Source organism: Bradyrhizobium sp., assembly GCF_047605465.1.
In the GTDB taxonomy this organism is placed as follows: Bacteria; Pseudomonadota; Alphaproteobacteria; order Rhizobiales; family Xanthobacteraceae; genus Bradyrhizobium.
This window is the reverse complement of sequence record NZ_JASGFS010000041.1, coordinates 1-53907: the sequence shown is the minus strand read 5'-3', so window position 1 is coordinate 53907 and position 53907 is coordinate 1. Positions and strand designations below refer to the sequence as shown.

Sequence of the window (53907 nt, the reverse complement as noted above, 5' to 3'; positions counted from 1 at the left end):
GCATGTGCGAGGCGTCGTATTCCTTGTTGATGGTCTTGTCGCGGATCACCGCCCAGCCGGCGGTCTTGACCACTTCGACGTTGAGGCCGTGCTTGGAATAGAACCCGAGCGGCGCCGCCATGATGATCGGCGTGGCGCAGGTGATCGGAATGAAGCCGACCTTGAGGTCCTTCTTCTCCGGCGTGCCGGTGTCCGCGAACACCTCCGTCGCCGTCTTGATCGGGAAGAATTGAGACAGCGCAGCCAGCGCAGTCGACGCACCGACCGACTTCAGGAACTGGCGACGCGCCACGTCTTGCGGAAAGATCGCGCGCATCACGGCGGATGCCACCACGCCTTCGTAGCGTGTCTCCTCGCTCGCAACGGGATCGCAGCGCAGGCTCGGCGCCGCTCGCTCGTGCTCGACAGCCGAACGGTGCTGACCGCACACGCAGCCGGACTGAAGACCGTGGTCGGCATCGAACGGATCGTCGAACGTGGACATGCTGCTGCGCCCCTTTGTCACACCTGCACGGCGGGCGTCGTGGCCCGCCGCGCCAGGTCGAATTCCAACGTGGCCCGGCCGCTCCTCGTGCGGCCGGGCCACGGAAAACATGCAGGTTCTATGCCGCCTTGCCCGTTACCTGGGCAGCGACCGGAAGGCCCTGCTCGATCGGCAGCGACGGGTCGCGCGACCACTCGTTCCAGGAGCCGAAGTACATCCGCACGTCCTTCACACCGGCATTCTTCAGCGCCAGGAACGTGTTGGAGGCTCGCGCGCCCTTGAAGCAGTAGAGATAGACCGGTGTCGTCTGCGAGATGCCGACGGTGGCGCATTCCGCCAGGATCTCGTCCTTGGACTTGAAGCGCGGGCCTTCTCCGGTCGGTTTCATCATCCGGTACCATTCCAGCCACACCGCGCCGGGGATGCGGCCCTTGCGTGGGCAGAAGTCCTTGCCATAGGGCGACGAGCTGTCGCCGATCCACTCGTCGACGTCACGCACATCGAGGATGGCGATGCCGGGCTTGCCCACGGCGCCGAGCATGGTCTTCGCATCGATCAGGATCTCGCCGGCCTCCGGCACGATCGCGAACGAGGCTTTCGCCGGCGCGGGAACGTCCTTCGTCACCGGGAAGCCGGCCGCGGACCAGGCGTCGAAGCCGCCATGGAGCACCTTCACCTTGGGATAGCCGAGCATGGTGAGAAGGTAATAGCCGCGGCAGGACTGGCCGAAGCCGGAATTCATCGACTGCTCGTAGACGACGGCCGTTTCCTTGCCGGAGAGGCCGGCACCACCGAAGGCCTCGGCGAACTTCGTCTTCAACTCGCTGATGCCTTCCGGCGTCGAGGTCGCGAGGAACGTGAATATCTCATGCACGTTGACGGCGTTGGGAAGATGCCCGGCGGCATAGGCATCGGGATTGCGGGTGTCGATCACGACACATGGTTCGGTCTTCAAGAGATCGGCGAGTTCGACGGCAGTGATCAGAACGTCAGTCATGGCGGCCTCTCCGTTGAGGTGGGGTGGTCTTGGGGTGGACTCGCAAAAATCAGGCGTCGGCGAGCATCTTGCGCAGCTGCTTGGTGGCGGGCGTGACGATCGCGACGAAATAGGCCTCGCGCAGCCGTCGCTGCGCGCGGTGGCTCTTGAGATAGCCGCGCGCGCCACAATGCAGCATCGCTGCATGCGCCGCCGCGACGCTGGCTTCACCGGCGCGAAGCCTGAGCGCGATCACCTTGCGCCAGTAGGTCTCCTCCTCGTTGTAGGGATCGCGCGCCAGCGCCATGGTCTCCGCCTCGAGCTCGGCGAAGAGATCGCGGAAATGCACCGGCTGTTGCGGCAGGTAGCGGTTGATGTGGCCGAGCGGGTTGTCGACTTCGTCCATGATGCCGATGCAGTCACGGATCAGGCCGAGCGCCATTCCGGCCTGGAGCAGGATGAAGCCGGCGCGAATCTTCTTCACGAAAGGCCCGGCGGGATCGGCGAGGATCAGATCATCCGGCACGAACACGTCGCGGAACTGCACGCCGTAGGTGCCGGTGCCGTCCATGGCGAGGAACGGCTTGCACGGCGTCAGCGTGATCGCGGGGTCGGAGCAGTCGGCCAGGAACATCACGGTGCCCTGGTCGTCCTCGCGCTCGAAGATGGTGCCGAAATAATGATCCGCGCCGAGATTGGAGACCCAGGGCAACGCGCCGCGCACGATGTAGCCGCCATCGACCTTGCGTCCCTTCAGCTTGAGCTTCTCGATCCCGAAGAAGCTCTTCATCGGATTGGATAGCCCGGTGCCGCCAAGCACCCGGCCGGTCGAGAAGGCATTCCCGAAACGCTTCGCCAGCTTCATGTTGGTCGAGTTGGCGGCGTACCAGACCAGCGTGTTCTGGCACCACGCCATGAAGGCGGTGCTGCCGCAGACCTCCCCGATCGCCGCCATCGCCTGGATGGCGCAGCGTAGATCGGCGGGGCCTTCATAGGGCACGTGGCTGCCCCAGGCGCCCACTGCGCCCAACTCGCGCAGCACATCCGCCGGATAGACCGTTCCGGCGTCGATGCCGACGGCGAGCGGCGCGAGTTGCTCGCGTGCGATCCGCGCCACCTCGCCGGCAATGGAAGGTGCGGGCTGATCCGAAGCTTCGACCCGCGATAAAGCCAGTGAACCCATGATCTTCTCCCGCACCTAGTCCCTGCTGCTGATCGCTAGACGCCGACCTCGAGATTGACCGGGCGGGTGAAGGTGTTGGCGACCGGCGACCATTTCTTCACATGGGCGACCAGCGCGTTGATCTCGTCCTGGGAGACGCCCTCGCACTCCATGTCGACCTTGACGCGGACATCGGTGAAGCCGACCGGCTTGTCGGAGGTGTCGCCCGTGCCCCACACCGCGGTGATGTTGAGATCGCCTTCCAGCTCCAGCTCGAGCTTGTTGACGATCCAGCCGCGATGCACCGCGTTGGCATGGAGGCCGACCGCGAGGCAGGAGCCGAGCGCGGCGAGCGAGGCCTCGGACGGATTGGGAGCGGTGTCGTCACCCAGAAGCCCCGGCGGCTCGTCGACGATGTAGGGCTGCAGATTGCGGATGTAGTTGGCGTGGCGGAACTTGCCCTCCGCAACCGTCTTGCACTTCAAGGTCTTGACGACCTTCGGATTGGCCTTGCCGTTGGCGATCAGTTGCTCGAGGCCATTCTTGTCGATGGGTGCGAGGCAACCCGTCAGCACTGTCTTTTGAACGACGGCAGTCATCATTTTCTCCCTGGCAGCCGTTGAAATCGGCAGGATACCGAACGGTCTGTTTTCTTGCATGGACCGTGCCAGACCGACCGAAAAACAAAATGCGAAACATTGGAGCCGCTTAGCGGTGTCTGCCTGCGGATTGATCAGCCGCCCTTTGCTCAAAGGCGGTGCAGATGCGCCGTCCCATGCGAATCTTTTCGGCGCGGAACAGTTGCGGCTTGCTGATGCGGCGCGGCTGCGGGTAAGTTCGGAGCCATGGCAAAGACGTCAAAGAAGACATCGAACTCGCCCCACTCCGGAGCCGGCGAAGACGAATCCGCGCGCGGTCGCCTGCTCAACGCCGCGACGCATCTGTTCTGCAAGAACGGGATCAACGCCACCGGCATCGATGCCATCATTGAGGAAGCCGGCACCGCAAAGACCACGCTCTACAAGCTGTTCGGCTCCAAGACCAATCTCGTCAACGCTGTGCTGGAGAGCGAGGGCAAGCAGTGGCGCGAATGGTTCATCGGCGCGATGGAAGCCGGCGGCGGCGACGCACAGGCGAAGCTGACGCGAATCTTCCCGGCGCTGAAGAGCTGGTTCGCGGAGGAGCGGTTCTACGGCTGCCCGTTCATCAATGCGGTCGGCGAGCACGACAAGGATCAGAAGCTGTTCCGCAACATCGCCCTGAAGCACAAGAAGATCGTGCTCGGCCACATCGAGAAACTCGCCGGCGAACTCGGCTCGAGCGATCCCGCCGTGCTCGCGCATCAGCTGGGCCTGTTGATCGACGGCGCGATCGTGGCCGCCATGGTGTCGCGCGATCCCAGCGTGGCGGATTCCGCGGCGCTCGCAGCCAGTCCACTGCTGAGCCAGTCGAAGACGAGGAAGAAGCGCAACGCGGATCAGTTGGAGGCGGTGTAACCCTCCAGCTATGGGGACGCCCGGCGAAGCCGTCACCTCCATTCGGCGCATCGCACGAATAGCGAGATGATCGGTTAGGCTTTGCTGATCCGCCCTACGACGAACGCCGCGGCAGCGCCTCCATGAAGCGGCCGATCGCGTCGAGGACCGGCTGCTGATCGCCGGCGAAGAACCAGTGATCATGGCCGTCGAGCTCGACGAATTGAGCCCCCGCGATCCAGCTCGCGATGTCGCGTCCGGCCGCGATCCGCACGGCCTGATCGTTACGCCGGTGCAGGACCAGTGTCGGCACCACGATCTGCGCCAGAAGGTGCCGCACGTCGGCGTCGCGAAACGCCTCGAGCACGGCCGAGATGCCGCCGGGACTGGACGCCGCGCGCAGCAGCCCCGCCCACCAGGCTCGCGCCTGTGGATCGTTCGCGAGGCTCGGCGCGAAGGCTTCGATCCCGACCGGACCGCCCCATTGCGCGACGAGGTGTTTGCTCCAGGCATCATACTGGCTGGCGCGCAACGCATGAGGATAATCGGGGGCCCAGCAGCCCTTGGCCAGCGCGCCGAACAGGATGAGCCCGGCGACGCGGCTGGGATGGTCGACCGCGAACTTGACGCAGGCCGGGCCGCATTCGGATGCGCCGAACAGCACGACGCGGCGCGAATCGGCCGCACGCAGCACGGTGCCGATATCTTCCGCGGTGACGTCGATGCCCGGAGCCGATCCGACGCGATCGGACAGCCCGATCCCGCGACGATCGAACACGATGAGGCGCCCGAGTTTCATCAGTGAGGCCAGAAACGTCCGGCTCGCGGGATGCTCCCAGGCGCGCTCCACATGCGAGACGAAGCCGGGCATCACCAGGATGTCGAGCGGACCGCTTCCATAGGTCTGATACGCCAGATGCACGCCGGCGCCCTTGACGTAGCGTGTCATCGGAACCGCATCGAGCAGCGGCCCGGTCGCCTGCCCCATCAGCGCTTCGGTCTCGGCTTCCGGCGCGACACCAAGTTCGTCCCGCAACCGCTGTGTCAGTGCCGCGTGGTGCCGCTCGGCCGCGCTGCGGTCACCCGCGAGCAGCAGGCTGCGGATCAGGTGCCGGCCATAAACCTCGCTGAGCGGATCGAGCTCGACCAGACGTCCCGCATGAACAGTCGCGGCAAAATGATCGCCGGCGGCATTCTTGTCCTGCACCAGCCGCTCGAGCGCATGCACGAGCCGCCCCCTCAGCGCCTCACGGCGAAAGAACGCCCAGTCGTCGAATTCGGCGGAGTCATCCGGCGAGAAGCCCGCGAGGAAATCTCCGCGGTAGATCTCGCAGGCCTCTTCGAAGTCGCCGCGATCGCAGGCGCTCTCGAACAGATGTGAGTCGATCTTCAGTTCGACCGCCGGAGACCATCGCAGGCTGGTGCGGTCGGTCTCGAAGATCGCCTCGCCCACCGCGAGTTCGATGCGGTGAAGCAGACGCCGCAATCGCGCGCGGGCGGTTTCCGAAGACGTCTCGGGCCACAGCAGCGTGGCGATGACGTCACGTGCGACGGCGCCCTTGGCCTCCGCGAGATAGACCAGCAGCGCGAGCCCTTTGCGCAGGTTCAGCTTGATCGGGCGGCCGTCGGCTTGGACCTCCGGGAACCCGAACGTTCCCAGCAAGAAAGCCGTCATGGAAGTCCTCCCTCCCCGGCCGGCGCCCCCGAGGGACGCACAGGGGACGATGCGGCTGTAGGCGTCGGGCCGGATCGAGCCCGCTCGCCGGCGAGCGGCTCAGGCTCCTTCACGCGGCACCACCCCCGCCGGCACATAGGAAAAACCATGTTCGCCCGCCTCGCAATCCTGCTCTACGCCCTCGTGAGCTACACCATATTCACTGTGTCGTTTCTCTACGCGCTCGGTTTCGTCGGCAATTATGTTGTCCCCAAGTCCATCGACATCGGCAACCCCGCGAATCCCTGGGAAGCCGTCGCCGTCAATCTGCTGCTGATGAGCCTGTTTGCCGTTCAGCACAGCGTGATGGCGCGCCCGGCCTTCAAACGATGGTTCGCCAGGTTCCTGCCCGCGTCCTGCGAGCGGAGCACCTACGTCCTGTTCTCCAGCCTGATTCTCCTGCTGCTGTTCTGGCAGTGGCGGCCGATCCCGGCGTTGATCTGGCACCTCGACGGGATTGCTGCGTGGTTGCTGATCGGCGTGCTTTGGCTCGGCTGGCTGATCGCGTTCGCCTCGACCTACATGATCGATCATTTCGATCTGTTCGGCCTGCGCCAGGCCATCTTCGCGTTCCGCGGCGCGCAGATGCCCAGCCAGTCCTTCAGGACGCCGTTCCTCTACAAGATCGTGCGGCACCCCTTGATGCTGGGGTTCCTGCTCGCATTCTGGGCCACGCCCGAGATGACCGTCGGCCATCTGCTGTTTGCGATCGCGAACACGGCCTACATCCTGGTCGGACTGCACTTCGAGGAGCGGGATCTGATCGCCGAGTTCGGCACGGCCTATCGGCAGTATTGCCGGCGCGTTCCCATGCTGATACCGCATATTTTCGGTCGCCGGCGAACGAACGATCACCAACCGACTCAGCCTGCCGGAGCGCCCCGATGAACGCGGTGCTGCACAGCCTGTTCCCCGCTCCGCGGATGGCGGTCGAAGCCGCCGTCTTTGCCGACACGCTCGACGGGCTGGACGTCGCCTTGTATCTCGTCGACGCGGACGCGCGCCTCCTTCACGCCAACACGGCCGGCCGCGCCGTTCTCGACGCGCACGACATCCTGTGCGAGTCCTGCGGGCATCTCGCGGCCTGCGATCCGACGCTCAACCAGACTTTGCGACACGTCTTCGCGGTGGCCGGCCACGGACATGCGATCCGTGACGCCGACGGAACGGCCGTGCCGATGATCGGAAAAGACGGGCATCGCCACGTCGCCCATGTCCTGCCGTTGACGCCCGGCACCTGCCGCCGCGCGAGCGAGCCCTATCGGGCTGTCGCGGCACTGTTCGTCCGCAAGGTCGCGCTGACGATACCGCCGCGTCCCGACGTGATCCGCAGCGCCTTCAGATTGACGCCGACCGAGCTGCGCGTGCTGCTCGCGATCGTCGAACTCGGCAGCATCCGCGACGTCGCCACGGCGCTCGGCGTTGCCGAGACCACGATCAAGACGCATGTCAGTCGCCTGTTCGAGAAGACCGGCGCCACGCGCCAGGCCGATCTCGTCAAGCTCGTCGCGGGATATGCGCCCCCGCTGAGAGACTTCGGCATAGACAGACAACATAGTGGAGCATGGCGATGAGAGCGATTCTGTGCAGTTCGTTCACCGGGCCGAAGGATCTGCGGGTCAGCGAGATCGACGCGCCGAAGCCGGCCGGCGATGAGATTCTGATCGACGTCCATGCGGCCTCCGTGAGCTTCATGGACCAGTTGATGGTCTCGGGCCTCTATCAGATGCGGCCGCCGACGCCTTTCGTGCCGGGCACCGAGGCATCCGGTGTCGTGGTGGCGGTCGGCGAAAAGGTCTCGAAATTCAAGCCTGGCGATCGCGTGGCATGCAGCAGCTGGACCGGCGGCTACGCCGAGCGGATGATCGCCAAGGAATCCAAGAGCGTATGGCTGCCGGACGGCGTCGCGTTCGAGGCCGCGGCCACGGTGCTGCACAATTACGGTACGGCCTATTACGCGCTGGTCGAACGGGCACGGGCGCAACCCGGCGAAACCGTGTTCATCACGGGCGCCGCCGGCGGGGTCGGACTTGCCGCCGTCGACCTCGGCCGCCATCTCGGCCTGCGCGTCATCGCCGGTGTGGGCTCCGACGACAAGGCCGCGCTGGTGCGGCGTTACGGGGCCGCCGACGTCATCAACTATCGGACCGGCAATCTGCGCGACCTGATCAAGCAGGTCACAGGCGGAGAAGGCATCGATCTCGGCCTGGACAATGTCGGCGGTGCGATCTTCGAGCAGATGGCCCGGCTGATGAAATGGGGTGGCCGGCTGATGCCGATCGGTTTCACCAGCGGCGAGATCCCGTCGATCCCGATGAACCTGCCGCTCCTGAAGAACTATTCCATCATCGGCGTCTTCGTCGGCGCCTGGGCGGAGAAATTCTCCGCGGAAGCCGCGCGCATGAACGACACGCTGGTACAATGGCTGGCGGAAGGACAAATCCGCCCGCACATCGATCGCGTCCTCCCTCTGGAGGAGGCCGGTGATGCCATGCAGGCCGTGGCCGACCGGACGGTTCAGGGCAGAATTGTCCTCAGGATCAGATAGACTGCGCGAGGAACGGCAAGAGAGGAAGCCAACCGTTGCATCAGATCATCATCGACAAGCGCTATTGCGGCCCTCCGAACTGCGGGAACGGCGGCTACGTCTCCGGCCGGCTGGCCGGCCACATTCCCGGCGAGGCGGAAGTGACTCTGCGCGCACCAACTCCGCTGGATACGCAACTCGATGCGATCGCGACGGATGGCGGCACCTGGGAGCTTCGCGATGGCGACAGGGTGATTGCGACGGGGCGACCGGCGAATGTCGAACTTGCGCACGTGGAGCGGGTCAGCTTCGCGGAGGCATCCGCCGCCGAAACGTTGACGCCGTTCAAATCGCACGAGCATCCGCTGCCGCACTGTTTCGTGTGCGGTCCCGCGAGGGTCAAAGGCGACGGCCTTCGTATCTTGGCCGGACCGCTCGGGCGGGACGCTCACAAGCCGGTTCTCGCGGCGAGCTGGATTCCGGATCAGAACCTGACTGCCGGTGACGGCCTTGTCGCTCCCGAATTCGTCTGGTCGGCGCTCGATTGCCCGACGGGATTCGCCTGCAATCACGATCCGCAGAGCGGCACCGCCGACCGGACGCCGCTGCTGCTGGGACGGATGTCGGCGCGGGTCGAGGCGCGGCCACGCCCGGGCGAACGCTGTATCGTCACGGCGTGGCCAACCGGCCGCGACGGCCGCAAACGCACCGCCGATGCCGCGCTCCACAATGAGGCCGGGAGATTGCTGGCGGTGGCCCGGACGATATGGATCGCGGTCGAACGCGACGTGCAGCTCGGGCGGGGGTGACGGCTAACAGGTAAGGCATCGCAGGGTGGGCAAAGGCGCGTAGCGTCATTGCCACCGGAGCGAATGGCGGCCGCGCTTTGCCATGCGAGGCTCGCCTACCCTGCCAAGCTACTCCGCCATCATTCCCTGCAACCGCACCAGCTCCGCCTCGAGATCGCGCTCCGCATCCGCGGCCCGGATCTCCATCACGCGATAATCGCGCGCCTCGAGCCACGTCTGCCGCGAGGCACGGTCGGCTGCGATGGCCTCGCCTTCGCCCGGGTTGACCAGCTCGATCGCGATCCGGTGCGGAAACGAGACGAAGTCCGGGATGTGCCGGCCGACCGGGGTCTGGCGCTTGAACTGGCCGGCAAAGCGGCGGTCGCGGGTCAGTGCCTGCCAGAGCAGGCGTTCGGCATCGGTCGGGTTGCGACGGAGCAGCCGCGCGAGACCGCGGACGGTCGAGCCGCTGTCGGGGACGCCGCCCCCCTGCCCGTGCTCAGCGAGCAGCGCCCGCAGGCGCGTTGCCTGCTCGCCGTCGAGCACGCCGCCCTTGGCCGGGCCCTTGCGGCCCTCGGCGATCGCCATGACCACCCCGTGCAGGGTGTGCATGTCCTGCTTGGTCGGCTCCATCCGGGTGAAGATGTTGCGCAGGTTCACCAGCATGGTGTCGCGCTTTTCGGCCGGACGCAGGAATTCGACCCGGTCGAGCTCGCGCACGAGGTTGTCGAAGAAGGCCTGCATCTGGTGCTGCGAGGCGCGCTCGGAGCGTTCCGGCATGCCGTGCGGCAGCGCGCCCGACGTCGCCCGCTTGAACCATTCATAGCCGACCAGCAGCACGGCCTGGGCGAGGTTCAACGAGGCGAAGCCCGGATTGACCGGGAAGGTGACGATGCGGTTGGAGAGGCCGACCTCCTCATTGGTCAGCCCCCAGCGCTCCCGGCCGAACAGGATGCCGGCCCTGCCCCCTGAGGCGATATGCCCCGAGATCTCGGTCGCGGCGGCCTCCGGCCCGACCACCGGCTTGGCCTGGTCATGGGCACGGGCCGTGGTGGCGAACAGCAGGTCGAGGTCGGCGACGGCTTGCTCGACCGTGTCGAACAGCTCGACCTGTTCCAGAATGTGGTCGGCGCCGGCGGCCGCGCGCTGGGCGGCGATGTTGGGCCAGCCGTCACGGGGATTGACGATGCGCAGGCGGCTCAGGGCAAAGTTGCCCATGGCGCGCGCGGCCATGCCGATGTTCTCGCCGAGCTGCGGCTCGACCAGGATCACGACGGGACCGTCCAGGGTGAGGCCAGCCTTGCTCTTGTCAGTCCCCGACATCTCGTTTCGCTTTCACGCTGCTTCTCAAGGCCTTGCACAGGCCGCTTTAGGAATTGATTCAAAGCCGGTCCAGGACCGCCTCCGTCGGCAAGCCTGTCGTTTGCCTGTCCTGACAAAATTCTCAAGGGAAATAACGGGGTTAGAATCGGCTTTTGACTCTCGCGCTGAACTTGACCCCGGCGGCTTCGGCAGGCCCGCTCCGGGCCCCCCATCTGTGGAAGCTGGATGAGCTAAAAGTGCATAATCACTTGGCTTTCGCCCGCCGCCTCCCGGTGCTATGAGGCCCCGGATATTCCAGTTGGCGCCAGCGGCGCCGTTCCCAAGAGGGCTTCCCCGATCATGGCAAAAATCAAGGTGACCAACCCCGTCGTCGAACTCGATGGCGACGAGATGACCCGGATCATCTGGCAGTACATCAAGGACAAGCTGATCAACCCGTTCCTCGATGTCGAGCTGATGTATTTCGACCTGGGGATGGAGTACCGAGACCACACCAACGATCAGGTCACCATCGACGCCGCCGAGGCCATCAAGAAGGTCGGCGTCGGCGTCAAGTGCGCCACCATCACCCCGGACGAGGCCCGGGTGAAGGAGTTCAACCTCAAGCAGATGTGGAAGTCGCCGAACGGCACCATCCGCAACATCCTCGGCGGCTGCATCTTCCGCGAGCCGATCATCTGCAAGAACGTGCCGCGCCTCGTTCCCGGCTGGACCAAGCCGATCATCGTCGGCCGCCACGCCTTCGGCGACCAGTACCGCGCCACCGACTTCAAGTTCCCCGGCAAGGGCACGCTGACCATCAAGTTCGTCGGCGAAGACGGCGAAGTCATCGAGAAGGAAGTGTTCAAGGCTCCGGGCGCCGGCGTGGCCATGGCCATGTACAACCTCGACGAGTCGATCCGCGAGTTTGCCCGGGCCTCGATGATGTACGGCCTGATGCGCAAGTGGCCGGTCTACCTCTCGACCAAGAACACCATCCTCAAGGCCTATGACGGCCGCTTCAAGGACATCTTCGAAGAAGTCTACCAGAACGAGTTCAAGGCTCAGTTCGACGAAGCCGGCATCACCTACGAACACCGCCTGATCGACGACATGGTCGCTTCCGCGCTGAAGTGGTCCGGCGGCTACGTCTGGGCCTGCAAGAACTACGACGGCGACGTGCAGTCCGACACGGTTGCGCAGGGCTACGGCTCGCTCGGCCTGATGACCTCGGTGCTGCTCACGCCCGACGGCAAGACGGTCGAGGCCGAAGCCGCCCACGGCACGGTGACCCGCCACTATCGCGAGCATCAGAAGGGCAAGGAGACCTCGACCAACTCGATCGCGTCGATCTTCGCCTGGACCCGTGGCCTCGCCCACCGCGCCAAGCTCGACAACAATCCGGCGCTGGCGAAATTCGCCAATACGCTGGAGAAGGTCTGCGTGGATACGGTCGAGTCCGGCTACATGACCAAGGACCTCGCGCTGCTCGTCGGCGCCGACCAGCGCTGGCTCTCGACCACCGGCTTCCTCGACAAGGTCGCCGAGAACCTGACCAAGGAGCTGGCGGCGTAAGCCGTCCGCAATTTCGCCCGACTGGGTCGGACATCATCACGGGCCGCGCCGCAGCGCGGCCCGTTTGTTTTTGAAGAGCCTGCCTTCGGAGACCTGCCATGTCGATCAAGCTCGCCGTCCCCTGCCTGCTGCTGCTTGCCGCCCCGGCTGCAGCCGCAGAGGCGCTCCCCGCCGCCATCGCCGCGCCCGGCGAGACCGTGGTCCTCAGCGTCCACGCCGAGGGCGCTCAGGTCTATGAGTGCAAGGCAGGCACCGACGGCAAGCTCGCCTGGGCCTTCCGTGAGCCGATCGCCACACTGCTCGCCGAGGGCAAGACCGTCGGCCGCCACTATGCCGGCCCGAGTTGGGAGGATGCCGACGGCAGCGCCGTTGTCGGAAAGGCGATCGGCAACGCGCCGGGTGCCACGGCGGCCGATATCCCCTGGCTGAAGCTGGAGGTCGCCGCCCGCCGCGGCAACGGCGTGCTGACGCCGGTCACCACCGTCCAGCGCATCAACACCCACGGCGGCAAGCTCGAAGGCGCCTGCGAGAAGGCCGGCGATTTCAGAAGCGCGCCCTACTCGGCCGAGTACGTTTTCCTGCGCAAGAGCTGAGGTCGCCGCTATAGACTAGGCCCCGTCGGCACACGGAGGTCTTTTCGATGCTCTTCATGGTGATCGAACGCTTCAGGGATCGTGACCCGATCCCGGTCTACCGGCGCGTGCGCGACGAAGGCGTCAAATTCCCGGACGGGCTCACATATCTCGGAAGCTGGATCGAGCCCAATTTCGATCGCTGCTTCCAGCTGATGCAGTGCGATGATGCTCGCCTGTTGCAGGAATGGGTGCTGAACTGCCAGAGCTTCGGCATGACCTTCGAGATCGTGCCGGTGGTGCCGAGCCAGGAGACCCGCGAGGTGGTCGCACCCTTCCTCGACCGGGACTAGAGCACCTGGCGGCTAGTCGCCGCGCGGCCCGTCCTGCCGTTCCGCCTGCGCCAGTTCGTCCGGGGCAAGATCGCCGGTCTCCGCGAGCCGCGCTTTCGCGATCTCGTGGACATGGGCGGCAAGCGTCGGCATGCGCGCGATCAGGGCGTGAAAGTCCTGGGCGTCGAGCAGCAGCAGCCGCGTCTTGCGCGTCGCGGTCACCGTGCCGCTGCGCTTGGTCTTGTGCAGCAGCGCGATCTCACCGAAGAACGTGCCGTCAGCAAGCCGCACATGCTGGTTCGGCAGCGCGATCTCGACCTCACCGGCGGTGATGAAATACATCGACGAGGCGGTATCGCCACGTCGAACCAGCACTTCGCCCTGCTCGATGGTGCGGGCCCGGAGCAGCCGCATGATGTCGGCGATCTCGGCCGCCGAAAGATGCGAGAACAGCGGCACCCGCGCCAGCATCCCCCATGTGACGACGAAATCGCGACGCTTCACCTCCTCGGCGAAGGCGGTGGAGATGATCGCGACCGGCAGCGCGATCATGGCGAAGCCGCTGATGATGGCGAACACGGAGATGAATTTGCCGAGCGGGGTCACCGGCACGACGTCGCCATAGCCGACGGTGCCGAGAGTCACGATGGCCCACCACATCGCCTGCGGAATGGTCCCGAGCTTTTCCGGCTGCACGTCGCGCTCGATGGCGTAGAGCAGCGAGGCGAAGGTCAGTACCGCGCCGATCAGGATGACGACGCAGCCGATCAATGCCCGCCGCTCGGCATGCACGGCGGCGAGCAGCGAACGCATCGCCGGCGAATAACGGATCAGCTTGAAGAACGGCAGCACGCCGAGCGCGGCCAGCGTGGCGTGCCGGCCCGTCGCGAGCACGATCGCGGCCGGCAGGAACGCCAGGAGGTCGATGATGCCGAGCGCAGAGAAGACATAGCCGAGCCGTTCCGCGAGCGCCGATCCCTGCCGTGGCGTATGGCCCGCCACGGTCCAGAGCCGCGCCAGGTATTCCAGCGCGAACACGATAATGGACAGGATGGTGATCGCCGAGAACAGCGCGCCGAACTTCGCGTCCAGCTCCGGCACCGAGGCCAGCGTCATCGCGGCGACGTCGAGCACGATCACGCAGATGATGGCCTGGATGAAGCGCGATCCGGCCGAATAGGCCAGCGGATCGTGCTCCAGCAACTCATAGAGGCGATCCCGCAGATTGGGATCGCGCAGCCCGCGCCCTCGCGGAACGAGGCGCATGGGCGTCTTAAGCGCCGGCCATCGCTTTTTCGATCGCCGAGAGTGCCTCGGACGCCTTGGCACCATCGGGGCCGCCGGCCTGCGCCATGTCGGGGCGGCCACCGCCGCCCTTGCCGCCGAGCGCTTCGGAGGCGACGCGCACGAGATTGACGGCGTTGAAGCGCGAGGTGAGGTCCGCGGTGACGCCGACCACGACGCCGGCCTTGCCGTCCTCGGTGACGCCGACGATGGCGACCACGCCGGAGCCGATCTGCTTCTTGCCGTCGTCGGCGAGGCTCTTGAGATCCTTCATCTCGATGCCTTCGACCGCACGCGCCATCAGCTTGACGTCGCCGATCTCGCGAACGCCGCTGGCTGCGCCATTGCTGCCGGCGGACGCGCCGCCGCCCATCGCCAGCTTCTTGCGGGCGTCGGAGAGTTCGCGCTCGAGCTTCTTGCGCTCTTCCATCAGCGCGGTGATGCGTGCCGGAACGTCGTCGATGGAGGTGCGGAGCTCGGCGGCCGCGGTCTTCGCCAGCGCCATGGTGTCGTTGGCGTGCCGGCGAGCATAGTTGCCGGTCAGCGCCTCGATACGGCGCACGCCGGAAGCGACCGCGCTCTCGCTCGTCAGCGTGATCAGGCCGATATCGCCGGTGCGCCTGACATGGGTGCCGCCGCAGAGTTCGACCGACCAGCCGAGCGCGTTGGCGCCGCGCTCGCGCGCGGTCTTGCCCATCGAGACGACGCGGACCTCGTCGCCGTATTTCTCGCCGAACAGCGCGCGCGCGCCGGCCTCGCGGGCCTCGTCGACGCCCATGACCCGGGTCGTGACTTCGTCGTTCTCCAGCACCACGTCGTTGGCGATGTCCTCGACGCGGGCAAGCTCCTCCGCCGTGATCGGCTTCGGATGCACGAAATCGAAGCGCAGGCGGTCCGGCGCGACCATCGAGCCGCGCTGGGCGATGTGGTCGCCGAGCACCTGGCGCAGCGCCTCGTGGATGAGATGCGTCGCCGAGTGATGCGCGCGGATCGAGGAGCGCCGGCCGTGATCGACCTCGAGCTGCAGCGCAGTGCCGAGCTTCAGCTCGCCGCTCTCCAGCGTGCCGACATGAACGAAGAAATCACCGAGCTTCTTCTGCGTGTCGGTGACGCGGAACTTGATGCCGCCCTCGCCGATCAACACGCCGGTGTCGCCGACCTGGCCGCCGGACTCCGCGTAGAACGGCGTCTGGTTCAGCACGATCGCACCGGTCTCGCCGGCCTTCAGGCTCGCGACCTCCGCGCCGTCCTTCACCAGCGCCGAGACCACGCCTTCGGCGCTCTCGGTTTCGTAGCCGAGGAATTCGGTGGCCCCGAGCTTCTCGCGCAGCGGGAACCAGATCGCTTCGGAAGCAGCCTCGCCCGAGCCCTTCCAGGACTCGCGTGCCTTGGCCTTCTGACGCTCCATCGCGTCGGTGAACGAAGCTTGGTCGACGCCGATGCCGCGCGACTTCAGCGCGTCCTGCGTCAGGTCCAGCGGGAAGCCGTAGGTGTCGTACAGCGTGAAGGCGACATCGCCGTCGAACATGTCGCCCTTCTTCAGCGACGCGCTCTTCTCGTCGAGGATGGCAAGGCCGCGCGACAGCGTCTTGCGGAAGCGGGTCTCTTCCAGCCGCAACGTTTCCTCGATCAGATTCTCCGCGCGCATCAGGTCGGGATAAGCCTGGCCCATCTCGCGGACCAGCGCCCAGACCAGGCGATGCATCAGCGGCTCCTTGGCGCCGAGCAGCTGCGCATGGCGCATCGCGCGGCGCATGATCCGGCGCAGCACGTAGCCGCGGCCCTCGTTCGAGGGCAGCACTCCGTCCGCGACCAGGAAGGCCGAGGAGCGCAGGTGGTCGGCGATGACGCGGAACGAGGCGACGGTCTGCTCGTTCGGCCCGCTGCCGAGCGCCGAGGCGGTCGCATCGATCAGGTGGCGGAACAGATCGGTCTCGAACACGCTGTCGACGCCCTGCATGATGCAGGCCATGCGCTCGAGGCCCATGCCGGTGTCGATCGAGGGACGCGGCAGATCCACGCGCTCCTCCTTCGTCACCTGTTCGTATTGCATGAACACGAGATTCCAGAACTCGAGGAAGCGGTCGCCGTCCTCTTCGGGCGAGCCCGGAGGGCCGCCCCAGATGTGGTCGCCGCGATCGATGAAGATTTCCGAGCACGGGCCGCACGGGCCGGTGTCGCCCATCGCCCAGAAATTGTCCGAAGTCGGAATGCGGATGATACGGTCGTCGGAGAAGCCGGCGATCTTCTTCCAGAGGCCGGCCGCCTCGTCGTCGGTGTGGTAGACGGTGACGAGCAGCTTGTCCTTCTTCAGCCCGAAATCGCGGGTGATCAGCGTCCAGGCGAGCTCGATCGCGCGCTCCTTGAAATAGTCGCCGAACGAGAAGTTGCCGAGCATTTCGAAGAAGGTGAGATGGCGCGCGGTGTAGCCGACATTGTCCAGGTCGTTGTGCTTGCCGCCGGCGCGCACGCATTTCTGCGAGGTGGTGGCGCGCTGATAGGGCCGCTTCTCGACGCCGGTGAAGACGTTCTTGAACTGCACCATGCCGGCATTGGTGAACATCAACGTCGGATCGTTGCGGGGCACCAATGGCGAGGACGACACGATCTCGTGGCCGTTCTCGGCAAAGAAATTCAGAAAGGTCGACCTGATCTCGTTGACGCCGCTCATGTTCATCCAATCGGGTGTGCTTGGACCCGCCAAAGGCCATCGAAACCTGAGATTTAGGCTGATATCTGCGGGCCAAAGCGCTTTTAGACAAGGCCAGCTTCGCTGTCCAGAAACTGTGCAGAAAGATCAGAGGGTTGCCGCAGCAGCGTAATCCCGTTGAAAGGCGCCGGAGCCGCGTTGACAGGCTTGGCCGGGCTGTGGTCTGTACCTACCTGTATTTTACGGCCACGTCGGGAGAGACCGGCTTCATCGCCGGCGCCGAAGGAGCAACCGCCCCGGAAACTCTCAGGCAAACGGACCGCGTGGCTTTGACAGCATCTGGAAAGAGGCGCCGGCGGGCTTGGCCCGGATGGCGTCCGCCGACGGGATAATACTCTCAGGCACAGCGACAGATGGGGCTTCGATTGGTTTCGATCGGGGAATCCCTCCCCGCGGAACCGCGAGGGCCCCATGATGCTTGCACGCGACGACCAGACACCCCTCAGACGCACCCCGCTGTACGATCTTCATGTGTCGCTTGGCGGCAAGATGGTGCCGTTCGCGGGCTATGACATGCCCGTGCAATACCCCGCGGGCGTCCTGAAGGAGCACCTCCATACCCGCTCCTCGGCCGGACTGTTCGACGTCTCCCACATGGGCCAGATCGCGATCCGGCCGAAATCCGGGAAGATCGAGGACGCCGCGCGCGCGCTGGAGCGGCTGGTGCCGCAGGACATCGTGGCGATCGCGCCCGGCCGCCAGCGCTACGCCCAGTTCACCAATGCGGATGGCGGCATCCTCGACGATCTGATGGTCGCTAATTTCGGCGATCACCTGTTCCTGGTGGTCAACGCCGCCTGCAAGGAAGCGGACGAGGCGCATCTACGCGCGCACCTCTCGGACGACTGCATCATCGATTCGCTGCAGGACCGCGCGCTGATCGCGCTCCAGGGTCCGAAGGCGGAAGCGGTGCTGGCGACATTCTGTGCGGACGCCCCGGCGATGAAGTTCATGGACGCCGGCCCGCGCAAGGTCGACGGCATCGACTGCTTCGTCTCGCGCTCCGGCTACACCGGCGAGGACGGCTTCGAGATCTCGGTTCCGGCCGGCGATGCCGAGCGGCTCGCCAAGGCGCTGCTCGGCAATTCCGACGTGCTGCCGATCGGGCTCGGCGCACGCGACAGCCTGCGGCTCGAATCCGGGCTCTGCCTCTATGGCCACGACATCGACACCGCCACGACGCCGGTCGAGGGCGCGCTGGAATGGTCGGTGCAGAAGAGCCGCCGCACCGGCGGCCAGCGTGCCGGCGGCTTTCCCGGCGCGGAAAAAATACTCGCGCATTTCGACAAGGGTGCCGCCCGCCGACGCGTCGGCCTGCGCACCGAGGGCCGCGCGCCGGTCCGCGAGGGCGCGATGCTGTTTGCCGATAGCGCCGGCGGCGAGCCGGTCGGAAAGGTCACCTCCGGCGGCTTCGGCCCCAGTCTCAACGCCCCGGTCGCGATGGGCTACGTGCCGACCGGCCTGAGCGCGCTCGAGACGAAACTCTTTGCGGAGGTGCGCGGCCAGCGGCTGCCGCTCACCGTCGCCGCCATGCCCTTCGTGAAAAACACCTACAAACGCTGAGGACCTGTGAATGACCACCACGCTGTACACCTCCGACCATGAATGGCTGGCCATCGACGGCGACGTCGCCACCGTCGGCATCACGGACTACGCGCAGTCCCAGCTCGGCGACGTCGTGTTCGTCGAACTGCCCAAGGTCGGCCGTACGCTGAAGAAGACCGAGGCCGCCGCCGTCGTCGAGTCCGTCAAGGCGGCTTCCGACGTCTACGCCCCGATCTCGGGCGAGGTCCTCGAGACGAATGACGCACTCGCCGCCGAACCCGCGCTGATCAATTCCGATGCGCAGGGCGCGGCGTGGTTCTTCAAGATCAGGATTGCCGACAAGAGCGAGCTCGGCGGCCTCATGGATGACGCCGCCTACAAGGCACACACAGCGTGAGATGACGCGAGCCGTCTCGACATATTCACTGTCATGCCCCGCGCAGGCGGGGCGTCCAGTCAACCCAGCCGCTTCGGCGAGAGCCGAGAGGCTGCGGCGCACTGGATCGGCCGCCTTCGCGGGCGATGACGGCAACTTTCAAAGCGAGGACCCACGATGACCGCGCACCGCAAATCCGGCAGCGAGACCGCCGCCACCTTCGTTCGCCGCCATATCGGACCGTCGGCGCGCGACGTCACCGCCATGCTGGAGGCCGTCGGCGCGAGAAGCGTCGACGCGCTGATGGCGGAAACGCTGCCGGCCTCGATCCGCCAGGCTGCTCCGCTCGATCTCGGCAGGCCGCTCAGCGAGACCGAGGCGATCGCGCATATGGGTGAGCTCGCGGCCCAGAACCGGGTCTTCACCTCGCTGATCGGCCAAGGCTATTCCGGGACGATCCTGCCCGCGGTGATCCAGCGCAACATCCTGGAGAATCCGGCCTGGTACACCGCCTACACGCCGTACCAGCCCGAGATCAGCCAGGGACGACTGGAGGCGTTGTTCAACTTCCAGACCATGATCTGCGATCTCACCGGCCTCGACGTCGCCAACGCCTCGCTGCTGGATGAAGCGACCGCCGCGGCCGAAGCCATGGCGCTGGCGGAGCGCGCGAGCACGGTGAAGACCAAGGCCTTCTTCGTCGACCGCGACGTGCACCCGCAGACGCTGGCGGTGCTGCGCACCCGCGCCGAGCCGCTCGGCTGGTCGCTCGTCGTGGGCGATCCTGCCACCGATCTCGCCAAGGCCGACGTGTTCGGCGGCCTGCTGCAATATCCGGGATCGTCCGGCGCCCTGCGCGATCCGCGCGCGGCCATCGCCGCGCTGAAGGCGAAGGGCGCGGTTGCCGTGCTCGCGGCCGACCTGCTGGCGCTGACGCTGGTGGCCTCGCCCGGCGAGCTCGGTGCCGACATCGCCATCGGCTCGGCGCAGCGCTTCGGCGTGCCGATGGGCTATGGCGGCCCGCACGCGGCCTACATGGCGGTGCGCGACGCGCTGAAGCGCTCGCTGCCGGGCCGCATCGTCGGCCTCTCCGTGGACTCGCGCGGCGCGCCCGCCTATCGCCTGGCGCTGCAGACCCGTGAGCAGCACATCCGCCGCGAGAAGGCGACCTCGAACATCTGCACCGCGCAGGTTCTGCTTGCCGTGATCGCCGCGATGTACGCGGTCTATCACGGCCCCGAAGGGCTGGCGCAGATCGCGCGCAACGTGCATCGCCGCGCTGCCGTGCTGGCCAGCGGCCTGCGCAAGCTCGGCTTCACGCTGCAGTCCGACAGCTTCTTCGACACGCTGAGTGTGGATGCCGGCGCCAAGCGCGCCGAGATCGTCGCGCGCGCGGCGGCCGAGACCATCAATTTCGGCGTCGGCGAGACCGCATTGCGCATCGCGCTCGACGAGACCACGACGCCCGCGACGGTGGAAGCGGTCTGGCGCGCCTTCGGCGGCACGCTGTCCTACGCGGAGATCGACGCCGCGACGCGCGAGGCGCTGCCTGACGGCCTGAAGCGCACGACCGCCTTCCTCACCCATCCCGTGTTCCACGCGCATCGCTCGGAGACCGAGATGCTGCGCTACATGCGCAAGCTGAGCGATCGCGACCTCGCGCTCGACCGAGCGATGATTCCGCTCGGGTCCTGCACCATGAAGCTGAACGCGACCACCGAGATGATGCCGCTGACCTGGCCGGAATTCGCGACCCTGCACCCGTTCGCTCCGCGCGAACAGGCCGCCGGCTATCACGCGCTGTTCGCGCGGCTGGAGAAGTGGTTGTGCGACATCACCGGCTATGACGCGATCTCGCTGCAGCCGAATTCGGGGGCGCAGGGCGAGTATGCGGGCCTGCTCGCGATCCGCGGCTATCATGCGGCGCGCGGACAGAGCCATCGCAGGATCTGCCTGATCCCCTCCTCCGCCCACGGCACCAACCCGGCCTCGGCCGCGATGGTCGGCATGGACGTGGTGGTGGTCGCCTGCGAGAAGAACGGCGACGTCGATGTCGACGATCTCCGCGCCAAGGCGGAGAAGCATTCGAGCAATCTCGCCGCGGTCATGATCACCTATCCCTCGACCCATGGCGTGTTCGAGGAGCACATCCGCGAGATCTGCGACATCGTGCACGGCCACGGCGGGCAGGTTTATCTGGACGGCGCCAACCTCAACGCGCAGGTCGGCCTGTCCCGGCCCGGCGATTACGGCGCCGACGTCAGCCACCTCAACCTGCACAAGACGTTCTGCATCCCGCATGGCGGCGGCGGTCCCGGCATGGGTCCGATCGGCGTCAAGGCGCATCTGGCGCCGTTCCTGCCCGGTCATCCCGCGACGCGTGCCGATGCGCCGGTCGGCCCGGTGTCGGCCGCGCCGTTCGGTTCGGCCTCGATCCTGACCATCTCCTACATCTACATCCTGATGATGGGCGGCGAAGGATTGCAGCGCGCGACCGAGATCGCGATCCTCAACGCCAACTACGTCGCCGCGCGCCTCGATGCGCACTTCCCGGTGCTCTACAAGAACGCCAGGGGGCGCGTCGCGCACGAGTGCATCATCGATCCGCGGCCGCTGAAGGCGACCTCCGGCGTCACCGTCGACGACATCGCAAAGCGCCTGATCGACTACGGCTTCCACGCGCCGACCATGAGCTTCCCGGTGCCGGGCACGCTGATGATCGAACCGACCGAATCGGAATCGAAGGCGGAGCTCGATCGCTTCTGCGACGCCATGATCGCGATCCGCAAGGAGATCGCCGAGGTCGAGGCCGGCCGCTTCGAGATCGCCGCATCGCCGCTGCGGCACGCCCCGCACACCGTGCACGACATCGCGGACGACGACTGGAAGCGCGCCTACGGCCGCGCCGAGGGCTGCTTCCCGGCAGGCACCTCGCGCACCGACAAATATTGGTGCCCGGTGGGACGCGTCGACAACGTCTATGGCGACCGCAATCTGGTGTGCTCCTGCCCGCCGGTGAGCGACTACGCGGAAGCCGCGGAATAGCACACGACGAAGCCGTCACAGGGGTGGGCAAAGCCAAGGCGTGCCACCCCTTCGTCTGTGCTGGAAGCTACGCCCTTGTCTGCGCTGGAAGACGGGAGGCACGCTGCCTGCGCGCCTTCGCCCGCATCGGAGTGCTGACCGAACTGGCCAGGATCAGACGCTTCGTCGCCCCACCTCATCAAGGGAGCGCAAAAAGAAACGGGCACTGAGGACGTCGGCAACTCAACGTCCTCAGCGCCCGCTCCTCGCGAAAATCGATCTTTGAGGCTTACTCTTCCGCCGGCTCCTCGCCGTCGGCGTCGCGCTCGGGGGTCCCGGCGAGAATCTGCTCGGCGATCAGACCCGAGTTCTGGCGGATCGAGGTCTCGATCTTGGCGGTGATATCGGGATTGGCCTTCAGGAACGCCTTCGAGTTCTCACGACCTTGGCCGAGACGCTGGCTGTCATAGGAGAACCAGGCGCCGGACTTCTCGACGATGCCGGCCTTGACGCCGAGGTCGAGGATTTCGCCCATCTTGGAGACGCCCTCGCCGTACATGATGTCGAACTCGACCTGCTTGAAGGGCGGCGCCAGCTTGTTCTTCACCACCTTGACGCGGGTGGTGTTGCCGACGACTTCGTCACGCTCCTTGATCGCGCCGATGCGGCGGATGTCGAGGCGGACGGACGCGTAGAACTTCAGCGCGTTACCGCCGGTCGTGGTTTCCGGCGAGCCGTACATCACACCGATCTTCATGCGGATCTGGTTGATGAAGATCACCATGGTGTTGGACTTGTTGATGGACGCCGTGAGCTTGCGCAGCGCCTGGCTCATCAGGCGGGCCTGCAGCCCCGGCAGCGCATCGCCCATCTCGCCCTCGAGCTCGGCCTTCGGCACCAGCGCCGCGACCGAATCGACCACCAGCACGTCCACCGCGCCGGAACGCACCAGCGTGTCGCAGATTTCCAGCGCCTGCTCGCCGGTGTCGGGCTGGGAGATCAGCAGCTCGTCGATGTTGACCCCAAGCTTGCGGGCATAGACCGGGTCGAGCGCATGCTCGGCGTCGATGAAGGCGCAGATGCCGCCCTTCTTCTGCGCTTCCGCCACGGTGTGCAGCGCCAGCGTCGTCTTGCCCGAGGATTCCGGCCCGTAGATCTCGACGATACGCCCCTTGGGCAGGCCGCCGATGCCGAGCGCGATATCGAGCCCGAGCGAGCCCGACGACACCGCCTCGATGTCCATCGAACGGTCGCTCTTGCCGAGCTTCATCACCGAACCCTTGCCGAACTGGCGCTCGATCTGGGAGAGCGCGGCGGCCAGAGCTTTACTCTTGTCCATGGAAGATCCTTCGACGATACGCAGGGCAGTGGTGGACATTGGGTCGAGCTCCTTATGGCGAGGATTCGCGCGAGGGACAAACGGTTGAAGAGGCGGGCCGGCGATATAAACAACGTACCCCATTTGTTCCCTGTTCGCAATATGTTCTTTTGAGATTTTCGCGCCGTCCCGCGGTCCATTGCGTCTTAAGTTTAAAATTGGACTGTCGCCGCGCGAAAATGGCGGCATATTTTACCTATGCCGTATCAGGTTAAAGCAGGGTCGTTTCTGGTCGTTGCGCCGACACTGGCAGCCGCGATCAGGCTGCACGACGACATGAAGAACAACCCGGATGGCGTTTCCGTTCGGGACATGGAGGGCGCGGAAATCGACGTCGAGCGGATCCGCCCGATCCTCAATGACGGCGAGCCGAACTAGGGTGCGCCCATGAAGCGCCCGAACGTCCGCGCCTTGCCGGAGTTGGAAACGAAAGGGGCTACCTCGCGGTAGCCCCTTGCCGGTTGCAATAATTGTACGGGATGAAATACCAGCCCCGGCATGCGTAGTTCTACCTAGTTTTCGCAGACTGTGGAGTCCGGAAAACTCCGGTGTTCCAGTACCCCGGCAAAACGGGCCCTGATGTCCCGAAATGACCGTCGCGGGCCGTTGTTTCTGCGGTCTGAAGCCGGGAGGCGCAGGGGCTCGCCCACGTTCGGACCGGGCCCGCGGCGGCGGCTGCACCCGGCGGTCCCGACGGACGCCGGCGAAAATCGTGAAAACAACCCCATGCACAGTAGGGCCGCGGCCGGCTCCGGCCCGCGCCTCCCCTTCGCCTACGCGCGCGAACGGGCCGGAATGCCGAGCCGCATCGCTACATCAGCGCCAGCAGGATGACGCCGACGACCAGGACGACAAAGCCAGCCGCCGTCGCGGCGGCGAATGACCGCTCTACCTTGTCCATGATGCTACCCCGTTATCGACGCGCCACGTTTCCCCCATGGCTTCGCCGAACCCCGAAAATGTCGCCGACGGGTGTGTCCCCAGTTGTGCGATCGGGTGTCCAAATTTGGACGAGCGCGGGGCCAGTGTGCGACTTCCGCTGCCCTTCCCCGTGCGTCCCGTCAGGCGCCTGTAAGCCGACTCTCCTAGAGTTCCATCGCCCGATGGACCAACATCGGGCCTCCATACCCAGTTAACCCCGCTCTGCCCCGAGCGGGGTTTTCTGCTTTTTCGGCCGAGCTGCGTCGCCGTGGTTTCGATCCGCAGGCTTGTCAGGCTGCCGTAAGCTGATGCGGCTAGGGTTGTGGGGCTATGGTGTTGCAGCCCAGCACCTCAGCCTCCAATAACCTTAGGCCCCGCTTGGCTCATCCCAGGCGGGGCTCTTTTTTACCCGCCCCGTTCAGGCGGCCGCTTCGTCGCGCGTCAGCCGCAGCGAGAACGCGCGGATCGCCGGCGCCGCCAGCAGCACGATCGGCAGCATCGTCGTCCATGCGATCAGCCACGAGACCAGCCAGTGCTGGACGAACAGCAACGCGGTCTCCGCAGGAAAGCTCGCGATCGCGGTTGCGACCAGCGACGTCAGACCGGACTGGATGACGCCGAAGACGAAATGACTGTAGCGACGGGGAATGCCGGGCATGATGCGCCTTCGCTGTTTGCCGTCGTCAGGCAAAGCAAGGCACGTGCCGCGGACTGCGCGGGTCTCACTTCAGCGCTTGCGCTACGGCCGCAACTTCTCGCGTGGATCAGTGCCGCGACGTGACCCGCGAGCGCGTGTCGGCCGCATCCATGCGATCGGAATCGGAGCGGCTCGATAATCCTTCGAAACGCCAGAAGGTCACGAGGCTGGTCTCACCGCACTGCTCGCAGGCGAGTTTGTCATCGCCGAGCATAAAGCGTCCGCGCCTGAATGTGAGGGATGAAGCGGGACGCCGGCACTGCGGGCAAACCAGAGGGAGATTACGCATACCCCAGCGCAGGACAGGATGTCTCAACCAATTCACACCTTCCTCGTTGGTGCCACCACATACCCACCGCCCGCGCGCAGCAGAGCATAGATGCCCCGCACGCAAAAGTGGAAAAGGAAGGAACGTGCTTGTTGGCCTCGAAGGATCGCAGGCTGCTTCGCGCTCCCGCTCCGCACCCGCGCTGCGTTGCAATGCGATTCCGCCAATCGCTTCGCAAACCGGAACCTGAACCGACGCGCTCGACTGTCGGCAACGTCGTGGCGAGGTGCCCGTAATTCTCCTACCGTGAACAGAGTTCCCGCCCGGCGGTGTTCCGGTCCGGCGTCCCGAAGGAAACACCCCGCGCTGCGTACACCCTCAAGAATTGCGTGACTCCCGACGCCGTACAGCCAGATTTTACTTGTCGCAGGATGACGGTGACGCCCACCATGCCGCGGTCATGAGGCGTGAATCGTGGAGATGGCCATGAATCACAGAGGCGTCGAGTTCACTGTCGTGAAGACGGCGATCCCCGGAATCTGGCAATGGCAGTTCCGCATCGGCGATCAGATCAAGATCGGCAAAACCGAGACGAAGATCGATCTCCTGGCGATCCGGAGGGTGCAGCTGCGGATCGACCGCGAGTTGAAAGCCCGCGCCCACAAGACGGCCTGAACCCGTCTTGATCGCGATCGGCGGCCGAAGGCGTCATCGATGCGGGAACCTCTGCGATACATTCGCCATGACCATGCTTTCCGTAGACGACCGGAATTGATCTGACCGCGCATTTGAGATTGCACTGTGCACCCCATGGCCTCGGGAGGCGGCCATCATGTTGATCGGTGCCAGCAATGCCACGCTACTTTTTTCGAATCCGGAACGGCTCATACTCCGGCTGTGCGGACCAAGCGACCGAGTTTCCCGATCGCGACGCGGCCTGGAAAGAGATGACCAGTGTCTGCGCCACGATGGCCGCGGGGATCGCCCGCAAGCTCCAGGAAAATTCCGAGTGGGACATGGAGCTCCTCGACGAAGCGAAGGAGCCGGTGTTCCGGATCCGCATCGTCGCAGAATCCTTCGACTAGAACGGGCTGGGGATCGCGCGCGGTCGCCGGCCCCGCACGCGTCTCACCCGCTCGGAAAGAATGAGCCAGCTTCATTCGCCGATACCGCTTCGATCGCGGCGCGATGACAGATGCGCGAGGTTGGGTCGCGTCTCAGTCGGCGCTCGGAAGCCGGCGCATGGTGAATTCGATGTCGCCGCCGGGCAGCTCACGCCAGCTCTCGACCACGCTCATGTATCCAGCCTTGGGATAGCGGGCGAAGAATGCCTCGGCTCTTGCCCGCGCCGCAGCTCGCGGCAGGGTGAAGGTCTCGCGCAGATACCCGTCGCCCGCCTGCTTGCCGCCGACCTTGCGCCGGCGCGCCATCCGTTCGGCGAGATCCCGCGGACGATCGGCCATGTCCTGCCTCCTCAACGCAACGCACGCCGTCAATGTAGGGAGTGCGCCGGACGAGGAGGAGTCCCGCCGGAGGCATCGGCCTCCGGCCGGAACCGCCGTCAGTTGGCGGCGGTACCGGTCTTGGTCTTCTTGGGCGCGTTGGTCGCGCTCGACGCCTTCGGCGCGGCCTGCTTTGGCGGATCGGAGCGCATGCCGCCCCAGGGATCGTTGGACGCCTTGGAGTCCGGAATCTTCTTCAGCGTTTCCTTGTAGGCCTTCTCACGCTCGGCATCCGCGGCCTTTTCCTCGGGGGTCTTGCCAGGCCCTTCCTGCAGCAAATTGATATTGGGCATTTGCGCATAGGCCGGTCCCGCCAGCACGGCCAGCACCACCGCCGCCATACGGAAAAGCTTCATCATTCACTCCTCGATCAATCAGAGGCGGCAGATCAACCGCGCCTCGTCATCCCTGTCAACAGCCCGTTGAGGACCGCTAGAGCCGGTCCGATCTGCACGATTTCGGAGCGTGCAGCCAGTCATCCCAGATCGGGCCGCACCTCGTGCACCCGTTCAGCGCGAGCCCGAGCGCGACCGCCCAAAACACGAGGACATACCGACGCAACATCGTCCACCTGCTCCCAAGCGCGGTATCATATCGGGCGAAGTCGGGCATTTTCAAGCCGACGGCCCCGCGCAGGGCTGGGTGACTTTGCCGCTCCGTTCAGCGCAGAATGACGGAAACATACGGCAACAGAGGGGGGAGACGACAGCAATGCCATCGCAGCCGCAAGCCGAGTTCGGCATCACCGAGGCCCGACGCATCCTCGGCGAGGTCTTCGCGCCCTGGGTCCAGGACCTCAATCTCTCTGTGGAGCATATCGAGCACATCCAGCCGGCGGACGCGACGGATTGGCAGCCGGGCGCCTTGCTGCGAATGCCCTTCTCGGAGCGCCTGTGCCGCCACGGCGGCGTCGTCTGCGGCCAGGCGCTGATGGCGCTCGCCGACACCGCGATGGTGATCGCGAACCTCGCCGCCAACCGCGGCTATCGTCCGATGACCACGGTCGACCAGACCACGCATTTCATGCGCGCGGTCTCGTCGTCCGACGTGCTGGCCGATGCGCGCGTGGTGCGGCTCGGACGCACCATGAGTTTCGGCCGCGTCACGCTGCTCTCCGCCACCGACCACAAGCCGGTGGCCATGGTGTCGAGCGCGTTCGCGATGCTGCCGGGCTGAGCATACAAGGACGAGAAGAGAGCCGCGCCGGCGCAAGGCCCATCGCGGCTCTCGGCAACGATCGGGGCGCGGCATGGGACCGACGCGCGATGCAGTCGCGCGTCGCCGGCCACGCTTCGGAAGTTACTTGCCGAGCACCTCGTCGGCCGCGGTGACGATGCTGACGTTCGGATTGGTCCCGCAATAGGTGCCGAACTTCTTGGCGTTGTCGACGAACACGTCGGTATCGATGATCGCGTTGTCCTCGTCACCCTTGTACCAGCCGTCCATCCAGGTCAGCACCAGCTTGATGGTATCGTCGCCGCTCTCGAGGAACTGCTTGCAGCTCATGGTCGAGAGATCGAGCTTGGTGGCGTGAGCGGGAACGCACGACAGCGACAGAGCTGCGGCGAACAGAAGCGAAAGCGTGGTCTTCATCGGAATCTCCATCGGAGCTTTACGGCATAAAGGAAAGGCTTGTGGGGAAAGTCAGCGGAAGGAATCTCCGCTTCAGTTTCGTAAACGAAGTCTGAAGCGGTCTGCAAGTAGCGCCAGCATCGAGTTTAGTTCAACGTAATTTCCATGCACTATTTCACAAACGTCATTATGGATTAACGCGAATGATCGAGAAGCGTACAGCGCAGCGTCACCGTGTTTTCAAAGGTGGCACAATCACCTATGAAAACAGTGGAATCGCGTGCACGGTGCGAAACATGTCCGCCAGTGGCGCGGCGATCGATCTCGACGCCGCCGTGCCGCTGCCGCAATCTCTGACACTGTCGATCACGCGCGACAATTTCGTGAAGAATTGTCGCACCGTGTGGCGAAGCGACAGGCGCGTCGGACTCGCCTTCGTGCACTAGCGCGCGATGTGAACGAACGTTCGCACGACGCGCACAACATCATCACATTTGCCTGGTGCGTGTCGGCGACGCGTCCGTGATCGCGCGATGATCGCAGTCACTTCACGCGAAGTGAGAGCGATCGACCGGACTCTTCTCAGCGAACGGAATCGTTGCGCGGTCCGCGGCTGACGGCATCACCCGGACACGCGCGCCGCAGGTCCGGCACGGAGAGGATCGAAAGCGCCAACGGGATTTTCGGCATGGCCGGGCATGTCGCGGCCCTCACCGCGTGCAACACGCGCCATTGCAGCGATCCCTGCGAGACAGGGCCGCGCCGTCCACGACGGGACCTTTAAGACGGGAGACGGGATGGAGATCGTCGGCGGGCGCTCGACGCCCGCCTTGCGCTATTTCGGCTTCTTGGCGGGTTCGTTCGGACGCGCCCCGCTCCAGGGGTCGTACTTTTCCTTGGGCACGGGAATGCGATCGAGCGCGGCCTTGTAGGCCTTTTCGTCGACCTTGGGCTTGTTGTCCGTCTTTTGGCCGCCCTCATTGGGCTGCCGCCGGCCACCGCCCATCTGCGCCTGCGCCGAGGCGGCCGTCAGGGCCAGCACCGCGGCCGCTATGACAAAAATCCTCATTGGTCCAATCCCCCCTCGTCCGGGGATACAAACTAGCCCGCAATTGCACATTAGCAAATGCCGGCGGACCCCCGGCTTCAGCAATTGTTGATCGGCCGGGACTTCGCTGCGTCGCATTCGTGTCTATCTGTTGGCCCGCAGGGGACCTTCAGGAATGTTACGGATTGTTGCTCATGCGGCAGTGCTCGCCGGCGCGCTCGCGCTCGGCGCTTGCGGCTTTGCCGACAGCCGCGCGCCCGTGCCCGAATTCATGCGCCTGAAGGAAGCCGAGCAGCAGCCGCCCGAACCGGCGCCCGATGTCAAGCGCGTGGTGCGCGAGCAGCTCGACGTCGTCTTTCTCACCACCTCCAATCCGCGCGAGGTGCACGTTGCCACGCCCCATCACGAGGTGAGAGGGTCGGGCTGGACCGCCTGCGTGCGTGCGCAGCTGACCTCCACGACCGGTACGTCGCTCGGTCCCCAGACCTACATCGTGACCATCGTCGGCGGAAAGGTGATCGACCGGCGGCGCGCCGAGGCCGACGACATCTGCGGATCCGAAACCTACGAGCCGATCTGACGCTTCTGTGCGGATGCGACCAGCATCCCGTTCGAACGTCGCAACCCGTGCCGGTCGTTTTCAGACATGGTCATCGGATCGGACTCGCGCTGCGACGGTTCGGCGACTAAAGCGATCCCATGTCCGACTTCGACGCACGCTATGAAGCCCTTCGCCGCCGCGACGCTGCAATGGACGGCGTCGTCTTCGTCGCGGTCAAGACCACGGGCGTCTATTGCCGTCCCGTCTGCCCGGCAAAGACGCCGCTCGCGCGCAACGTCAGATTCTATCGCAGCGCCGCCGCCGCCGAGCATGCCGGATTTCGTCCCTGCCTCAGATGCCGTCCCGAAACCGCCCCGTTCTGTCCCGCGTGGAAAGGTACCCGAACCACCGTCGAACGTGCGCTGGCCTTGATCGAGACCGGTGAGCTCGACCGCGGCGGCCTGGATGAGCTCTCCGAACGCTTGGGAATCGGCACGCGCCATCTGACGCGCCTGTTCTCCCGGCACCTCGACGCATCGCCGCTGCAAGTGGCCCTCTCGCTCCGTGTGCAACGCGCCAAGCGCCTCCTCGACGCAGGCGACCTTTCGGTCGCCGCGATTGCCGAGCGCTCCGGCTTTTCGAGCACGCGGCGGATGAGCACGGCGTTCGCACGGCTTTACGGCCGTCCACCCTCGGCATTCCGCGGCAAGAGCCCAGTGCGCAAGTCTGCAAACGGCAGAACATGACGAGGACATCACGATGGCGATCAGAACTTACGGGACAGTCGACGCCGAACAGCAGAAGCAGATGAGCGGGCTCGCCTTCGTTCAGGGCCTTGCGGCCCGAACACTGCCGCTCAACACGATCGCCCGGACACTCGGCTACGACGTGGTGGAAGCCGCGAGCGGCCGGGTCGTCATCGCGCTGGTCCCGACGGACGCCCACCTCAACCCGGCAGGCACGGTGCATGGCGGTCTCACGGCGACGCTGCTCGACAGTTGCATGGGGCTCGCGATCCAATCGACGCTCGACAAGGGGATCAGCCAGACGACACTCGAATTCAAGATTTCCCTCGTGCGGCCGATCACGCCAGAGACCGGTCCGATCATGGCCGAGGGCAAGGTGCTGAATTGCGGCCGTCGGATCGGAACGGCCGATGGGCGCGTGACGGATGCCAGAGGCCGATTGCTCGCCCATGGCACGACGACCTGCCTCATCTTCCCCTCCTGAAATCGGAAGAAAAGGGCGACGCAGTTCCGAATGCTCAACGAGCGGTTAACAGCATCGCTCGAATTGAAGCGGCGTCCCAACGGTATTTTTCCAGTCTTTGCGCTAGGCATGGACCATCCAATGCGGCTTGCACCCGCATGAACGGGGACGATGGGACGTGGTCGACATCGCGCATCAGGCAGCGATCAATCCGGCATCCGCAAGGAGTGCCGCAACGACGCGCGCCCTGGTCCCGCTGACCTCCGTCGACGCGGGCCAATGGCGCGCGCTCGCGCAGCGCGCGGTCGAGCCCAACGGCTATTACCTGCCCGGCTGGATGTTCGCCGTCAGCGCGACCGCGCGCGGCCGCACTGATGCCGCGGTATTGCCCGTTTTCGACCGGTCGTCGACACGGCTGATCGGGCTGATGCCCGTGATCTCGCTTTGGCGCGCGTGGAAAATCCCGCTGCCCGCGCTGGTCAGCGCGCATCCCTACGGCACGCTGTGCAGCCCGCTGCTCGATGAGCGCGATGCGATCGAGGCGGCAACGCGACTTCTGCAGCAAGCGCGCGAGGCTGGTGCACATGCGCTGATCCTGCGCGACGTCGCGCTCGACGGCGCGGCCATGAGGTCACTGAGCGAGGCTCTCGGGCGAGACCGCCTGAAGCCGCGCGTGCTGAGCTCCTACATTCGCGCCAGCCTCGATGCGACGCAGGATGGCGAGAGGATGCTGCGCGAGGCGCTCGGCGCCCGGAAGCTCAAGGAGCTGCGCCGCCAGCGCCACCGCCTCGAAGAACATGGGCCGGTCGTCTTCGAGATCGCGCGCAGGCCGGACGAGATCGGGCCCGCGCTCGAGACATTCCTGCAGCTCGAAGCCAGCGGCTGGAAGGGCAAGCGCGGCACCGCACTGGCCCAGGATGCGGGCGATGCGGCGTTCATCCGCCGCGCCGTGCTCGCGCTGGCCGAGACCGCGCAATGCGAGATCGTCACGCTGCGGGCCGGCACGTCGCCGGTCGCCGCCGGCATCGTGCTGCGGCACCAGGACCGCGCCTTCTTCTTCAAGCTCGGCATCGACGAGCACTTCGCCAAATGCTCACCGGGCGTGCAGCTCACGCTCGAGCTCACCCGGCATCTCTGTGGCGATCCGGCCATCACGAGCGCTGATTCCACCGCGAGTGCCGACCACCCCATGATCAACCCGATCTGGCGGGGACGCTTCGCGATCGGCGACGTGCTGATCCCGCTGCGGCGGCACGATCCGGTCGTGGCCCTGATTCACGCGGCGCTGGCCGGCCGCAACGCCGCGTATGAAGCCGCGCGGCGCGTGGTCCGCCGCCTGCGCAAATAGGCAGCGCTATTCCGCCGCCTGCGCGTTGATCTCCTCCGACACCTGGCGGATGGCGCGCGCGAGCAGGTTCGGATCCTGCGCGCCGGAGACGGCGTATTTCTGCGCGAAGACATATGTCGGCACGCCCGAGATGCCCTTCTCCGCGGCCTCCTGCGCATCCGCCGAGACGCGCGCGACGTCCTCGTCGGAGGCGAGGCGCCTGCGCACCTCGTCGGCGTCGAGGCCGACATCGGCTGCGGCCTGCACCAGCACGTTCACGTCGGTGAGATCGCCGCCGTCGCGGAAATAGAGCTCCATCAGGCGCTGCTTCATCTCGGGCGCCTTGCCGACCGCATCGGCCCAGAGGATCAGGCGATGGCAGTCAATCGTGTTCGGCTGACGCGCCACCAACTCGGGCCGGTAGACCAGCCCCTCCTCGCTCGCGGCGGCGACGACGCGGCCGGCGATTCCCTTATAGGCTTCGACCGAGCCGAATTTGGTGGTGAGATAATCCTCGCGGCTGATGCCCTCGCGCGGGACCCAGGGATTGAGGAAGAAGGGCCGGAAATTGAGCCGGACGGGAACATCCGGAACGAGCGCGAGCGCGCTCTCGATCCGGTGCTTGCCGATGTAGCACCAGGGGCACACCACGTCGGAGACGACGTCGATCTGGAGCGGTTTCAGCGTGCTCATGAGCGCCTCCTTCGGGCGGTGCGAGGTGGCCCGAAGATAAGCCGAACCCGGCCCGAGGCAAGGGCGCTAGCCGAGATTTGCCGCCATCAGCCGCAGCCGCTCCGCGGTCCGCTCGTCGGCCGGGAAGAACGTCTCCAGCGCCAGCTCCGACAGGGTGATGTCGACCGGCGTGCCGAACACCATGGTGGTCGAGAAGAAACTGAGGACCTCCCCGTCATGGCGCAGCTTGAAGGGGATCGCGACATTGTCGCTGCCAAGCGGCGCCGAGCGCGCCGGAATGGGATAGCTCTTGAGGTCGTTGTAGAGCTTGATGAGCTCCGGATCGGCCGTCGCCTCGCATTGCCGGTGCAGGCGCTCCAGCAGATGGCCGCACCACTCGGCGAGATTGACCGTGCGCGCGGCCAGCGCTTCCGGGTGGAAGGCGAGCCGCAGCACGTTGAAGGGCTGGCCCAGGAGCCGCTCCGGGATGCCGTCGAGCAGCGGCGCCACCATGCGGTTGGCCGAGACCAGATTCCAGTGCCGGTCATAGGCCAGCGCCGGATTGGGTTCGTGGGCCCTGAGGACGAGATCGATGGCCTGGCGCGCTGATTTCAAGGCGGGGTCCTCCAGCGGACGCTGCGGAAAGGCCGGCGCATAGCCGGCTGCGACCAGCAGCACATTGCGCTCCCGCAACGGCACGTCGAGACGTTCGGCCAGCCTCAGCACCATGTCGCGCGACGGCGCGGCGCGTCCGGTCTCGACGAAGCTCAGATGCCGCGCGGAGATTTCCGCTTCGCCCGCCAGATCGAGCTGGCTCATGCGGCGGCGCTGCCGCCATTCGCGCAAATGGTCGCCGATATGGACCGGCTGGCTGCGTTCGGCCTGCGCCGTGGATGCATGTGCGTTCATGGCCAAAAACCTATCACGCACGTTTCTGAGCTTCCATTACCCTCGAGGTAATCGAATTGCCCCGCAGGCGCGCGCATCTTCGGTCGCAACGGAGATGACCATGTTCGCGCTGCTGCTCTACCGGACCATCGCGGATCGCCTGCTGCCCTGGGCCGTAACGTTGGCGACCCGGCTGCTCGCACGCAGTCTCAACGTGCCCGAACCGCTGGTGCACTCGACCGGCGACTACGTCGTCGCGCAAGTCGCAGCCTTCGAGCACGGCGTCGGCAGAAGCCTCTGCCCGCTCCGCCTCGCCCGCCTGCTCCGCGCCTGGTGGCGCGGACTGCACTGAAGCTTGTCCCCAACCCCACCGCAACCAAGGAGACCATGATGATAGACGCATCCACCTTCCTGCGCCGCGCGCTCTGGGCCGACACGGTCTTCAGCGGCATCTCCGCGCTCGGCCTCGCCTTCGGTGCCAGCGCGTTCGCGACGCTGTTCAACCTGCCCGAAGCGCTGCTGCGCGAGACCGGCCTGTTCCTGATCGCCTATGCCGCGCTGGTCGGCTGGCTCGCCTCGCGTGCCTCGGTGGCCAGGCCGCTCGTGCTGCTGGTGGTCATCGGCAACGCAGCCTGGACCGTCGGCAGCATCGCATTGCTGCTCTCGGGCGCGGTTTCACCCAATCTCGCAGGCGAACTCATGGTCGTCGCGCAGGCGATCGCCACCGGCGTGTTCGCGGAGCTGCAATATGTGGGACTGCGGAGAAGCGGGAGTGTGGTCTCGGCGTGAGGCCCGGTCCCAGGCTCCATGACGGCCGATCGTCGCCCGGTCTCGCCGGGCGACACGGCATTGCCCAAACAATCGAGCGATACGACGGACCGCGGCAGCGCGGGACGTCGATGTCAGGCCGGAGCCTCATGAAAACGAAGGCTGGAGGTCTCGGCTAGGCCCGCGCGCGGCCCGGCTTGGCAACGGCATGGCCGTTGAGCTTCTTCTTTTTGGTGCCCTTGCCGGGAGCCTTCGCGCCCGCCTTCTGCGCCTTGCGCTCGGTGCGCGCCTTCACCTTGGCGCGGTCGGCCCGCGCCTCGGCGCGCAGCTTCTTGCGCTTGTTCTCGCAGGAGACGCATTTGCAGCCGATCGGCTTCAGATAGGCTTTGAAGTAATCGGTGCCGTAATCGTAGTTGATCTCGTCGCCCGGCTCGATGTTCCTGATGGCGCGGATGAAGACCTTGCGCTCGCGCGGCCGAACGTCGGACTCGGCGTTGGGACGGCAGGAATGGTTGATGTAGCGCGCGAGATTCTTGCGCACCGAGCCGTCGATGGTCCAGCGGCCGTTGAGCTCGAACAGGTATTTGTTCTCGATCTCGTCCTGCGCGGGAATCCGCGAGTCCAGGATCGGCCCGAAATAACGGATGATCCGCGTCCCCTTCTTGATCGGTTTGGTTGCGAAGAGGCCAAGTCCGGTCTTGGAGCGGCCGACGCGGTAAGATTTGTTCGAAGCGATGGCTGGCATGATCTGGAGAAGAGATGACGCGAACGAGGCGGGAAGCGCCCAGCGAAGCCGTCCTTCTAGAACGATTCCGCGTCCCTGTCAGGTGCCTCCGGGCCCGGTTCGAACCTTGCCCACAGTGAACACGCCGGATGGAACGGGTTCCGCCGCATGAAGGTTTCATGATGCCGGATATAGCGCCCCTTCGCGCGCCCCTGTTCGTGGACATCGGCCGCGATCGCGCCGTCGCCCAATAGCTAGGCAGCACATCACGCTGCCAAGATGCTGACGCGTCAGGTCTGAACGCCCAGCGCGCTCGACGGCAGCGTCACGTGGGTCTGTGCGGGCGGAGAAAGGTTGAGATGATCGGCATCATCTGCCGCGCCGTCGCGCTGGCGACAATGCGGCGAGGCCTGATCGCCAAGACGTGATCGCCATGGCTTCTTCGCGAGAGCTCGATTGCTAACGCTTGGCCTTGAGATGTTGATAGCGCGCCAGCAGGCGCTTTCCCTTCGCGGCGATGCGCCGGGCCGCCGCAACCGTCTTCGGCACCGGCTCGCCCCATGCATGCGCGGACAGAGCATGCCGGGTCGGTTGTCCCTTGGCATCGACCAGCGGCGGCAAGGCCTCGCGACCGTAGAAGCGCACCGCCCAGCTACCCTTCCGCCGCATCTCCTGCGGCGTCATCTCCGACTCTGTCTTGGTAACACCCGGCCGCAGATGGGCGCCCTGCTTGCGCGCAAAGGCTTTCCTGCCCGCCGCGGTCAGGCCGCCCTGCGGATCCTTTTCACGCGCGGCAGCGCTGCGCTTGCGCGAGGACTTGGCCGTCTTGCGCTTGCGTGTCGTCTTGGCCGACTTCTTCGCTTTCGACGATCTGGCCTTCGACGATTTCGCGTTCGATGTTTTCTTCGTTTTCTTCGCTGCCATGCGCATGTTGTCCACGAGATTGGGATAGCTGCGGCCGGCCCGCCGGGCACGCGCCTTCGCCGCCGACTTCTGCGCGGAGGAGAGATGTTTGGACGCCTTGCCCGCGCGCTTGCGCGGGTTGGCGCGTTTCCAGGGCGGGCGCGATGTTCTTGCCATGCGGCGTCAACGCCTGATGCCGGCAAGGGTTGCTTGCGCCCCGACCGATCACGATCCCGGCGGTTTCCCGGTCATGGGCGACGTCAGCATGGCTTCGAGAAGTTGCTCGGCGGTCGTGCCCTTGGGCGTCCGCTCCAGGATGTCCGTCAGCCGTCCATCGAGCAGCAGCATGGTGAAACCGTGCACCATCGACCAAGCGCGCGCGATGGCGGCGCCCTGGTTCAGCGTCAGCGCATCGCCGCTGATCTGCTCCTGCCGCATCGCGCCGACGGCATTGGCAAGCCCGGCGAAGGACGCTTCCGCGGCCTCGTGCAGCGAGGGCCTGGAATAGTCGAGGCGCTCGGTGCGGAACATCAGGCCGTACATGCCGGGGTGGGCCTCGGCGTAGGCGACATAGGCCTTCGGCCGCGCCAGCGCCCGCCCGAGCGGCGTGGTGGCGGTGTCGCACGCCGACGCCATCGCCGCGTTGAACTGGCGGAAGCCGATCGCCGCAAGCTCGCTGACGAGCCCGGCCAGGTCGCCGAAATGATGCGTCGGCGCGGCATGCGACACCCCCGCCTCGCGCGCCACCGCGCGCAGGGTGAGGCCGGCGAGGCCGTCGCGCTCCAGCACGCGTTCGGCGGCCTCGAGCAGCGCCTCGCGCAAGGCGCCATGGTGGTAGGGCGCATCGGTCTTCGCGCTCGCCGGGCGGCGCGCGGCACGCGCCGTGGACGCCGACGATGGTTTTCTCGCGGGGCGCGCCCCGCGCGCTGGTTCGGTCTTGGCCATGGGACAAGCTATATGACGCAATTTTTACAGTGTAAAGATTTCGCTTGACCGGGCGCGTGCCCGGCCCTATGTCATCTTTACGATGTAAAGATAAATGGAGGATGTGCCGTGCAGCAGGACGCCGCCAATGAGCGCCGCAACAATCTCGGACCGATCCCGTTCGAGGCCGATGCCCCCTTCCTCAAGATCGTCGGCGAATTGCCGCGCGAGCTGAACGGCACGCTCTATCGCAACGGTCCCAATCCGCAGTTCGAGGCGCCCGGCGCGCACTGGTTCGTCGGCGACGGCATGCTGCACGCCTTTCATCTCGAGAACGGACGCGCCAGCTACCGCAACCGCTGGGTCCGCACCCCGAAATGGCTCGCCGAGCACGATGCCGGCCGCGCCCTGTTCGGCGGGTTCGGCCGCAAGCTGCCGGATACGCCGGCGAACCTGACAGACGGCGGCGTCGCCAACACCAACATCATCTTCCACGCCGGCAAGCTGCTGGCGCTGGAGGAGGCGCATCTGCCGACGGAGATCGAGCCGGGGACGCTCGCAACGCGCGGCTATCAGAACTATCAGGGCCGCATCGCCGGCAGCTTCACGGCGCATCCGAAGATTGATCCCGTCACCGGCGAACTGGTGTTCTTCGGCTACAATGCCGCAGGACCGCTGACGCCCGCCCTCTCCTACGGATCAATCGACGCGTCCGGCAAGGCGACGCGTTTCGAGCGCTTCGAGGCGCCCTATGCCAGCATGGTGCACGACTTCATCGTCACCGAGAACCACGTGCTGTTCCCGATCCTGCCGATAACCGGCAGCATGGAACGCGCCATCAGCGGACGGCCGCCCTATGCCTGGGAGCCCGAGAAAGGCGCCTATGTCGGCGTGATGAAACGCAGCGGCACGTCGGGGGACATCGTCTGGTTCCGCGCCGAGGCCTGCTACGTCTTCCACGTCATGAACGCCTGGGAGGACGGCGAGCGCATCATCGCCGACGTCATGCAGTTCGAGGAGGCGCCGCTGTTTCCGCATCCCGACGGGCGGCCGACGGGTCCGGAGAAATCGCGCGCCCGCCACTGCCGCTGGACGTTCGATCTGTCCGGCAATACCGACCGCTTTCAGCAGACCTATCTCGACGACCTCACCGGCGAATTCCCGCGCATCGACGACCGCCGCGCCGGGCTGAAGAGCCGCCACGGCTGGTACGCCTGCGCCAATCCGAAGCTGCCGATGTTCGGCGCTCTGTCCGGCATCGTGCATGTCGACGGCACCGGCCGGCGGCTCGGTCAATATCTGCTGCCCGCGGGCGACACCATTTCGGAGCCGGTCTTCGTCGAGCGCGCGAAGGATGCCGCCGAGGGCGACGGCTGGCTGCTGGCGGTGGTCTGGCGCGCTCGGGACAATCGCAGCGACCTCGCGGTGTTCAACGCCACCGACATCGAGGCCGGCCCCGCGGCGCTGGTGCAGCTCGGCCACCGCGTGCCTGACGGCTTTCACGGCAATTGGGTGGGAGCGCAATAGCTCCCTCCATCATCATCCAAGCGGAACGCGGCGACGCGTTCGAAGCTTTTTTCGCCACCGTCATTCGGCACGGCGGATTCCGGGTTCCCGCTTCGGACGTCGCGGGGGCGACCGGCCAGAGAGAAGCACCCTCCTCACATCATTTTGACAGCGTAAAGATTACCCTTGAACCTTTCCCGCGCTTCCGCTACTCATCTTTACAACGTAAAGATAAGGCCTGACCGAGGCGGCCCATGACGATTTTCCTGATCCTTGCGCCCTACGGCATCTACACCTTCCTCCTGCTGGTGACCTCGCCCGCCGTGAGCGTGTTCGCGGCGGCATTTGCCTGCCTTGCGACCATCGCGATCGACGTCGCACAGGGACGCTCGGTCAAGATCCTGGCGGCCGGCTCCACGATCCTGTTCGCCATGATCGGCATCACCCTCCTCTTCGTCGATCCGCAGTTCAGCACGCTCGCCGTCAAGCTCTCGGTCGATGCCGGCGTCTTCGCCATCTCGCTGGGCTCGATGCTGCTGCGCAGGCCGTTCACGCTGCAATATGGAATCGAATCCGTACCGGCGGAGATCGCCGCGATGCCCGGCTTCCTGCAGGCCAACTACATCATCACGGCGGCCTGGACCGCGGCGGCGCTGCTGATGATGGTCTCCAACCTCGTCCTGCTCTACGTTCCCGGCCTGCCGCTCTGGTCAAGTCTCGCGGTCGCCTTTGCCGCGCGCAACAGCGCGATCTACTTCACGAAATGGTATCCCGAGCATTGCCGGACCAAGTACGCTCAATCGCCGCACGCACTGTCTCAACCGCAATGATCAGGACAGACGATGAAAAACGTATTTGCTCGCCTCGCCTCTGATTTCCTGTCGACCATCGTCTTCCTGGTCGTCTATGTCGCCACCGACAATGTGATCCTGGCGACCTCCGTGGCGATTGCGGGAGCGATCGCACAAGTGGTCTACGCCCGCGTCAAGGGCATGTCGCTCGGCTACATGACGTATGCCTCGCTCGCGCTCGTCATCGTGCTGGGCACGGCGACGATCCTCACGCAGGATCCGCGCTTCGTGCTGGCCAAGCCCTCGATCGCGCATTTCGCGATCGGCGCGATCATGCTCAAGCGCGGCTGGATGCTGCGCTACATGCCGCCGCGCGTCACCGAGATCATTCCGGAATACGTCACGGTTGCCGGCTACGCCTGGGCCGCCCTGATGTTCGCGCTCGGCGCCGGCACCATCGCGGTCGCCATGACCGGCGACCTCAAATTGTGGGCCTTCTACGTTTCCGTCGTCGCGGTCGGCGCCAAGATCGCGGCCTTCGCCCTGCAATACCTGATCTTCCGTGTCATCATCACCAGCCGCCTGCGCGCCGCCGCCCGCGCCTAAATGCCCTGATCGGCCCGTTAGGCAGCCGCTGCAAGTTGCGCTATACGCTCGACCCAGGACTGGCTGCGGATCGTCGTGGCCCGCCAGGTTTTGTTCGGGAGACGCGAATGGCCGTGGACGGTAACTGGAATCTGACCATGACGACGCCCATGGGCGAACGCCAGGCAACACTGACCCTGCTGAGCTCCGGCGGCACGCTGACGGGAACGCAGGGCGCCGAGGGGAATTCCGCCGAGATCTTCGACGGCACCATCAGCGGCGACGCCGTCAACTGGAAGGTCTCGATCACCAACCCGATGCCGCTGACGCTCGAGTTCATCGGAAAGGTGTCGGGCGACAGCATGAGCGGCGAGATGGGCATCGGCCCGATGGGCAGCTTCCCCTTCACGGGCGTGCGGGCGTAAACGCCGCGCTTGTGGCACGATGATTTAGGGCGCGGTGAAGCTGCCGCGTCGTCGTGGCCGGGCTCGTCCCGGCCACATGCGTTTCCCGCCGTGCCAATCACGCAAATGCCCGGGACAAGCCCGGGCATGACGTTCTTCTGGCGGCGCTCGCATGATCGCGCCCGCGCAAGCGCGGGGCGAAGACCTAGCCCAGGTTCAACTCCTTGAAGAAGTCGTTGCCCTTGTCGTCGATGATGATGAAGGCGGGGAAGTCGACGACCTCGATGCGCCAGATCGCCTCCATGCCGAGCTCGGGATATTCGAGCACCTCGACCTTCTTGATGCAGTGCTCGGCGAGGTTCGCCGCCGCGCCGCCGATCGAGCCGAGATAGAAGCCGCCATATTTCTTGCAGGCCTCGCGCACGGCCGGCGCGCGATTGCCCTTCGCCACCATCACCATCGAGCCTCCGGCCGCCTGGAACTGGTCGACGAAGGAATCCATGCGGCCCGCCGTGGTCGGACCGAATGCGCCGGAGGCGTAGCCCTCGGGCGTCTTGGCGGGGCCGGCGTAGTAGACCGGGTGGTTCTTGAAATAGTCCGGCAGCGGCTCGCCCTTCTCCAGTCGCTCGCGCAGCTTGGCATGCGCGGAGTCGCGCGCGACGATCATCGTGCCGGTCATCGAGACCCGGGTCTTGATCGGATATTTCGCGAACGTCGCTAGGATGTCCTTCATCGGCTGGTTGAGGTCGATCTTGACGACCTCGCCGCCGAGCGACTGCTCGACCTGCGGCAGATACTGCGCCGGATTGTGCTCGAGCTCCTCGAGATAAACGCCGTCCCTGGTGATCTTGCCGAGCACCTGGCGGTCGGCCGAGCAGGACACGCCGAGCCCGATCGGGAGCGAGGCGCCGTGACGCGGCATGCGGATCACGCGCACGTCGTGGCAGAAATACTTGCCGCCGAACTGCGCGCCGACACCGAGCGACTGCGTCATCTTGTGGATTTCCTTCTCCATCTCGACGTCGCGGAAGGCGTTGCCGTCGGGCGAGCCTTGGGTCGGCAGCGCATCGAGATAGCGGGCGGAGGCGAGCTTGACGGTCTTCATGCAGAGCTCGGCCGAGGTGCCGCCGATCACGATCGCGAGGTGATAGGGCGGGCACGCCGCGGTGCCGAGCGTGAGGATCTTTTCCTTCAGGAAGGCTAGCAGCCGGTCCTTGGTCAGCACCGAGGGCGTCGCCTGGAACAGGAAGCTCTTGTTGGCGGAGCCGCCGCCCTTCGCCATGAACATGAACTTGTAGGCGTCGTCGCCCTCGGCGTAGATCTCGCACTGCGCCGGCATGTTGTTGGCAGTGTTCTTCTCCTCGTACATCGACAGTGGCGCGACCTGCGAGTAGCGCAAATTGCGGCGCAAATAGGCATCGCGCGCGCCTTCCGACAGCGCCGCCTCGTCGTCACCATCGGTGATGACGTTGCAGCCCTTCTTGCCCATGATGATCGCGGTGCCGGTGTCCTGGCACATCGGCAGCACGCCGCCGGCCGCGATGTTGGCGTTCTTCAGGAAGTCCAGCGCGACGAACTTGTCGTTCGGGCTCGCCTCGCCGTCCTCCAGGATGGCGCGGAGCTGCTTCAGGTGGCCCGGACGCAGATAGTGGTTTATGTCGCCAAAGGCAGCCTCCGACAGCGCCCGCAGTGCCTCGCGCGACACCACCAGCATGTCTTTGCCGAGGACCTTCTCGACCCGGACGCCCTCCGACGTGATCTTCTTGTAGGGGGTCTCGTCCTTGCCCAGCGGGAACAGCGGGGTGTGCTTGTAGGGGGGAACAGGCTTGGACTGGTCGGGGAAGGCGGTGGGAGCGTTCATGGGGGTGATCTCGGGTTCTGGAGCCCTCGCGCGGGCCCCTAGCATAGAAGCGTTCTAAGCATTTTTGCCACAAAGGGAAGGCGCTCTGGCGCGGTCGGGGCATCCCGATTCGGGCGCCCGGGCGGCCATTTTCCGGTGGCCGGAGGCGGAGACTGTGCCCGGTATGGCGGGGCTGTCCTCTTGCACTTGGCGCGCGCCGACGATTGAATGGGTGTTCTGAGGGGCTTTTCATCATGATTTTCAAACCAGACCTCCGCGGCGCGATCCTGGTCGCCGCCGCAATCACCGGCCTTGTCACCCTCGCCTCGCCCGCACGCGCGGATCAGTGCGACGACATCGCAAAACAGCTCGCGAGCGGGATCGACAAGCTGAAGGTCAACTTCAAGGCCGCCAACATCATCTACCTCACGCACCCGGCGGCGAAGGAGCTGTCGCTCGGCTGCCGCGCGCAGGGACAGACCTATTCCAACGAGCTCTACGCCAAGGGCGACCGCAAGCCGGCGCCGCAGTTCTACGATCTCGTCGCGTCCGCGGCCGCGATCATCTTCACGGTGCCGAAGGACGACACCGCGAAAGGCGCCACGCGCTGCCTGAAGCGCATGGGCCTCTTGCGCGGCGACAAGGTGTCGATGCGCTTCAAGCGCCTCAACATGGAATGCACCCGCACCAAGACCGACGCCGCGATCGCGATCACGCGGCAGAAGGACGAATAGACCGGCCCCTCTTCTCTCGTGCTCCGGACACGTAGCGCACGCATCGCGGCGCGGCGTGGCGTGGCGTATCACCTGCTTCGACATCGCGAGCTTAGCGAAGCAATACAGACGGGCTCCGCGTGGGGACCCCGATTGCTTCGCTGCGCTCGCCATGACGAGGAGAAAGCCGTCGTCCCGAGCGCCTCGTCGAGGGGCCCCGAAAAGCACCCTCGCATCGCGCCAGATCCCTCGCATTTTAGCGATTGCCTTGACGGAAGTTTCGTTCCTCGGAGGTCAGGGTCGATTGTTTCAATCTGTGAGGATTTGTGGATGAGCGTTTCCAACGTCGCGCCGCCGCCAATCGCGATCGTGGTGCCGAGCTACGACACGACCAAGCAGCAGGACGATCAAGCCAAGACCAACGACAGCGATCCCACCCATCAGCCGACGCCGCCGGCGCCGCTGCCGCCGGGACAGGGCACGCGGATCGATCAGCTCGCCTGATCGGTCCTGCCTCGCGTGAAGCGCCCGATCCGGTCGATCGGGCCTTTGGCGCGTGCGGCCGTAACTTCGCCGGATAGCGCATCCAGCATCGCGCGGGACTGCCCGGAGAACCCGCGCATGATCGCACGGCTGCTGTTGCAGAACACGATCTTCGCCCTCGCGATGGGCGCGCTGCTGTTCGCGTCCGCGGGCACGTTGCACTGGCCCTCGGCCTGGGTGTTCGTGGTCACCTCCATCCTGCTCGGCCCGATCTGCGGCTGGTGGCTCTACCGGATGGATCCGGCGTTGCTGGCCGAGCGTCTGCGGCCGGTCCTTCAGAAAGACCAGCCTGCTGCCGACAAGGTCTTCATGAGCGCGTTCATCGTGGTGATCCTGGCCTGGCTCATCGCGATGGGACTGGACCGGCGCCATCTCGCCTCCGGCGTGCCGGTCGCGCTGCAGGCGCTCGGCTTTGCGCTATTCCTGGTCTCGACGCTGTTCACGATGCTGGTGTTTCGCGAGAACTCGTTCGCCGCGCCCGTAGTGAAGCTGCAGGCCGATCGCGCGCAGCGCGTCATCTCGACCGGACCTTACGCCCGCGTCCGCCATCCCATGTACAGCGCCATGATCCTGTTCTTCGCCGGCATCCCGCTGCTGCTGGGCTCCTGGTGGGGACTGGCGATGGCGCCGCTGCTCCTCGCCCTGCTCACGGTCCGCATCCGCATCGAGGAGCGCACGCTGCGCGATGGCCTGCCGGGCTACGCCGACTATGCGGCACGAGTGCGCTATCGGCTGCTGCCGGGCGTCTGGTAGGCCCGCGCCGATCGCCGACGTCGTCTCGCGGCCTCGCTGGAAAAGCACATCCCTCCTCCGATCAGCCGACGCAGCCGCCGCACAAGCCGGGTAGAGAGGCCGCTCCTCCACGACGGGAGACGCGATGATGTTCTGCAAGCCGCCCTGCCCAGACGAGCATGATGCTTCTCCCGCTCCCGCACACTCGGACGACGTCTCCGGTGCCGCGCATGAGCGCCCGGCCGGGAGCCATCACGGCTTCGGGCGATCGATCGCGCCCGAAACGGCCGGTCCGGAACGGCGGCTGCCGCCAGCCTCCGTCCGGACCGGCTAGAGATCGAGTTCGCGGTAGCGACGGAAGATGCCCTGCTCGTTGAAGGCGATGCGGCGCTCGCTGGCGAGATAGGCCTTGATCTTCGGCCGCGCGGCGATGCGGTCGTGCAGATCGACCAGGCCGGGAACATCGCCCTCGAACGCCTTCATGCGTTTGGGAAACGCATAGCGCAGCCCGTCGACGATCTGGAACAGCGAGAGATCGACATAGGTCAGCCTGCGGCCGGTGACATAGGCGCCGCCATTGTCGTCCAGCAGTTGCTCGAAATAGCCGAGATATTTCGGCACGCGCTCGCTCCAGAATTCAGCGGTGCGCTTCTTCGCCGCCGCTTTCTGGTCCTCGTAGTAGAGCGAGGGGCCGAGTGGGTGATGGGTGTCGTGGATTTCCAGCACGAGATCGGTGATCGTGAGCTGGAGCTGATGCACCCAGAGTTTGCCGGCTTCCGTCTTCGGCGCGAGCCCGTGGCGGCTGCCGAGATAGAGCAGGATGTTGGCGGTCTGGCCGATGACGAGCTTGCCGGCCTTGAGGAACGGCGGCGCGAACGATGGGGTGCCGTCATGCGCGTCCATCATCTTCATCATCGCGCTGGTGCCGCGCGGGCCGCGCGCGACGTCGACATAGGCGGCGCCGGCCTCCTCGAGCGCCAACCGCACATATTCGCCGCGGCCCTGGATCTCGGGCCAGTAATACAGCTCGTATTTCATGGGAGCGGTCCGTCAGCGTGGGAGCTTCGGACCAATGTAGCATGGGAGGCAAGGTTCCGTCAGGACGGGATGGAACGGCGGCGCCACGACTGCGCTCGCCATGACGTTGGAAACAGCAAGCCCTCAAAGCAAAAGGGCGCCGTGCCGAAGCACGACGCCCTCTTGGTCAATTCGTTCGCGATCAGTTGGTCTGCTGGATCGCCGACAGTTCCCAGGCGCCGCCCGGCCGGCGGGCGAACGTCCAGACCTCGGTCGCCTCGCCCGGCTGCTCGCTGCCGGCGACGAGAGCGCCGGTGTTGCGGTCGACCGTCTTGTCGGTGAGCGCGAAGCGCAGCGCCACCGTCGCGTAATCGGTGTCGCCCTCGCGCCAGGCTTCCGCCAGATCGCCCTGCAGGAGCTTCACGTTGGTGACCTTGTTGACGACGTTGCGCGCACGGTTGTCGGCGAGGTCCTTCTCGAAATAGGAGACCATTTCCGGCGTCGCGAAAGTGTGCAGCTTCGCCACGTCCTCGTTCGACCACGCAGCCTGGATGTCGCCGAGCAGCCGCTCGAACGCCTCGTAGTCGGCCGGCTGGATCTCGAGCGGCGCATTGTTGGCACCGAAGCCGAAACCGCCGAGCCCGCTGCGGAAGTTGGTCTGCGGTCCCGGACCGACGCCACCACCACCCGTGCTCGCGCCCGCATAAGCGGCCTGCGGCGTGTGCCGGCGCTGCCACCACGACATCGCGAGCCGCACCACGAGGAAGACCAGCGCGATCTGGAGCACCAGGCCGATGATCGACGACAAGCCGCCGAGACCGCCGAACAGGCCGCCACCGAACAGCATGCCGAGCAGACCGGCACCGAGGAAGCCGGCCGCGAGGCCACCGAGGAAGCCACCGCCGCGACCGAACAGGCCACCGCGCGCCGGCGCGGTCGCCGCCGAATTCATGCCCGCACCCGGCTGGGTGTAGCTGCGGTTGAACTGCGAGGTCGAACCCGGCGCGGTCGTGGTCGACGGCGGCGCCGAATAGGTCCGCGAGCCGCGCGAGCCGGACGACATGCCACCGCCGACGCGCGCATCGGCGGACGAGATCGCGAGCGCGGTCGGCAGCGCGAGCGCCAGCACGACGGCAATCGTCTTGAAGAGACTGCGGCACGATTGCGAGAAATTCATGTGTCTATCCCAAATCCCCGGCATGGGGACGCGCTCCTAAGATGGGCAGCCTTCTCGAAAAGTGAAGCCGGTTTCGCAACCGACGGCTGCGGCCCTCAGTCGCGGGGATGTGGCAAAAGCCCATATTTGCCGGGGATTTGACGGGGTTTTGACGGATTGCGCGAGGGAACTGCGGCTACCGGTTACCGGCAATTTTGATCTGCGGAATTCGGCTTCTTGTCGTCACTGCCAGCCGACGGTTCGCTCAAGGCGCCGCCCGACGACAGACTTTGCGAAGCAATCCGGATTTCCGTTCCCGGCGAATAGTCTGGACTGCGTCGCTGCGCTCGCAATGACGGGGAATGCGAAGCGCGCGCGCTGTTCACCCCGCCTTCGCCATCGTCTCCTTCACCGCCGCCACGAGCTGGCTGAGGGTGAACGGCTTCGGCAGGAAGTCGAACTGCTGGCCTTCCGGCAGGCTCTTCTCGAAAGCGTCTTCGGCGTAACCTGAGACGAAGATGAACTTGATGTCCGGATTCTTCTCGCGCATCGCCTTCAGGAGCGTCGGGCCGTCCATCTCCGGCATCACGACATCGGAGACGACGAGATCGATTCCGCCGCTCTGCTCTTCCAGGACCTCCATCGCCTCGACGCCGTTCTCGGCCTCGACCACGGTGTAGCCGCGCGAGCGCAAGCCGCGTGCGTTCAGCGCGCGCAGGCCTTCTTCGTCCTCGACCAGCAGGATGGTGCCCTGCCCCGTGAGATCGGTCCGCGGCTTGGCCTCCGCCGCGGGTGCGGCATCCTTCGCCGCGACGGCTGTTGCGCCGCTCGCGACCGCCGGCTGCTCGACCTGCACCTCCGGCTCGGCATGGTGGCGCGGCAGGAAGATGTGGAACGAGGTGCCCTGGCCCGGCTCGGAATCGACATAGATGAAGCCGCCGGTCTGCTTGACGATGCCGTAGACGGTGGAGAGCCCGAGGCCGGTGCCCTTGCCGACCTCCTTGGTGGAGAAGAACGGCTCGAAAATCTTGTCGCGAATGTCGGCGGGAATGCCGGTGCCGGTGTCGGCGACCTCGATCCGCACATAATCCGCCGCCGGCATGCCCTTGTAGGCGAGCTTGCCCGCATCGTCGGTCGTGACGTTGGCGGTGCGGATGATCAGCTTGCCGCCGTCGGGCATGGCATCGCGCGCGTTCACCGCGAGGTTGACGATCACCTGCTCGAACTGGGAGACGTCGACCTTGACCGGCCAAAGGTCGCGGCCATGGATGAGGTCGAGCTTGACCTTCTCGCCGATCAGCCGACGCAGCAGCATGGTGAGATCGGACAGGGCGTCGCCGAGATCGAGCACCTGCGGCCGCAGCGTCTGCCGCCGCGAGAACGCCAGCAGCTGCCGCACCAGCGTCGCGGCGCGGGTGGCGTTCTGCTTGATCTGCATGATGTCCTGGAACGACGGATCGGTCGGCTTGTGCGCGTTCAGCAGGAAATCGTTCGCCATCATGATGGCGGAGAGCACGTTGTTGAAGTCGTGGGCGATGCCGCCGGCGAGCTGGCCGACGGTTTCCATCTTCTGCGACTGGTTGATCTGGTTTTCCAGCGCGCGCCGCTCGGTGGTCTCGAGCATGTGGACGATCGCGGCTTCGGTATCGTGCTCGGCCTCGTCGACCGGCGTGACGAAGAACTGTCCCCAGCGCTCCTTGGCGCCTTCCAGCGCGACCTCGACCGGCGCGATGTCGGCCTGGCCTTCGGCGGCCTGGTTGATCGCCGCGATCAGGAGGTGACGATCGCGCGAATTGACCGCGCGGAAGATCGACTTGCTGGCGCTGTCGAGCCCGAGGCCCTGCCCGAGCTTGGCATAGCGCGCGTTGGCGCGCACGACGTTGCCGCCGCGGTCGACGGTGGCGATCGCCATCGGCGTATGGTCGAAGAAGCGCATGAAGCGCACTTCGGCGGCGCGGTCGGGATCGCTGCGTTCGTCGCGAGCCCGGCTGATGACGAGCGTGCGCGACGGCCCCGGCGCGCCGTCGGCCCCGAAGGCGAGCTTGTGATAGAGCCGCACCGGCATGGTCTTGCCGGTGCGCATGCGCAGGTCGATGTCGAAGACCTCGGTCTTCACCTCGCCCGGCACCGCCACGATCGAGGTGAGCAGCGAGGCACCGTCCCCGGACACGATGTCGGTCAGCTTCAACCCGCCCGAACCGATCTCGGCCAGGTCGTAATCGAGCCAGTTCGCCAGCGTCGCGTTGACATAAGCGAGCTCCCCGACCGGATTGACCGAGAAGAAGCCGCAAGGCGCGTGATCGAGATATTCGATCGCGTGCTGGAGCTCCTGGAACACGTCCTCCTGGCGCTCGCGGTCGCGGGTGATGTCGGCGATCGACCACACCGCGTATTTCGCCTCCCGCCTGCCGGTACCGAGCGGGCGGACCCGCATGCGTAGCCAGCGGCCATGACTGCCGTCATGGCCGGAGATGCGCACCTCTTCCTGCTGCCGCTTGCCCTCGCGCGCCGCCTTGAGCAGGCGGAAGACGGCCTCGGAGACGTCGGGATTGCCGATGAAGACGCGCTCCACGGGGCGCACGTCCTGCGGACCGGTCGCCCCGGTCAGCGTCAGATAGGCGGCGTTGGAATAGACCACATGTCCGCGCGGATCGGTCACCGCGAGCCCGTCGAAGGCGTGGTCGGCGATGCGCCCCATCACTGGGTCGTCGAGCGTGCGGTCGACGAAGCGGATGATGCCGGCCGCGAAGGCGAACAGGCTGAACAGTCCGACCATCGCCAGCACGGCCAGGATGCCGAGAATATAGGGCTGGGCCTGCGCGCGCCCGAGCGTCATCAGCCCCACCGCCACGGCCACGAGAGCGGCGGCCACCAGCAGCACCAGCGCGATGCTGCCCGAGCGCGGCGACGGCTCTTGCCCCGCAACGGGCTCGCGTGTCAGGTCGTGGTCGGTCTCGGCGGTCATCTCAAGCTGGCGCAGCCTGTCGGCAGAAAACGGACGCGCAACCGCGCGCAATGGCCCTTCCCTGCCTGAATCGGACCCGCAGGCGCAAGGGCGGCAACGGCCAAACGTACGCTGATTCCCAGTTTACAGCCATTTCCCGTACTTTTCGGGGGTTTTATCCCCTCCCGGCGCCAAATCCGCGCTTCAGCCGCATGACGTAGCCGATGACTTCGGCAACCGCGTGGTAGTGCTCCATGGGGATTTCCTGGTCGATGTCCACGGTGGCGTAGAGCGCCCGGGCCAGCGGCACGTTCTCGACGATGGGGATGTCGTGCTCGCGCGCGATCTCCCTGATCTTGAAGGCGAGATTGTCGACGCCCTTGGCGACGCAGATCGGCGCCGACATGCCGCGCTCGTAGGACAGCGCCACCGAATAGTGGGTCGGGTTGGTGATGATCACGGAGGCCTTGGGAACCGCGGCCATCATGCGCTTCTTGGCCCGCTGCTGCCGCAACTGCCTGATCTTGCCCTTGATGTGCGGGTCGCCTTCGGACTGCTTGAACTCTTCCTTAATCTCCTGGAGCGACATCTTCTGCCGCTGGAACCAGCTTCGATACTGGAAGAAATAGTCGGCGATGGCGACGACCGCGAGCGCCGCCACGACCGCACCGAGCAGGCGGATGGTCAGGCTCGTGGAGACGCCCAGCATCGCCGACGGATCGAGCTTGACCATCGCCTCCATACGGTGGCGTTCCGGCCACAGGATGGCGGTCATGACCGCGCCGAGCGCGATCAGCTTGCCGAGCCCCTTGAGGAAATTCGCCGCCGCCTGCTTGCCGAAGATCCGCTTGAAGCCGGCCGCGGGCGACAGCTTGCTGAATTTGGGCTTGAGGGATTCGGCCGACCACACCAGGCGGTGCTGCAGCATGTTGCCGGCAATGGCGGCGAGGACCAGCATCAGCAGCGGCACGCCGACCGCCGCGAGCACCGCAAGCTCGATCTGCTGCATCAGCGCGAGCAGGTTGCCGCCGTCGGTCTTGATCATCCAGGAATTGGCGAGCAGGTTGCGCATCGGCGCCAGCAGCCCGCTGCCGACCGAGCCCGAGAAGGTCGAGACCACGAGCGTGCCGCCCGCGATCATGAACCAGGTATTGATCTCCTGGCTCTTGGCGACGTCGCCGCGTTCGAGCGCGTCGTCGAGACGTTTTTGTGTCGGGTCTTCTGTTTGACTTTCCGGATCCTTGTCTTCCGCCATCGGTCACCCCGTCACTTCAGCGGCATCATCTGGTGCATGACACCGATGAAGTAGTCGAGGAACGTGCCCATCAGCGCCGCGATGACCACGCCGAGCACGAGGAAGCCGGCGAAGATCGACAGCGGCACACCGACGAAATAGACCTGCATCTGCGGCATCAGCCGTGCCAGCACCCCGAGGCCGATGTTGAAGACGAGGCCGAACACCAGGAACGGGCCGGAGAGCTGCAGGCCGAGACGGAAGGCCGCGGCAAAGGCCCGCGTCGCCAGCGAGGCGACGTCCCCGCTCGATACGGTCTCGCCGGGCGAGAAGATCGCGTAGCTGTCGTTCAGCGCCGCGATCACCAGATGATGGCTGTCGGTGGCGAACAGAAGCGTCACGCCGAGCATGGTCAGGAAATTGCCGACCAGCACGCCCTGCTGTCCCTGCGTCGGATCCACCGAGGTGACGAAGCCCAGTCCCATCTGCTGCGCGATCACCGCGCCGGCCACCTGCAGCGCCGCGAGCGTCACCCGCGCGGTCGCGCCCAGCACGATGCCGATCACGATCTCATGCAGCATCAACACCAGCAGGGAGGCGATCGAGCCCATGTCGACCTGGTAGGCGTTGCGATGCAGGGGCAGGATGATCAGCGTGAGCAGCAGCGCGATCGACAGCTTCACCCGCGTCGGAATGTTGGTCTCGCCCAGCCCCGGCAGCAGCATCACCATCGCGCCGACCCGGGCGAAGGCGAGCATGAAGGCCGCGGCGAGCGCCGGCAGCAGCGAGACGTCGATGCGCATGACCGGCGCATTGTGCCTCAGCCGCCGATGATTCGCGACGATATCCGCAGCATGTGGGCGTGGAGCTGGTCGGCCATGAACGGCAGCGCCAGCAGCATCGTGGCGAAGATGGCCAGGATCTTCGGCACGTAGATCAGTGTCTGCTCCTGGATCTGCGTCAGCGCCTGGAACAGCGACACGACCACGCCGACCACGAGGCCGACCACCATCAGCGGCGACGACACGATCACGATGGTCCAGATCGCATCCCGCGCGACGTCGAGGGTTTCGGGTCCGGTCATTGCAGAATTCCTCTCTTCACGTCTTGCCTTCCCACCGCCATTCCAGGCGATACGAAGACCTGTCCCCTCGTCGGCGCCGAGATCAGATCGACATCTTCATGATGTCTTCATACGACTGGATCACGCGGTCGCGGACCGAGACCAGGGTGGATACCGCGACATCGGTTTCGGCAACCGCGGTGACGACGTCCATCACGTTGGCCTTGCCGGCCGCCATCGCCACGGTCTGTGCGTCCGACTTGCGGCCCGATTCCATGACGCTGCCGACGGCGTCCTTGAGCAGCGCGGCGAAGGATTGGCCGTTCGGCTCGCTGCCCTTGCTCGTGCCGCTGTTCTCCAGCACGCGGGCAAGGCTCGCATAGGCGTTGGCTGCGATTGACGGTGATGCCATGGCTCAGGTGTCCTTGTCCTGCTCAGGTCTTGAGGATGTCGAGCGTGCGCTGGATCATCCGGCGCGTCGCACTGATGATGTTCAGATTGGCCTCGTACGACCGCTGCGCGTCGCGCATGTCGGTCATTTCGACCACCGAATTCACGTTGGGATATTTGACGTTGCCGCTCGCATCCGCCGCCGGATTGTTCGGCTCGTATTTGACGCGGAAATTGGACTGGTCCGGCTTGATCTTGCCGAGCGTCACGACCTGCGCGTCGAGGGTGCGGTCGAGCGCGGAGGAAAAGGTCGGCACCTTGCGGCGGTAGGGATCGCCGCCGGCCGTCTGCGCCGTGGAATCCGCGTTCGCGATGTTTTCGGAGATCACCCGCATGCGCCCGGCCTGCGCGCGCAGGCCGGAGGTCGCGATCGACATCGAACGGGCAAAGTCGCTGGAATCATTCGCCATGATGCGTCTCCTCCAGCCTCTAGCCCTTGCCGATCGCGGTCTTGAGCAGATGCAGGCTCTTCGAATAGAGCGAGGTCGCCGCCGCATAATCCATCTGGTTGCTGGCGGACTTCATCATCTCCTCCTCGAGATTGACCGCGTTGCCCGCCGGACGGGTCTCGAAGCCCGCATTCTTGTTCTGGTCGAAGCCCGACGCCGCGCCGGACGGGGCGATGTGGGATGAGCTGGTGCGGGCGAGGACCAGGGGGCCCGTCGAACCGGCGACCGCGCCAGTCTTGTCGAACTTCGGCTCGACCAGATCGCGCGGCCGGAAATTGGGCGTATCGGAATTGGAGACGTTTTCGGACAGGACGCGCTGACGTTCCTGGTGCCATTGCATCTTGGTGCGAAGCGCCGACAGCACCGGAAGATCGTTGATGGACATCGTTGCGGCTCCTTCCGCCTCTCGAACCGGGGGTCCGAAGTAGGCAGAATTTGCCGTGTGTATGGTTAACAGGTGGTTAAGAAAGCCGTCGGCGCTTGTCTCCCGGCGGCACAGTTGATCCCGCGCCCCGTGATTCTACGCGCTCAAAAGCCGCGTTAACCCAACCGCTTGGCGGCGCGCGCGCGGATCAAGAAGTCATTTTGGATCGGGCGATTCATAGGTTATTAAGAGTTGGGGGCGGCAAAGCTTGCCGCGGGTCGTTAAGAAATCGCAGTTTTTTGGGGCATCGCACGCCAGTGGTCGGCCGAACTGACCACAGGTGGGACGCAAAGAGCGCCATTTACCGGGGACAGGTATGCAAGGCAGCCCGATAACCTTCATCGTCGCGTTCATCGTCGTTCTGGCGTTGATCGGCGTCGCCGCATGGCTGGTTCGGCGATTCGCCAACAGCCGGCTCGGCGCCAACACCCAGCGCGGCAGGATGCCCCGGCTCGCCGTGATCGACGCCGCCGCGGTCGACGGACGCCGTCGCCTGGTGCTGGTCCGGCGCGACAATGTCGAGCATCTCCTGATGATCGGCGGGCCGACCGACATCGTCGTCGAGCCGAACATCGTGCGTGCCGCGTCCGGCCGCGATCAGCTCCCGCAGCGGTCCAACGCGGCCGAGCCGCCGCGTCTCGCCCCCATGCCGGACACCAGCGGCTGGGCCGACGAAGCCCCCCGGCCCGAATTGCTCGATCATCCCGAACCGCAGATGCCGGAGCCTCCGCTCCGCCCCGCACGCCCCTCTTTCGTCGACGAGGTGCGCCGGCCCGCGCCCGCTCTGGCGGAGCGCCGCAATGATGCCCTCGCCGGCTTCACGCCGGAGCCGATCGCGCCGCGTCCCGAGCGCGAACAGCGGCCCGAG

The 53907-nt window shown here is 65.8% G+C and carries 60 protein-coding genes and 1 riboswitch (1 of these 61 only partly in view); of the genes, 30 read left to right on the top strand and 30 right to left on the bottom strand.

The genetic code is table 11. The annotated features are described in order from the left end of the window. The 4 genes from QM712_RS25040 to QM712_RS25025 all read right to left on the bottom strand — a co-directional run. Positions 1-484, bottom strand: partial view of a CmpA/NrtA family ABC transporter substrate-binding protein gene (locus QM712_RS25040; RefSeq protein ID WP_415025826.1) — the 5' portion only. 899 nt of this gene lie to the left of the window's left edge; only the first 484 of its 1383 coding nucleotides appear in the window; the start codon lies at positions 482-484; the stop codon falls past the left edge of the window. A 118-nt stretch (positions 485-602) separates the two neighbouring features. Beyond that, a complete protein-coding gene (locus QM712_RS25035; protein ID WP_415025825.1) occupies positions 603-1481 on the bottom strand; it encodes a sulfurtransferase in 879 nt (292 codons plus the stop codon). Between the two features lie 49 nt (positions 1482-1530). After that, positions 1531-2643: an acyl-CoA dehydrogenase family protein gene (locus QM712_RS25030; RefSeq protein ID WP_415025824.1), complete on the bottom strand. Its 1113-nt coding sequence runs from the start codon at positions 2641-2643 to the stop codon at positions 1531-1533. A gap of 35 nt (positions 2644-2678) precedes the next feature. Continuing rightward, positions 2679-3221, bottom strand: coding sequence for an OsmC family protein (locus QM712_RS25025; protein ID WP_415025823.1), 543 nt, complete (start codon positions 3219-3221; stop codon positions 2679-2681). Between the two features lie 246 nt (positions 3222-3467). Between QM712_RS25025 and QM712_RS25020 the strand changes: the two genes are divergently transcribed. Continuing rightward, positions 3468-4118, top strand: coding sequence for a TetR/AcrR family transcriptional regulator (locus QM712_RS25020; protein WP_415025822.1), 651 nt, complete (start codon positions 3468-3470; stop codon positions 4116-4118). A gap of 94 nt (positions 4119-4212) precedes the next feature. On the opposite strand, the gene QM712_RS25015 is transcribed toward QM712_RS25020, so the two are convergent. Beyond that, the gene (locus tag QM712_RS25015; protein WP_415025821.1) at positions 4213-5772 is read right to left on the bottom strand and encodes an alpha/beta fold hydrolase; all 1560 of its coding nucleotides are present in this window, start codon (positions 5770-5772) and stop codon (positions 4213-4215) included. 147 nt (positions 5773-5919) lie between these two features. Between QM712_RS25015 and mddA the strand changes: the two genes are divergently transcribed. From mddA to QM712_RS24995, 4 genes are read left to right on the top strand one after another with little or no spacing between them, the layout of a single operon-like run. Continuing rightward, positions 5920-6699 (top strand): methanethiol S-methyltransferase, encoded by a 780-nt coding sequence (gene mddA, locus QM712_RS25010; protein ID WP_415025820.1) that lies wholly within the window; start codon positions 5920-5922, stop codon positions 6697-6699. After that, a complete protein-coding gene (locus tag QM712_RS25005) occupies positions 6696-7385 on the top strand; it encodes a helix-turn-helix transcriptional regulator (RefSeq protein WP_415025819.1) in 690 nt (229 codons plus the stop codon). Before mddA ends, QM712_RS25005 begins: the two co-directional genes overlap by 4 nt. Next, the gene (locus QM712_RS25000) at positions 7382-8359 is read left to right on the top strand and encodes an NADPH:quinone oxidoreductase family protein (protein ID WP_415025818.1); all 978 of its coding nucleotides are present in this window, start codon (positions 7382-7384) and stop codon (positions 8357-8359) included. The genes QM712_RS25005 and QM712_RS25000 overlap by 4 nt, the downstream gene beginning before the upstream one ends. A gap of 35 nt (positions 8360-8394) precedes the next feature. Further along, complete coding sequence (locus QM712_RS24995) at positions 8395-9147, top strand: hypothetical protein (protein WP_415025817.1); 753 nt, start codon at positions 8395-8397, stop codon at positions 9145-9147. 108 nt (positions 9148-9255) lie between these two features. On the opposite strand, the gene QM712_RS24990 is transcribed toward QM712_RS24995, so the two are convergent. Beyond that, the gene (locus QM712_RS24990; protein WP_415025816.1) at positions 9256-10449 is read right to left on the bottom strand and encodes a TrmJ/YjtD family RNA methyltransferase; all 1194 of its coding nucleotides are present in this window, start codon (positions 10447-10449) and stop codon (positions 9256-9258) included. Positions 10450-10788: 339 nt separating this feature from the next. Here QM712_RS24990 and QM712_RS24985 point away from each other — a divergent pair, with 339 nt between their 5' ends. The 3 genes from QM712_RS24985 (at position 10789) to QM712_RS24975 (ending at position 12928) form a co-directional block, all read left to right on the top strand. Further along, on the top strand, positions 10789-12003 hold the full coding sequence (locus tag QM712_RS24985; RefSeq protein ID WP_415025815.1) for an NADP-dependent isocitrate dehydrogenase: 1215 nt from the start codon (positions 10789-10791) through the stop codon (positions 12001-12003). A 98-nt stretch (positions 12004-12101) separates the two neighbouring features. Continuing rightward, entirely contained in the window at positions 12102-12596 is a 495-nt protein-coding gene (locus QM712_RS24980) for a DUF3455 domain-containing protein (RefSeq protein WP_415025814.1), read from the top strand. Positions 12597-12643: 47 nt separating this feature from the next. Then, positions 12644-12928: a DUF3303 domain-containing protein gene (locus QM712_RS24975; protein ID WP_415025813.1), complete on the top strand. Its 285-nt coding sequence runs from the start codon at positions 12644-12646 to the stop codon at positions 12926-12928. 12 nt (positions 12929-12940) lie between these two features. Here QM712_RS24975 and QM712_RS24970 read toward each other — a convergent pair whose 3' ends face one another. Beyond that, complete coding sequence (locus QM712_RS24970; protein ID WP_415025812.1) at positions 12941-14173, bottom strand: cyclic nucleotide-gated ion channel; 1233 nt, start codon at positions 14171-14173, stop codon at positions 12941-12943. Between the two features lie 7 nt (positions 14174-14180). Further along, positions 14181-16862, bottom strand: coding sequence for an alanine--tRNA ligase (alaS, locus tag QM712_RS24965; RefSeq protein ID WP_415025811.1), 2682 nt, complete (start codon positions 16860-16862; stop codon positions 14181-14183). A 221-nt stretch (positions 16863-17083) separates the two neighbouring features. Next, a riboswitch (glycine riboswitch) is annotated at positions 17084-17172 on the top strand. 143 nt (positions 17173-17315) lie between these two features. On the opposite strand from alaS, the gene gcvT reads away from it, so the two are divergent. The 3 genes from gcvT to gcvP all read left to right on the top strand — a co-directional run bounded on the left by gcvT (position 17316) and on the right by gcvP (position 21867). Next, a complete protein-coding gene (gene gcvT / locus QM712_RS24960; protein WP_415025834.1) occupies positions 17316-18464 on the top strand; it encodes a glycine cleavage system aminomethyltransferase GcvT in 1149 nt (382 codons plus the stop codon). Positions 18465-18474: 10 nt separating this feature from the next. After that, positions 18475-18843 (top strand): glycine cleavage system protein GcvH, encoded by a 369-nt coding sequence (gcvH, locus tag QM712_RS24955; protein WP_415025810.1) that lies wholly within the window; start codon positions 18475-18477, stop codon positions 18841-18843. 156 nt (positions 18844-18999) lie between these two features. Further along, positions 19000-21867 carry an aminomethyl-transferring glycine dehydrogenase gene (gene gcvP, locus QM712_RS24950; protein WP_415025809.1) on the top strand — a complete coding sequence of 956 codons (2868 nt, stop codon included), beginning with the start codon at positions 19000-19002 and terminating at the stop codon, positions 21865-21867. Positions 21868-22135: 268 nt separating this feature from the next. Here gcvP and recA read toward each other — a convergent pair whose 3' ends face one another. Continuing rightward, positions 22136-23224 (bottom strand): recombinase RecA, encoded by a 1089-nt coding sequence (recA, locus tag QM712_RS24945; protein WP_415025808.1) that lies wholly within the window; start codon positions 23222-23224, stop codon positions 22136-22138. 198 nt (positions 23225-23422) lie between these two features. On the opposite strand from recA, the gene QM712_RS24940 reads away from it, so the two are divergent. Continuing rightward, a complete protein-coding gene (locus QM712_RS24940) occupies positions 23423-23602 on the top strand; it encodes a hypothetical protein (RefSeq protein WP_415025807.1) in 180 nt (59 codons plus the stop codon). Between the two features lie 961 nt (positions 23603-24563). Here QM712_RS24940 and QM712_RS24935 read toward each other — a convergent pair. Continuing rightward, on the bottom strand, positions 24564-24803 hold the full coding sequence (locus QM712_RS24935; RefSeq protein ID WP_415025806.1) for a DUF2798 domain-containing protein: 240 nt from the start codon (positions 24801-24803) through the stop codon (positions 24564-24566). Positions 24804-24909: 106 nt separating this feature from the next. Further along, positions 24910-25056, bottom strand: coding sequence for a hypothetical protein (locus tag QM712_RS24930; protein WP_415025805.1), 147 nt, complete (start codon positions 25054-25056; stop codon positions 24910-24912). 540 nt (positions 25057-25596) lie between these two features. On the opposite strand from QM712_RS24930, the gene QM712_RS24925 reads away from it, so the two are divergent. Both QM712_RS24925 and QM712_RS24920 read left to right on the top strand, forming a co-directional pair. Further along, a complete protein-coding gene (locus QM712_RS24925) occupies positions 25597-25785 on the top strand; it encodes a hypothetical protein (protein WP_415025804.1) in 189 nt (62 codons plus the stop codon). Positions 25786-25961: 176 nt separating this feature from the next. Further along, positions 25962-26195 (top strand): DUF6894 family protein, encoded by a 234-nt coding sequence (locus tag QM712_RS24920; RefSeq protein WP_415025803.1) that lies wholly within the window; start codon positions 25962-25964, stop codon positions 26193-26195. A 132-nt stretch (positions 26196-26327) separates the two neighbouring features. Here the strand turns inward: QM712_RS24920 and QM712_RS24915 are convergent, their stop codons facing one another. Then, the gene (locus QM712_RS24915; RefSeq protein WP_415025802.1) at positions 26328-26573 is read right to left on the bottom strand and encodes a hypothetical protein; all 246 of its coding nucleotides are present in this window, start codon (positions 26571-26573) and stop codon (positions 26328-26330) included. A gap of 98 nt (positions 26574-26671) precedes the next feature. Further along, positions 26672-26968: a hypothetical protein gene (locus tag QM712_RS24910; RefSeq protein ID WP_415025801.1), complete on the bottom strand. Its 297-nt coding sequence runs from the start codon at positions 26966-26968 to the stop codon at positions 26672-26674. Positions 26969-27323: 355 nt separating this feature from the next. Here QM712_RS24910 and QM712_RS24905 point away from each other — a divergent pair, with 355 nt between their 5' ends. Further along, positions 27324-27788 carry a PaaI family thioesterase gene (locus tag QM712_RS24905; protein ID WP_415025800.1) on the top strand — a complete coding sequence of 155 codons (465 nt, stop codon included), beginning with the start codon at positions 27324-27326 and terminating at the stop codon, positions 27786-27788. Between the two features lie 123 nt (positions 27789-27911). Here the strand turns inward: QM712_RS24905 and QM712_RS24900 are convergent, their stop codons facing one another. Further along, positions 27912-28205, bottom strand: coding sequence for an HdeA/HdeB family chaperone (locus tag QM712_RS24900; RefSeq protein WP_415025799.1), 294 nt, complete (start codon positions 28203-28205; stop codon positions 27912-27914). A 182-nt stretch (positions 28206-28387) separates the two neighbouring features. On the opposite strand from QM712_RS24900, the gene QM712_RS24895 reads away from it, so the two are divergent. Continuing rightward, entirely contained in the window at positions 28388-28630 is a 243-nt protein-coding gene (locus QM712_RS24895; protein ID WP_415025798.1) for a PilZ domain-containing protein, read from the top strand. Positions 28631-29019: 389 nt separating this feature from the next. On the opposite strand, the gene QM712_RS24890 is transcribed toward QM712_RS24895, so the two are convergent. Beyond that, positions 29020-29253, bottom strand: coding sequence for a hypothetical protein (locus QM712_RS24890; protein WP_415025797.1), 234 nt, complete (start codon positions 29251-29253; stop codon positions 29020-29022). Between the two features lie 154 nt (positions 29254-29407). Here QM712_RS24890 and QM712_RS24885 point away from each other — a divergent pair, with 154 nt between their 5' ends. The 4 genes from QM712_RS24885 to QM712_RS24870 all read left to right on the top strand — a co-directional run bounded on the left by QM712_RS24885 (position 29408) and on the right by QM712_RS24870 (position 32330). Continuing rightward, positions 29408-29812 (top strand): hypothetical protein, encoded by a 405-nt coding sequence (locus tag QM712_RS24885; RefSeq protein ID WP_415025796.1) that lies wholly within the window; start codon positions 29408-29410, stop codon positions 29810-29812. 119 nt (positions 29813-29931) lie between these two features. Next, positions 29932-30519, top strand: a complete 588-nt coding sequence (locus tag QM712_RS24880) for a bifunctional transcriptional activator/DNA repair enzyme AdaA (RefSeq protein WP_415025795.1) — start codon at positions 29932-29934, stop codon at positions 30517-30519. A gap of 13 nt (positions 30520-30532) precedes the next feature. Then, positions 30533-31003 carry a PaaI family thioesterase gene (locus QM712_RS24875; RefSeq protein ID WP_415025794.1) on the top strand — a complete coding sequence of 157 codons (471 nt, stop codon included), beginning with the start codon at positions 30533-30535 and terminating at the stop codon, positions 31001-31003. 157 nt (positions 31004-31160) lie between these two features. Continuing rightward, the gene (locus QM712_RS24870) at positions 31161-32330 is read left to right on the top strand and encodes a GNAT family N-acetyltransferase (protein WP_415025793.1); all 1170 of its coding nucleotides are present in this window, start codon (positions 31161-31163) and stop codon (positions 32328-32330) included. Between the two features lie 6 nt (positions 32331-32336). On the opposite strand, the gene QM712_RS24865 is transcribed toward QM712_RS24870, so the two are convergent. Both QM712_RS24865 and QM712_RS24860 read right to left on the bottom strand, forming a co-directional pair. After that, positions 32337-33002, bottom strand: coding sequence for a DsbA family oxidoreductase (locus tag QM712_RS24865; RefSeq protein ID WP_415025792.1), 666 nt, complete (start codon positions 33000-33002; stop codon positions 32337-32339). Positions 33003-33068: 66 nt separating this feature from the next. After that, entirely contained in the window at positions 33069-33890 is an 822-nt protein-coding gene (locus QM712_RS24860) for a helix-turn-helix domain-containing protein (protein WP_415025791.1), read from the bottom strand. Positions 33891-33990: 100 nt separating this feature from the next. On the opposite strand from QM712_RS24860, the gene QM712_RS24855 reads away from it, so the two are divergent. Further along, positions 33991-34221, top strand: a complete 231-nt coding sequence (locus tag QM712_RS24855) for a hypothetical protein (RefSeq protein WP_415025790.1) — start codon at positions 33991-33993, stop codon at positions 34219-34221. Positions 34222-34259: 38 nt separating this feature from the next. Continuing rightward, positions 34260-34658 carry a hypothetical protein gene (locus QM712_RS24850; protein WP_415025789.1) on the top strand — a complete coding sequence of 133 codons (399 nt, stop codon included), beginning with the start codon at positions 34260-34262 and terminating at the stop codon, positions 34656-34658. Between the two features lie 154 nt (positions 34659-34812). Here QM712_RS24850 and QM712_RS24845 read toward each other — a convergent pair whose 3' ends face one another. The 3 genes from QM712_RS24845 to QM712_RS24835 all read right to left on the bottom strand — a co-directional run bounded on the left by QM712_RS24845 (position 34813) and on the right by QM712_RS24835 (position 37209). Continuing rightward, positions 34813-35382: an SET domain-containing protein gene (locus QM712_RS24845; RefSeq protein ID WP_415025788.1), complete on the bottom strand. Its 570-nt coding sequence runs from the start codon at positions 35380-35382 to the stop codon at positions 34813-34815. A 438-nt stretch (positions 35383-35820) separates the two neighbouring features. Then, positions 35821-36441 carry a DUF6321 domain-containing protein gene (locus QM712_RS24840; RefSeq protein WP_415025787.1) on the bottom strand — a complete coding sequence of 207 codons (621 nt, stop codon included), beginning with the start codon at positions 36439-36441 and terminating at the stop codon, positions 35821-35823. Between the two features lie 48 nt (positions 36442-36489). Beyond that, positions 36490-37209 (bottom strand): TetR/AcrR family transcriptional regulator, encoded by a 720-nt coding sequence (locus QM712_RS24835; RefSeq protein ID WP_415025786.1) that lies wholly within the window; start codon positions 37207-37209, stop codon positions 36490-36492. 108 nt (positions 37210-37317) lie between these two features. On the opposite strand from QM712_RS24835, the gene QM712_RS24830 reads away from it, so the two are divergent. The 4 genes from QM712_RS24830 to QM712_RS24815 all read left to right on the top strand — a co-directional run bounded on the left by QM712_RS24830 (position 37318) and on the right by QM712_RS24815 (position 40495). Beyond that, the gene (locus QM712_RS24830; RefSeq protein ID WP_415025785.1) at positions 37318-38715 is read left to right on the top strand and encodes a carotenoid oxygenase family protein; all 1398 of its coding nucleotides are present in this window, start codon (positions 37318-37320) and stop codon (positions 38713-38715) included. A 233-nt stretch (positions 38716-38948) separates the two neighbouring features. Continuing rightward, on the top strand, positions 38949-39524 hold the full coding sequence (locus tag QM712_RS24825) for a hypothetical protein (RefSeq protein WP_415025784.1): 576 nt from the start codon (positions 38949-38951) through the stop codon (positions 39522-39524). Between the two features lie 12 nt (positions 39525-39536). Next, entirely contained in the window at positions 39537-40091 is a 555-nt protein-coding gene (locus QM712_RS24820) for an inner membrane-spanning protein YciB (RefSeq protein WP_415025783.1), read from the top strand. Between the two features lie 107 nt (positions 40092-40198). After that, positions 40199-40495: a hypothetical protein gene (locus QM712_RS24815; protein ID WP_415025782.1), complete on the top strand. Its 297-nt coding sequence runs from the start codon at positions 40199-40201 to the stop codon at positions 40493-40495. A 184-nt stretch (positions 40496-40679) separates the two neighbouring features. Here QM712_RS24815 and QM712_RS24810 read toward each other — a convergent pair whose 3' ends face one another. Further along, positions 40680-42335 carry a fumarate hydratase gene (locus tag QM712_RS24810; protein WP_415025781.1) on the bottom strand — a complete coding sequence of 552 codons (1656 nt, stop codon included), beginning with the start codon at positions 42333-42335 and terminating at the stop codon, positions 40680-40682. A 233-nt stretch (positions 42336-42568) separates the two neighbouring features. On the opposite strand from QM712_RS24810, the gene QM712_RS24805 reads away from it, so the two are divergent. The 3 genes from QM712_RS24805 to QM712_RS24795 all read left to right on the top strand — a co-directional run bounded on the left by QM712_RS24805 (position 42569) and on the right by QM712_RS24795 (position 44323). After that, positions 42569-43048 (top strand): hypothetical protein, encoded by a 480-nt coding sequence (locus QM712_RS24805; RefSeq protein ID WP_415025780.1) that lies wholly within the window; start codon positions 42569-42571, stop codon positions 43046-43048. A gap of 309 nt (positions 43049-43357) precedes the next feature. Beyond that, positions 43358-43531, top strand: a complete 174-nt coding sequence (locus QM712_RS24800; protein WP_415025779.1) for a hypothetical protein — start codon at positions 43358-43360, stop codon at positions 43529-43531. Between the two features lie 117 nt (positions 43532-43648). After that, positions 43649-44323, top strand: coding sequence for a methyltransferase family protein (locus QM712_RS24795; protein WP_415025778.1), 675 nt, complete (start codon positions 43649-43651; stop codon positions 44321-44323). Positions 44324-44632: 309 nt separating this feature from the next. Here QM712_RS24795 and QM712_RS24790 read toward each other — a convergent pair whose 3' ends face one another. The 9 genes from QM712_RS24790 to flgB form a co-directional block, all read right to left on the bottom strand. Then, the gene (locus QM712_RS24790) at positions 44633-45340 is read right to left on the bottom strand and encodes a glutathione S-transferase (RefSeq protein WP_415025777.1); all 708 of its coding nucleotides are present in this window, start codon (positions 45338-45340) and stop codon (positions 44633-44635) included. Positions 45341-45521: 181 nt separating this feature from the next. Next, positions 45522-46520: a Tim44 domain-containing protein gene (locus QM712_RS24785; protein ID WP_415025776.1), complete on the bottom strand. Its 999-nt coding sequence runs from the start codon at positions 46518-46520 to the stop codon at positions 45522-45524. 337 nt (positions 46521-46857) lie between these two features. Then, positions 46858-49440, bottom strand: coding sequence for a cell cycle histidine kinase CckA (gene cckA / locus QM712_RS24780; protein ID WP_415025775.1), 2583 nt, complete (start codon positions 49438-49440; stop codon positions 46858-46860). 154 nt (positions 49441-49594) lie between these two features. Then, positions 49595-50674 (bottom strand): flagellar biosynthesis protein FlhB, encoded by a 1080-nt coding sequence (flhB, locus tag QM712_RS24775; RefSeq protein ID WP_415025774.1) that lies wholly within the window; start codon positions 50672-50674, stop codon positions 49595-49597. Between the two features lie 11 nt (positions 50675-50685). Beyond that, positions 50686-51456: a flagellar biosynthetic protein FliR gene (gene fliR, locus QM712_RS24770; RefSeq protein WP_415025773.1), complete on the bottom strand. Its 771-nt coding sequence runs from the start codon at positions 51454-51456 to the stop codon at positions 50686-50688. A 17-nt stretch (positions 51457-51473) separates the two neighbouring features. Further along, the gene (fliQ, locus tag QM712_RS24765) at positions 51474-51737 is read right to left on the bottom strand and encodes a flagellar biosynthesis protein FliQ (RefSeq protein ID WP_415025772.1); all 264 of its coding nucleotides are present in this window, start codon (positions 51735-51737) and stop codon (positions 51474-51476) included. Positions 51738-51819: 82 nt separating this feature from the next. After that, positions 51820-52128: a flagellar hook-basal body complex protein FliE gene (gene fliE, locus QM712_RS24760; protein WP_415025771.1), complete on the bottom strand. Its 309-nt coding sequence runs from the start codon at positions 52126-52128 to the stop codon at positions 51820-51822. Between the two features lie 22 nt (positions 52129-52150). Beyond that, positions 52151-52576, bottom strand: a complete 426-nt coding sequence (flgC, locus tag QM712_RS24755) for a flagellar basal body rod protein FlgC (protein ID WP_415025770.1) — start codon at positions 52574-52576, stop codon at positions 52151-52153. 19 nt (positions 52577-52595) lie between these two features. Continuing rightward, positions 52596-53000, bottom strand: coding sequence for a flagellar basal body rod protein FlgB (gene flgB, locus QM712_RS24750; RefSeq protein WP_415025769.1), 405 nt, complete (start codon positions 52998-53000; stop codon positions 52596-52598). A 355-nt stretch (positions 53001-53355) separates the two neighbouring features. Between flgB and QM712_RS24745 the strand changes: the two genes are divergently transcribed. Further along, positions 53356-53907, top strand: a 552-nt coding sequence (locus tag QM712_RS24745) for a flagellar biosynthetic protein FliO (protein ID WP_415025768.1), incomplete at its 3' end; no start/stop codon positions are given.

What these genes read in the sequence shown, in the direction of transcription:
- QM712_RS25035 (WP_415025825.1), bottom strand. Translation starts at nt 1,481, where the DNA reads ATGACTGACGTTCTGATCACTGCCGTCGAACTCGCCGATCTCTTGAAG.
- QM712_RS25030 (WP_415025824.1), bottom strand. Translation starts at nt 2,643, where the DNA reads ATGGGTTCACTGGCTTTATCGCGGGTCGAAGCTTCGGATCAGCCCGCA.
- QM712_RS25025 (WP_415025823.1), bottom strand. Translation starts at nt 3,221, where the DNA reads ATGACTGCCGTCGTTCAAAAGACAGTGCTGACGGGTTGCCTCGCACCC.
- QM712_RS25020 (WP_415025822.1), top strand. Translation starts at nt 3,468, where the DNA reads ATGGCAAAGACGTCAAAGAAGACATCGAACTCGCCCCACTCCGGAGCC.
- QM712_RS25015 (WP_415025821.1), bottom strand. Translation starts at nt 5,772, where the DNA reads ATGACGGCTTTCTTGCTGGGAACGTTCGGGTTCCCGGAGGTCCAAGCC.
- mddA (WP_415025820.1), top strand. Translation starts at nt 5,920, where the DNA reads ATGTTCGCCCGCCTCGCAATCCTGCTCTACGCCCTCGTGAGCTACACC.
- QM712_RS25005 (WP_415025819.1), top strand. Translation starts at nt 6,696, where the DNA reads ATGAACGCGGTGCTGCACAGCCTGTTCCCCGCTCCGCGGATGGCGGTC.
- QM712_RS25000 (WP_415025818.1), top strand. Translation starts at nt 7,382, where the DNA reads ATGAGAGCGATTCTGTGCAGTTCGTTCACCGGGCCGAAGGATCTGCGG.
- QM712_RS24990 (WP_415025816.1), bottom strand. Translation starts at nt 10,449, where the DNA reads ATGTCGGGGACTGACAAGAGCAAGGCTGGCCTCACCCTGGACGGTCCC.
- QM712_RS24985 (WP_415025815.1), top strand. Translation starts at nt 10,789, where the DNA reads ATGGCAAAAATCAAGGTGACCAACCCCGTCGTCGAACTCGATGGCGAC.
- QM712_RS24980 (WP_415025814.1), top strand. Translation starts at nt 12,102, where the DNA reads ATGTCGATCAAGCTCGCCGTCCCCTGCCTGCTGCTGCTTGCCGCCCCG.
- QM712_RS24975 (WP_415025813.1), top strand. Translation starts at nt 12,644, where the DNA reads ATGCTCTTCATGGTGATCGAACGCTTCAGGGATCGTGACCCGATCCCG.
- QM712_RS24970 (WP_415025812.1), bottom strand. Translation starts at nt 14,173, where the DNA reads ATGCGCCTCGTTCCGCGAGGGCGCGGGCTGCGCGATCCCAATCTGCGG.
- alaS (WP_415025811.1), bottom strand. Translation starts at nt 16,862, where the DNA reads ATGAGCGGCGTCAACGAGATCAGGTCGACCTTTCTGAATTTCTTTGCC.
- gcvT (WP_415025834.1), top strand. Translation starts at nt 17,316, where the DNA reads ATGCTTGCACGCGACGACCAGACACCCCTCAGACGCACCCCGCTGTAC.
- gcvH (WP_415025810.1), top strand. Translation starts at nt 18,475, where the DNA reads ATGACCACCACGCTGTACACCTCCGACCATGAATGGCTGGCCATCGAC.
- gcvP (WP_415025809.1), top strand. Translation starts at nt 19,000, where the DNA reads ATGACCGCGCACCGCAAATCCGGCAGCGAGACCGCCGCCACCTTCGTT.
- recA (WP_415025808.1), bottom strand. Translation starts at nt 23,224, where the DNA reads ATGTCCACCACTGCCCTGCGTATCGTCGAAGGATCTTCCATGGACAAG.
- QM712_RS24940 (WP_415025807.1), top strand. Translation starts at nt 23,423, where the DNA reads ATGCCGTATCAGGTTAAAGCAGGGTCGTTTCTGGTCGTTGCGCCGACA.
- QM712_RS24935 (WP_415025806.1), bottom strand. Translation starts at nt 24,803, where the DNA reads ATGCCCGGCATTCCCCGTCGCTACAGTCATTTCGTCTTCGGCGTCATC.
- QM712_RS24930 (WP_415025805.1), bottom strand. Translation starts at nt 25,056, where the DNA reads ATGCTCGGCGATGACAAACTCGCCTGCGAGCAGTGCGGTGAGACCAGC.
- QM712_RS24925 (WP_415025804.1), top strand. Translation starts at nt 25,597, where the DNA reads ATGAATCACAGAGGCGTCGAGTTCACTGTCGTGAAGACGGCGATCCCC.
- QM712_RS24920 (WP_415025803.1), top strand. Translation starts at nt 25,962, where the DNA reads ATGCCACGCTACTTTTTTCGAATCCGGAACGGCTCATACTCCGGCTGT.
- QM712_RS24915 (WP_415025802.1), bottom strand. Translation starts at nt 26,573, where the DNA reads ATGGCCGATCGTCCGCGGGATCTCGCCGAACGGATGGCGCGCCGGCGC.
- QM712_RS24910 (WP_415025801.1), bottom strand. Translation starts at nt 26,968, where the DNA reads ATGAAGCTTTTCCGTATGGCGGCGGTGGTGCTGGCCGTGCTGGCGGGA.
- QM712_RS24905 (WP_415025800.1), top strand. Translation starts at nt 27,324, where the DNA reads ATGCCATCGCAGCCGCAAGCCGAGTTCGGCATCACCGAGGCCCGACGC.
- QM712_RS24900 (WP_415025799.1), bottom strand. Translation starts at nt 28,205, where the DNA reads ATGAAGACCACGCTTTCGCTTCTGTTCGCCGCAGCTCTGTCGCTGTCG.
- QM712_RS24895 (WP_415025798.1), top strand. Translation starts at nt 28,388, where the DNA reads ATGATCGAGAAGCGTACAGCGCAGCGTCACCGTGTTTTCAAAGGTGGC.
- QM712_RS24890 (WP_415025797.1), bottom strand. Translation starts at nt 29,253, where the DNA reads ATGAGGATTTTTGTCATAGCGGCCGCGGTGCTGGCCCTGACGGCCGCC.
- QM712_RS24885 (WP_415025796.1), top strand. Translation starts at nt 29,408, where the DNA reads ATGTTACGGATTGTTGCTCATGCGGCAGTGCTCGCCGGCGCGCTCGCG.
- QM712_RS24880 (WP_415025795.1), top strand. Translation starts at nt 29,932, where the DNA reads ATGTCCGACTTCGACGCACGCTATGAAGCCCTTCGCCGCCGCGACGCT.
- QM712_RS24875 (WP_415025794.1), top strand. Translation starts at nt 30,533, where the DNA reads ATGGCGATCAGAACTTACGGGACAGTCGACGCCGAACAGCAGAAGCAG.
- QM712_RS24865 (WP_415025792.1), bottom strand. Translation starts at nt 33,002, where the DNA reads ATGAGCACGCTGAAACCGCTCCAGATCGACGTCGTCTCCGACGTGGTG.
- QM712_RS24860 (WP_415025791.1), bottom strand. Translation starts at nt 33,890, where the DNA reads ATGAACGCACATGCATCCACGGCGCAGGCCGAACGCAGCCAGCCGGTC.
- QM712_RS24855 (WP_415025790.1), top strand. Translation starts at nt 33,991, where the DNA reads ATGTTCGCGCTGCTGCTCTACCGGACCATCGCGGATCGCCTGCTGCCC.
- QM712_RS24850 (WP_415025789.1), top strand. Translation starts at nt 34,260, where the DNA reads ATGATAGACGCATCCACCTTCCTGCGCCGCGCGCTCTGGGCCGACACG.
- QM712_RS24845 (WP_415025788.1), bottom strand. Translation starts at nt 35,382, where the DNA reads ATGCCAGCCATCGCTTCGAACAAATCTTACCGCGTCGGCCGCTCCAAG.
- QM712_RS24840 (WP_415025787.1), bottom strand. Translation starts at nt 36,441, where the DNA reads ATGGCAAGAACATCGCGCCCGCCCTGGAAACGCGCCAACCCGCGCAAG.
- QM712_RS24835 (WP_415025786.1), bottom strand. Translation starts at nt 37,209, where the DNA reads ATGGCCAAGACCGAACCAGCGCGCGGGGCGCGCCCCGCGAGAAAACCA.
- QM712_RS24825 (WP_415025784.1), top strand. Translation starts at nt 38,949, where the DNA reads ATGACGATTTTCCTGATCCTTGCGCCCTACGGCATCTACACCTTCCTC.
- QM712_RS24820 (WP_415025783.1), top strand. Translation starts at nt 39,537, where the DNA reads ATGAAAAACGTATTTGCTCGCCTCGCCTCTGATTTCCTGTCGACCATC.
- QM712_RS24815 (WP_415025782.1), top strand. Translation starts at nt 40,199, where the DNA reads ATGGCCGTGGACGGTAACTGGAATCTGACCATGACGACGCCCATGGGC.
- QM712_RS24810 (WP_415025781.1), bottom strand. Translation starts at nt 42,335, where the DNA reads ATGAACGCTCCCACCGCCTTCCCCGACCAGTCCAAGCCTGTTCCCCCC.
- QM712_RS24805 (WP_415025780.1), top strand. Translation starts at nt 42,569, where the DNA reads ATGATTTTCAAACCAGACCTCCGCGGCGCGATCCTGGTCGCCGCCGCA.
- QM712_RS24800 (WP_415025779.1), top strand. Translation starts at nt 43,358, where the DNA reads ATGAGCGTTTCCAACGTCGCGCCGCCGCCAATCGCGATCGTGGTGCCG.
- QM712_RS24795 (WP_415025778.1), top strand. Translation starts at nt 43,649, where the DNA reads ATGATCGCACGGCTGCTGTTGCAGAACACGATCTTCGCCCTCGCGATG.
- QM712_RS24790 (WP_415025777.1), bottom strand. Translation starts at nt 45,340, where the DNA reads ATGAAATACGAGCTGTATTACTGGCCCGAGATCCAGGGCCGCGGCGAA.
- QM712_RS24785 (WP_415025776.1), bottom strand. Translation starts at nt 46,520, where the DNA reads ATGCCGGGGATTTGGGATAGACACATGAATTTCTCGCAATCGTGCCGC.
- cckA (WP_415025775.1), bottom strand. Translation starts at nt 49,440, where the DNA reads ATGACCGCCGAGACCGACCACGACCTGACACGCGAGCCCGTTGCGGGG.
- flhB (WP_415025774.1), bottom strand. Translation starts at nt 50,674, where the DNA reads ATGGCGGAAGACAAGGATCCGGAAAGTCAAACAGAAGACCCGACACAA.
- fliR (WP_415025773.1), bottom strand. Translation starts at nt 51,456, where the DNA reads ATGCGCATCGACGTCTCGCTGCTGCCGGCGCTCGCCGCGGCCTTCATG.
- fliQ (WP_415025772.1), bottom strand. Translation starts at nt 51,737, where the DNA reads ATGACCGGACCCGAAACCCTCGACGTCGCGCGGGATGCGATCTGGACC.
- fliE (WP_415025771.1), bottom strand. Translation starts at nt 52,128, where the DNA reads ATGGCATCACCGTCAATCGCAGCCAACGCCTATGCGAGCCTTGCCCGC.
- flgC (WP_415025770.1), bottom strand. Translation starts at nt 52,576, where the DNA reads ATGGCGAATGATTCCAGCGACTTTGCCCGTTCGATGTCGATCGCGACC.
- flgB (WP_415025769.1), bottom strand. Translation starts at nt 53,000, where the DNA reads ATGTCCATCAACGATCTTCCGGTGCTGTCGGCGCTTCGCACCAAGATG.